This window comes from Nonomuraea sp. NPDC059023 (assembly GCF_042740095.1).
Lineage (GTDB): Bacteria > Actinomycetota > Actinomycetes > Streptosporangiales > Streptosporangiaceae > Nonomuraea.
Genome location: NZ_JBHYIO010000023.1, coordinates 1 through 55,120 on the forward strand (window position 1 = coordinate 1; position 55,120 = coordinate 55,120).

Annotated in this window: 57 protein-coding genes, 3 tRNA genes and 1 riboswitch (1 of these 61 cut by a window edge); of the genes, 35 read left to right on the forward strand and 25 right to left on the reverse strand. The window is 70.1% G+C overall.

Going from position 1 to position 55,120, the window contains the following annotated elements; genetic code table 11:
* Positions 1-519 precede the first annotated feature (519 nt).
* From ACFWYW_RS33595 to ACFWYW_RS33615, 5 genes are read right to left on the reverse strand one after another with little or no spacing between them, the layout of a single operon-like run.
* Entirely contained in the window at positions 520-1,332 is an 813-nt protein-coding gene (locus ACFWYW_RS33595; RefSeq protein ID WP_379612522.1) for a class I SAM-dependent methyltransferase, read from the reverse strand.
* Between the two features lie 10 nt (positions 1,333-1,342).
* The gene (locus ACFWYW_RS33600) at positions 1,343-2,212 is read right to left on the reverse strand and encodes an ROK family protein (protein ID WP_379612521.1); all 870 of its coding nucleotides are present in this window, start codon (positions 2,210-2,212) and stop codon (positions 1,343-1,345) included.
* A complete protein-coding gene (locus tag ACFWYW_RS33605) occupies positions 2,209-3,384 on the reverse strand; it encodes a sugar ABC transporter permease (RefSeq protein WP_379612520.1) in 1,176 nt (391 codons plus the stop codon). The genes ACFWYW_RS33600 and ACFWYW_RS33605 overlap by 4 nt, the downstream gene beginning before the upstream one ends.
* Positions 3,381-4,091, reverse strand: a complete 711-nt coding sequence (locus tag ACFWYW_RS33610; protein ID WP_379612519.1) for an ATP-binding cassette domain-containing protein — start codon at positions 4,089-4,091, stop codon at positions 3,381-3,383. Before ACFWYW_RS33610 ends, ACFWYW_RS33605 begins: the two co-directional genes overlap by 4 nt.
* Positions 4,092-5,186, reverse strand: a complete 1,095-nt coding sequence (locus tag ACFWYW_RS33615) for a sugar ABC transporter substrate-binding protein (RefSeq protein WP_379612518.1) — start codon at positions 5,184-5,186, stop codon at positions 4,092-4,094.
* 342 nt (positions 5,187-5,528) lie between these two features.
* Here ACFWYW_RS33615 and ACFWYW_RS33620 point away from each other — a divergent pair, with 342 nt between their 5' ends.
* Entirely contained in the window at positions 5,529-6,980 is a 1,452-nt protein-coding gene (locus ACFWYW_RS33620; RefSeq protein ID WP_379612517.1) for an ROK family protein, read from the forward strand.
* Between the two features lie 238 nt (positions 6,981-7,218).
* Here ACFWYW_RS33620 and ACFWYW_RS33625 read toward each other — a convergent pair whose 3' ends face one another.
* Positions 7,219-7,830 (reverse strand): C40 family peptidase, encoded by a 612-nt coding sequence (locus ACFWYW_RS33625; RefSeq protein WP_379612516.1) that lies wholly within the window; start codon positions 7,828-7,830, stop codon positions 7,219-7,221.
* Between the two features lie 27 nt (positions 7,831-7,857).
* Positions 7,858-8,003: riboswitch (cyclic di-AMP (ydaO/yuaA leader) on the reverse strand.
* 99 nt (positions 8,004-8,102) lie between these two features.
* Between ACFWYW_RS33625 and ACFWYW_RS33630 the strand changes: the two genes are divergently transcribed.
* Together ACFWYW_RS33630 and ACFWYW_RS33635 are read left to right on the forward strand one after the other, a co-directional pair.
* The gene (locus ACFWYW_RS33630) at positions 8,103-9,158 is read left to right on the forward strand and encodes a 3-isopropylmalate dehydrogenase (protein ID WP_379612515.1); all 1,056 of its coding nucleotides are present in this window, start codon (positions 8,103-8,105) and stop codon (positions 9,156-9,158) included.
* Between the two features lie 330 nt (positions 9,159-9,488).
* Positions 9,489-10,586, forward strand: coding sequence for a branched-chain amino acid aminotransferase (locus tag ACFWYW_RS33635; RefSeq protein WP_379612514.1), 1,098 nt, complete (start codon positions 9,489-9,491; stop codon positions 10,584-10,586).
* Between the two features lie 116 nt (positions 10,587-10,702).
* Here ACFWYW_RS33635 and ACFWYW_RS33640 read toward each other — a convergent pair whose 3' ends face one another.
* Together ACFWYW_RS33640 and ACFWYW_RS33645 are read right to left on the reverse strand one after the other, a co-directional pair.
* The gene (locus ACFWYW_RS33640; protein ID WP_379612513.1) at positions 10,703-11,347 is read right to left on the reverse strand and encodes an O-methyltransferase; all 645 of its coding nucleotides are present in this window, start codon (positions 11,345-11,347) and stop codon (positions 10,703-10,705) included.
* A gap of 14 nt (positions 11,348-11,361) precedes the next feature.
* Positions 11,362-11,949, reverse strand: a complete 588-nt coding sequence (locus tag ACFWYW_RS33645; protein WP_379612512.1) for a Uma2 family endonuclease — start codon at positions 11,947-11,949, stop codon at positions 11,362-11,364.
* 132 nt (positions 11,950-12,081) lie between these two features.
* Between ACFWYW_RS33645 and ACFWYW_RS33650 the strand changes: the two genes are divergently transcribed.
* Positions 12,082-12,729 carry a DsbA family protein gene (locus ACFWYW_RS33650; RefSeq protein ID WP_379612511.1) on the forward strand — a complete coding sequence of 216 codons (648 nt, stop codon included), beginning with the start codon at positions 12,082-12,084 and terminating at the stop codon, positions 12,727-12,729.
* Positions 12,730-12,922: 193 nt separating this feature from the next.
* Positions 12,923-14,497 carry a citramalate synthase gene (cimA, locus tag ACFWYW_RS33655; RefSeq protein WP_379612510.1) on the forward strand — a complete coding sequence of 525 codons (1,575 nt, stop codon included), beginning with the start codon at positions 12,923-12,925 and terminating at the stop codon, positions 14,495-14,497.
* Between the two features lie 65 nt (positions 14,498-14,562).
* Here the strand turns inward: cimA and ACFWYW_RS33660 are convergent, their stop codons facing one another.
* Positions 14,563-16,083 (reverse strand): N-acetylmuramoyl-L-alanine amidase, encoded by a 1,521-nt coding sequence (locus ACFWYW_RS33660; protein ID WP_379612509.1) that lies wholly within the window; start codon positions 16,081-16,083, stop codon positions 14,563-14,565.
* Between the two features lie 84 nt (positions 16,084-16,167).
* Positions 16,168-17,787, reverse strand: a complete 1,620-nt coding sequence (locus ACFWYW_RS33665; RefSeq protein ID WP_379612508.1) for a heparinase II/III family protein — start codon at positions 17,785-17,787, stop codon at positions 16,168-16,170.
* A 112-nt stretch (positions 17,788-17,899) separates the two neighbouring features.
* Between ACFWYW_RS33665 and ACFWYW_RS33670 the strand changes: the two genes are divergently transcribed.
* The 3 genes from ACFWYW_RS33670 to ACFWYW_RS33680 are packed head-to-tail and all read left to right on the forward strand — an operon-like array spanning position 17,900 to position 19,685.
* Positions 17,900-18,505: an HD domain-containing protein gene (locus tag ACFWYW_RS33670; protein WP_379612507.1), complete on the forward strand. Its 606-nt coding sequence runs from the start codon at positions 17,900-17,902 to the stop codon at positions 18,503-18,505.
* Positions 18,506-18,519: 14 nt separating this feature from the next.
* Positions 18,520-19,293, forward strand: a complete 774-nt coding sequence (locus tag ACFWYW_RS33675) for an SAM-dependent methyltransferase (protein ID WP_379612506.1) — start codon at positions 18,520-18,522, stop codon at positions 19,291-19,293.
* A 35-nt stretch (positions 19,294-19,328) separates the two neighbouring features.
* Entirely contained in the window at positions 19,329-19,685 is a 357-nt protein-coding gene (locus ACFWYW_RS33680) for an antibiotic biosynthesis monooxygenase family protein (RefSeq protein WP_379612505.1), read from the forward strand.
* Positions 19,686-20,159: 474 nt separating this feature from the next.
* Here ACFWYW_RS33680 and ACFWYW_RS33685 read toward each other — a convergent pair.
* The 4 genes from ACFWYW_RS33685 to ACFWYW_RS33700 form a co-directional block, all read right to left on the reverse strand.
* Positions 20,160-20,232 (reverse strand) — tRNA-Glu (locus ACFWYW_RS33685).
* A gap of 17 nt (positions 20,233-20,249) precedes the next feature.
* Positions 20,250-20,325: transfer RNA gene (locus ACFWYW_RS33690), tRNA-Glu, on the reverse strand.
* A gap of 78 nt (positions 20,326-20,403) precedes the next feature.
* Positions 20,404-20,985: a hypothetical protein gene (locus tag ACFWYW_RS33695; protein ID WP_379612504.1), complete on the reverse strand. Its 582-nt coding sequence runs from the start codon at positions 20,983-20,985 to the stop codon at positions 20,404-20,406.
* A 42-nt stretch (positions 20,986-21,027) separates the two neighbouring features.
* Positions 21,028-21,099: transfer RNA gene (locus tag ACFWYW_RS33700), tRNA-Gln, on the reverse strand.
* A 166-nt stretch (positions 21,100-21,265) separates the two neighbouring features.
* On the opposite strand from ACFWYW_RS33700, the gene ACFWYW_RS33705 reads away from it, so the two are divergent.
* Positions 21,266-23,233, forward strand: a complete 1,968-nt coding sequence (locus ACFWYW_RS33705) for a M3 family metallopeptidase (protein WP_379612503.1) — start codon at positions 21,266-21,268, stop codon at positions 23,231-23,233.
* Positions 23,234-23,276: 43 nt separating this feature from the next.
* Here the strand turns inward: ACFWYW_RS33705 and ACFWYW_RS33710 are convergent, their stop codons facing one another.
* On the reverse strand, positions 23,277-23,816 hold the full coding sequence (locus tag ACFWYW_RS33710; protein ID WP_379612502.1) for a PadR family transcriptional regulator: 540 nt from the start codon (positions 23,814-23,816) through the stop codon (positions 23,277-23,279).
* A gap of 53 nt (positions 23,817-23,869) precedes the next feature.
* Between ACFWYW_RS33710 and ACFWYW_RS33715 the strand changes: the two genes are divergently transcribed.
* Entirely contained in the window at positions 23,870-25,153 is a 1,284-nt protein-coding gene (locus ACFWYW_RS33715; RefSeq protein ID WP_379612501.1) for an MATE family efflux transporter, read from the forward strand.
* On the opposite strand, the gene gltX is transcribed toward ACFWYW_RS33715, so the two are convergent.
* Positions 25,047-26,420: a glutamate--tRNA ligase gene (gene gltX / locus ACFWYW_RS33720; protein ID WP_379612500.1), complete on the reverse strand. Its 1,374-nt coding sequence runs from the start codon at positions 26,418-26,420 to the stop codon at positions 25,047-25,049. The genes ACFWYW_RS33715 and gltX overlap by 107 nt on opposite strands.
* Entirely contained in the window at positions 26,413-27,189 is a 777-nt protein-coding gene (locus tag ACFWYW_RS33725) for a fumarylacetoacetate hydrolase family protein (RefSeq protein ID WP_379612499.1), read from the reverse strand. The genes gltX and ACFWYW_RS33725 overlap by 8 nt, the downstream gene beginning before the upstream one ends.
* A gap of 180 nt (positions 27,190-27,369) precedes the next feature.
* On the opposite strand from ACFWYW_RS33725, the gene ACFWYW_RS33730 reads away from it, so the two are divergent.
* Genes ACFWYW_RS33730 through ACFWYW_RS33755 form a run of 6 tightly spaced genes read left to right on the forward strand, consistent with a single transcriptional unit; the run spans position 27,370 to position 29,812 of the window.
* Positions 27,370-27,840 (forward strand): Asp23/Gls24 family envelope stress response protein, encoded by a 471-nt coding sequence (locus tag ACFWYW_RS33730; protein ID WP_379612498.1) that lies wholly within the window; start codon positions 27,370-27,372, stop codon positions 27,838-27,840.
* On the forward strand, positions 27,837-28,109 hold the full coding sequence (locus ACFWYW_RS33735; RefSeq protein WP_379612497.1) for a hypothetical protein: 273 nt from the start codon (positions 27,837-27,839) through the stop codon (positions 28,107-28,109). Before ACFWYW_RS33730 ends, ACFWYW_RS33735 begins: the two co-directional genes overlap by 4 nt.
* A complete protein-coding gene (locus ACFWYW_RS33740) occupies positions 28,106-28,291 on the forward strand; it encodes a DUF2273 domain-containing protein (RefSeq protein ID WP_379612496.1) in 186 nt (61 codons plus the stop codon). Before ACFWYW_RS33735 ends, ACFWYW_RS33740 begins: the two co-directional genes overlap by 4 nt.
* Positions 28,288-28,689, forward strand: coding sequence for an Asp23/Gls24 family envelope stress response protein (locus ACFWYW_RS33745; RefSeq protein WP_379612495.1), 402 nt, complete (start codon positions 28,288-28,290; stop codon positions 28,687-28,689). Before ACFWYW_RS33740 ends, ACFWYW_RS33745 begins: the two co-directional genes overlap by 4 nt.
* Positions 28,686-29,249: a DUF6286 domain-containing protein gene (locus ACFWYW_RS33750; RefSeq protein ID WP_379612494.1), complete on the forward strand. Its 564-nt coding sequence runs from the start codon at positions 28,686-28,688 to the stop codon at positions 29,247-29,249. The genes ACFWYW_RS33745 and ACFWYW_RS33750 overlap by 4 nt, the downstream gene beginning before the upstream one ends.
* Positions 29,246-29,812: a hypothetical protein gene (locus ACFWYW_RS33755; protein ID WP_379612493.1), complete on the forward strand. Its 567-nt coding sequence runs from the start codon at positions 29,246-29,248 to the stop codon at positions 29,810-29,812. Before ACFWYW_RS33750 ends, ACFWYW_RS33755 begins: the two co-directional genes overlap by 4 nt.
* 27 nt (positions 29,813-29,839) lie before the next feature.
* On the opposite strand, the gene ACFWYW_RS33760 is transcribed toward ACFWYW_RS33755, so the two are convergent.
* Both ACFWYW_RS33760 and ACFWYW_RS33765 read right to left on the reverse strand, forming a co-directional pair.
* Positions 29,840-31,567: a hypothetical protein gene (locus ACFWYW_RS33760; RefSeq protein WP_379612492.1), complete on the reverse strand. Its 1,728-nt coding sequence runs from the start codon at positions 31,565-31,567 to the stop codon at positions 29,840-29,842.
* A 68-nt stretch (positions 31,568-31,635) separates the two neighbouring features.
* Complete coding sequence (locus tag ACFWYW_RS33765; RefSeq protein ID WP_157250884.1) at positions 31,636-32,352, reverse strand: IclR family transcriptional regulator; 717 nt, start codon at positions 32,350-32,352, stop codon at positions 31,636-31,638.
* 65 nt (positions 32,353-32,417) lie between these two features.
* On the opposite strand from ACFWYW_RS33765, the gene leuC reads away from it, so the two are divergent.
* The 4 genes from leuC to ACFWYW_RS33785 all read left to right on the forward strand — a co-directional run bounded on the left by leuC (position 32,418) and on the right by ACFWYW_RS33785 (position 35,033).
* Positions 32,418-33,815 carry a 3-isopropylmalate dehydratase large subunit gene (gene leuC / locus ACFWYW_RS33770; protein WP_379612491.1) on the forward strand — a complete coding sequence of 466 codons (1,398 nt, stop codon included), beginning with the start codon at positions 32,418-32,420 and terminating at the stop codon, positions 33,813-33,815.
* Between the two features lie 18 nt (positions 33,816-33,833).
* A complete protein-coding gene (gene leuD, locus ACFWYW_RS33775; protein WP_379641157.1) occupies positions 33,834-34,421 on the forward strand; it encodes a 3-isopropylmalate dehydratase small subunit in 588 nt (195 codons plus the stop codon).
* Positions 34,400-34,642 carry a hypothetical protein gene (locus ACFWYW_RS33780; RefSeq protein ID WP_379630326.1) on the forward strand — a complete coding sequence of 81 codons (243 nt, stop codon included), beginning with the start codon at positions 34,400-34,402 and terminating at the stop codon, positions 34,640-34,642. The genes leuD and ACFWYW_RS33780 overlap by 22 nt, the downstream gene beginning before the upstream one ends.
* A 91-nt stretch (positions 34,643-34,733) precedes the next feature.
* Positions 34,734-35,033 (forward strand): HU family DNA-binding protein, encoded by a 300-nt coding sequence (locus tag ACFWYW_RS33785; RefSeq protein WP_157250888.1) that lies wholly within the window; start codon positions 34,734-34,736, stop codon positions 35,031-35,033.
* 57 nt (positions 35,034-35,090) lie between these two features.
* On the opposite strand, the gene ACFWYW_RS33790 is transcribed toward ACFWYW_RS33785, so the two are convergent.
* Entirely contained in the window at positions 35,091-35,291 is a 201-nt protein-coding gene (locus tag ACFWYW_RS33790) for a hypothetical protein (RefSeq protein ID WP_184960401.1), read from the reverse strand.
* Positions 35,292-35,346: 55 nt separating this feature from the next.
* Here ACFWYW_RS33790 and ACFWYW_RS33795 point away from each other — a divergent pair, with 55 nt between their 5' ends.
* Positions 35,347-36,570, forward strand: coding sequence for an MFS transporter (locus tag ACFWYW_RS33795; protein WP_379612489.1), 1,224 nt, complete (start codon positions 35,347-35,349; stop codon positions 36,568-36,570).
* Positions 36,571-37,004: 434 nt separating this feature from the next.
* Here the strand turns inward: ACFWYW_RS33795 and cofC are convergent, their stop codons facing one another.
* Complete coding sequence (gene cofC, locus ACFWYW_RS33800) at positions 37,005-37,646, reverse strand: 2-phospho-L-lactate guanylyltransferase (protein ID WP_379612488.1); 642 nt, start codon at positions 37,644-37,646, stop codon at positions 37,005-37,007.
* Between the two features lie 80 nt (positions 37,647-37,726).
* On the opposite strand from cofC, the gene ACFWYW_RS33805 reads away from it, so the two are divergent.
* Genes ACFWYW_RS33805 through ACFWYW_RS33815 form a run of 3 tightly spaced genes read left to right on the forward strand, consistent with a single transcriptional unit; the run spans position 37,727 to position 40,575 of the window.
* Entirely contained in the window at positions 37,727-38,437 is a 711-nt protein-coding gene (locus tag ACFWYW_RS33805) for a lysophospholipid acyltransferase family protein (RefSeq protein WP_379612487.1), read from the forward strand.
* Positions 38,438-38,441: 4 nt separating this feature from the next.
* Positions 38,442-39,452: an NAD(P)H-dependent glycerol-3-phosphate dehydrogenase gene (locus ACFWYW_RS33810; RefSeq protein WP_379612486.1), complete on the forward strand. Its 1,011-nt coding sequence runs from the start codon at positions 38,442-38,444 to the stop codon at positions 39,450-39,452.
* Between the two features lie 28 nt (positions 39,453-39,480).
* Positions 39,481-40,575 carry a D-alanine--D-alanine ligase family protein gene (locus ACFWYW_RS33815; RefSeq protein ID WP_379612485.1) on the forward strand — a complete coding sequence of 365 codons (1,095 nt, stop codon included), beginning with the start codon at positions 39,481-39,483 and terminating at the stop codon, positions 40,573-40,575.
* Here the strand turns inward: ACFWYW_RS33815 and ACFWYW_RS33820 are convergent.
* Entirely contained in the window at positions 40,558-40,992 is a 435-nt protein-coding gene (locus tag ACFWYW_RS33820; protein ID WP_379612484.1) for a DUF3515 domain-containing protein, read from the reverse strand. The two genes, ACFWYW_RS33815 and ACFWYW_RS33820, sit on opposite strands and share 18 nt — an antisense overlap.
* A gap of 20 nt (positions 40,993-41,012) precedes the next feature.
* Entirely contained in the window at positions 41,013-41,246 is a 234-nt protein-coding gene (locus ACFWYW_RS33825; RefSeq protein ID WP_379612527.1) for an Lrp/AsnC family transcriptional regulator, read from the reverse strand.
* 252 nt (positions 41,247-41,498) lie between these two features.
* Between ACFWYW_RS33825 and ACFWYW_RS33830 the strand changes: the two genes are divergently transcribed.
* From ACFWYW_RS33830 to thiD, 3 genes are all read left to right on the forward strand, one after another.
* Positions 41,499-42,779 carry an AIR synthase related protein gene (locus ACFWYW_RS33830; RefSeq protein WP_379612483.1) on the forward strand — a complete coding sequence of 427 codons (1,281 nt, stop codon included), beginning with the start codon at positions 41,499-41,501 and terminating at the stop codon, positions 42,777-42,779.
* A gap of 1,235 nt (positions 42,780-44,014) precedes the next feature.
* Entirely contained in the window at positions 44,015-45,028 is a 1,014-nt protein-coding gene (locus ACFWYW_RS33835) for a hypothetical protein (RefSeq protein WP_379612482.1), read from the forward strand.
* 8 nt (positions 45,029-45,036) lie between these two features.
* A complete protein-coding gene (gene thiD, locus ACFWYW_RS33840; RefSeq protein WP_379612481.1) occupies positions 45,037-45,861 on the forward strand; it encodes a bifunctional hydroxymethylpyrimidine kinase/phosphomethylpyrimidine kinase in 825 nt (274 codons plus the stop codon).
* 64 nt (positions 45,862-45,925) lie between these two features.
* Here thiD and rpmB read toward each other — a convergent pair whose 3' ends face one another.
* Positions 45,926-46,111: a 50S ribosomal protein L28 gene (gene rpmB / locus ACFWYW_RS33845; RefSeq protein WP_049556934.1), complete on the reverse strand. Its 186-nt coding sequence runs from the start codon at positions 46,109-46,111 to the stop codon at positions 45,926-45,928.
* A 198-nt stretch (positions 46,112-46,309) separates the two neighbouring features.
* Here rpmB and ACFWYW_RS33850 point away from each other — a divergent pair, with 198 nt between their 5' ends.
* The 8 genes from ACFWYW_RS33850 to mutM all read left to right on the forward strand — a co-directional run bounded on the left by ACFWYW_RS33850 (position 46,310) and on the right by mutM (position 54,338).
* The gene (locus ACFWYW_RS33850; RefSeq protein ID WP_379612480.1) at positions 46,310-47,854 is read left to right on the forward strand and encodes a DAK2 domain-containing protein; all 1,545 of its coding nucleotides are present in this window, start codon (positions 46,310-46,312) and stop codon (positions 47,852-47,854) included.
* A gap of 34 nt (positions 47,855-47,888) precedes the next feature.
* Positions 47,889-50,069 (forward strand): ATP-dependent DNA helicase RecG, encoded by a 2,181-nt coding sequence (gene recG / locus ACFWYW_RS33855; RefSeq protein ID WP_379612479.1) that lies wholly within the window; start codon positions 47,889-47,891, stop codon positions 50,067-50,069.
* Positions 50,070-50,700: 631 nt separating this feature from the next.
* The gene (gene rsmD, locus ACFWYW_RS33860) at positions 50,701-51,267 is read left to right on the forward strand and encodes a 16S rRNA (guanine(966)-N(2))-methyltransferase RsmD (protein WP_379612478.1); all 567 of its coding nucleotides are present in this window, start codon (positions 50,701-50,703) and stop codon (positions 51,265-51,267) included.
* Positions 51,268-51,282: 15 nt separating this feature from the next.
* A complete protein-coding gene (coaD, locus tag ACFWYW_RS33865; RefSeq protein ID WP_379612477.1) occupies positions 51,283-51,759 on the forward strand; it encodes a pantetheine-phosphate adenylyltransferase in 477 nt (158 codons plus the stop codon).
* A gap of 72 nt (positions 51,760-51,831) precedes the next feature.
* The gene (locus tag ACFWYW_RS33870; protein WP_379612476.1) at positions 51,832-52,383 is read left to right on the forward strand and encodes a YceD family protein; all 552 of its coding nucleotides are present in this window, start codon (positions 51,832-51,834) and stop codon (positions 52,381-52,383) included.
* A gap of 1 nt (position 52,384) precedes the next feature.
* The gene (gene rpmF, locus ACFWYW_RS33875; protein WP_184960388.1) at positions 52,385-52,564 is read left to right on the forward strand and encodes a 50S ribosomal protein L32; all 180 of its coding nucleotides are present in this window, start codon (positions 52,385-52,387) and stop codon (positions 52,562-52,564) included.
* 209 nt (positions 52,565-52,773) lie between these two features.
* Entirely contained in the window at positions 52,774-53,493 is a 720-nt protein-coding gene (gene rnc, locus ACFWYW_RS33880) for a ribonuclease III (RefSeq protein WP_379612526.1), read from the forward strand.
* A gap of 2 nt (positions 53,494-53,495) precedes the next feature.
* Entirely contained in the window at positions 53,496-54,338 is an 843-nt protein-coding gene (gene mutM / locus ACFWYW_RS33885) for a bifunctional DNA-formamidopyrimidine glycosylase/DNA-(apurinic or apyrimidinic site) lyase (protein ID WP_379612475.1), read from the forward strand.
* Here mutM and ACFWYW_RS33890 read toward each other — a convergent pair.
* Positions 54,286-55,120 carry the 3' portion of an MFS transporter gene (locus tag ACFWYW_RS33890; protein ID WP_379612474.1) on the reverse strand. The gene runs 299 nt beyond the window's last position, so 835 of the gene's 1,134 nt are visible here — the last part of the coding sequence; its start codon lies off the right edge, out of view; its stop codon occupies positions 54,286-54,288. The two genes, mutM and ACFWYW_RS33890, sit on opposite strands and share 53 nt — an antisense overlap.

A 55,120-nucleotide genomic window follows, 5' to 3' on the forward strand; every position in this document is an offset into this window, starting at 1 on the left:
GCCGCCATCTGGCACAACTGGAACACCGGCGCACCCGTAAAACGGTCCCTGACCGCCTACGACCACTAACCCGAATTTCACATCAACGATCTAGCCCGCAGCGAAAGGCGGCCGTCGTGAACACGACGGCCGCCTTTTCGTGTCTCAGTATGCGAGATGCTAGGACATCCAACGAGATACCGGGGTACGCTGGCGGCAATGCGCCAGGTTCTCGTACTTATTACCTGCCGCGGCGGGGCCTGTTAGGGCAGGCTGACCACTCGCCGCGGTGTGTGGCGTTGCGTCGGCCGTTAAGACCCTTATCTCCCACCGGATCCGTGACCCGGATCGGTTGGACCAGGCTCGGTCCGACCCGTGACCGGGGTCCGGCCTCCTTCTCGAAGTACGCCCGCGTTATGAGATGAGTCGCATCATGTACGAGATGTATCCCTGGAACCCCGCCGACGAGCACGAGGAAGAGGCGGCCGAAGCCGTCCAGTTCGCCCTGGACCGGCGCGACAACGGCGGCGCCCCCTCCCGCTAGAAGTTCAGGCGGTAGAACGTCGCCATTTTCCTGAGGGTGGGAATCAGCCGCCCCAGGCCCGCCAGCAGGCGGTACTTGAAGCCGAGCGCGGAGTATCCGTCGAGGTCGAGGGCGCTCATCGTGGTCACGCACCGCAGCCTGGGATGGATCGACTCCAGCTCGGCCACGGAGTCGATTCCCCAGTGGACCTTGGCGCCCGCGGTCTGCATGGCCTTGTTCAGCTTCTGCAGCTTCATGCCCCGGCGGCTGAGCGTCTCGAAGACGAACTGGCCGCGCGGGAAGCGTTCCACGATCGCGTGGAAGAGCGCGCGTCCCTCGTCCTCGCGCAGGTAGTAGACGAGGCCTTCGGCGACGACCAGCACCGGCCGGTCGGCGGGCACCTGCTCCAGCCAGGCCAGGTCGGTCACCGACGAGCCGATCGCCGCGTAGTTCTCGCGCCGCGGGTAGAGCTTCTCCCGCAGCTCGATCACGTCCGGATAGTCCACGTCGAACCACCGCACGCCCGGCAGCGGATCCAGCCGCCACGCGCGGCTGTCGAGGCCGCAGCCCAGGTGGAGAACGGTCGCCTCCGGATGCGTGGCCAGCCATTCCTTGGCCCACACGTCGATCTGCCGCGCCCGCAGCGCGACCGTGTACTCCTCGCCGGGCCGCAGCCCCGTCCGGCGGAAGTCGAAGTCGATCTGCCCCACGACCTGGAGGGCCATCGTGTCGTGCAGGATCGAGGCGGACGACCTGGCATCCAGGGCCCGCCCCCACAACGTCGCCAGCAGCGTGGCCCGCTCACCACTGAGCCGTACCTTCGTCGCCATGCCCGCCAGGCTAGATCGCGGCGTGGGCCAGTGCGAGGGCTCCCAGCAAGGGCGCGTCGTCGCTGAAGCGCGCCTGCCGTACCTCCGGCGCGAAGGGTACGGCCCGCCGCACCTCGGCCACCAGCCCCGGCATGATCACGTCAGCCGCCCCCATCATCCCGCCGCCCACCACGAGGCGCTCGGGATCGACCATCACGCACAGGTTGGCCACGCTGACCGCCAGCAGCCGCAACGCCTGCGTCACCAGATCCCCCACCACGTCGTCGGAACCGGCCTGGGAGTAGTGGGTGAGGAGGTGGGCGGTGGTGACCGGACGGCCCAGCAGGGCCGAGGCGCGCCTGGCCAGGCCGCTGCCCGACACCCGCTCCTCCAGCGGCACATGACCGTCGGCGAACGCCGGTTCACCCGGCTCCACCTGGAGGTAGCCGATCTCGCCCGCCGCGCCGTGCGCCCCCGGCACCACGGCGCCGCCGACGATCAGGGCCGCGGCCAGGCCGGTGCCGAGGTTCAGGTAGAGGCCGGTGGAGACGCCGCGCAGCGCGCCCCAGCGCAGTTCGGCGGCGGCCGCGGCGTTCACGTCGTTGTCGATGGCCACGGGGATGTCGCCGAACTCCTCGGCCAGCAGCCTGGGCAGTTCCAGGCCGTCCCAGCCGGGGACGTTCGGCGACAGCCGTACCACGCCGTCGCGGATCACCCCCGTGGTCGAGAAGCCGACCGCGGCCGGATGCCGGTCGAGGCGGCGGGCGGCGGCCAGCGCCCGCGCGAGCGCGTCGGGACCGGTGTCCAGGCGCTCGCGCGCGGTGACCTCGGGCCCGTCGGCGCCGGAGACCCCCACCGCGATCTTCGTACCGCCGACGTCGATGCCCAGCACCTGGCTCACCTGATAGGACCCTTTCTGGCGAGGGAGTCGATGGCGACCGCCAGTGCGAGCACCGCGGCCGTGACCATGAGGCGGACCGAGGAGTCCACACTGAGCAGGAACATACCGCTGGTGATCGACTGGATGACCAGCACCCCGAGCAGCGCGGCGTAGGCCCGGCCGCGCCCGCCGAACAGCGAGGTGCCGCCGATGACCGCCGCGGCGATCGCCATGAGCAGGACGTCGCTGCCGCCCGACTGCTGGTTGACCGCCGACAGACGGCTGGCCGCCAGGACCCCTCCGGCCGCGGCGAGCGTCGAGCCGAGCATGAACGCCAGGATCCGGATCCTGGTCACGTTGATGCCCGCGCGCCTGGCCGCCTCGGCGTTGCCGCCTACCGCGTAGACGTGCCGGCCGAAGGCGGTGTGCCGCAGCACGAGGTCGAAGCCCACCACCAGCGTGCCGAAGATGACCAGCAGCAACGGCACGCCGCGGTCGGCCGACATGATCAGCACGCCCGCGCCCAGCAGCACCGCCAGCCCCGCCGAACGTGCCCCCAGCCACCACACGGGCGTGACCGGCAGCCCGGCCCGCGACCGGTGGACCCGGTTCAGCAGGCTCACGCCGCCGGAGCCGAGCACCAGCCCCGCCACCACCAGCCACGACAGCCAGCCCGGCAGCCAGGTGTCGCTCAGCTTGGAGATGAAGCCGGTGAACGGCAGGTTGATCGTGCCGCCCTCCCGCAGCAGGTAGAGCAGCAACCCCTGCCAGCCCATCAGCCCGGCCAGCGTGACCACGAACGACGGCATCCGCAGCCGGGTCAGCATCAGCCCGTGCAGCAGCCCGATCGCCGCCCCCGCCACCAGCGCGAGCCCGATCGAGGCCAGCGGATGCCAGCCCTGCTTCACGTTGACGATCGTCATGACCGTCGCGCACAGCCCGCTGACCGATCCGGCCGACAGGTCGATCTCGCCCAGCAGCAGCACCATGATGATGCCGAGCGCGATCGTGCCGGTCGCGGCCATCTGCAGGGCCAGCGTGGTGAGGTTCTGCGCCGAGAGGAACCGGTCGTTGAGCGTGCTGAAGATGATCGCGATCGCGACGAGCGCGCCGACGACCGGCCACGCGCCGATGTCACCGCGCTTCAACACCTTCATGGGGTACGGCGTGCGCAGCGTCGTGTCCGGGTTCATGCTCCCGCTCCTGTGATGGCGGCGACGATCTCCTCCTGGGCGGCGGTAGCCGTACCGAAGACTCCCGCGTTGCGGCCCAGGCGCAGGACGGCCACCCGGTCGCTCACCGCGCGCACGTCGGCCAGGTTGTGCGAGACGACCAGCACCGCGAGCCCGCGCTCGCGCAGCCGACCGATGAGCGCGAGCACCTGCGCGGTCTGCTCCACGCCGAGCGCGGCGGTCGGCTCGTCCAGGATGACCAGGCGCGGCGAGCCGAGCAGGGCCCGCGCGATGGCCACCGACTGCCGCTGGCCGCCGGAGAGCATCGCGACCGGCACCCGGATGTCGCGGATGCGCACGTCGAGCTGGCCGAGCAGGTCGCGGGTGGCGCGCTCCATCCGGATGTGGCGCAGGAAGCGGTTCTCGGCGCCGAGGAAGAGGTTGCCGACGACGTCGAGGTTCTCGCACAGGGCGAGGTCCTGGTAGACGGTGGCGATGCCGAGGGCCTGGGCGTCGCGCGGGCCGCCGATCCTGACCGGCGCGCCGTCCACGGCGATCGTGCCCGCGTCCGGGATGACCACCCCCGAGATGGTCTTGACCAAGGTGGACTTGCCCGCGCCGTTGTCACCCATGAGCGCGACCACCTCGCCGGGACGCAGGTCCAGGCTCGCCCCGTCGAGGGCCTGGACCGCGCCGTACCGCTTGGTGATCCCCGATGCGGAGATCATCTACTGGATGCCGTTCTTCTCGCAGGCCGCCTTGATCTCGGCGGTGCAGATCTGCTCGACCGTGTAGAACTTGTCCTTCACGATCGTGTCCTTGACCTTGTCGGCGGTGACCGGGATGGGGTCGAGGAGGAAGGCAGGGATGTCGGCGGTGCCGTTGCTGACCTTGGCCGGGGCCTGCGGGGTCTCGCCGTTGGCCAGGGCGACGGCCAGCTCGGCGGACTTCTCCGCCTCGGCCCTGATGTTCAGATAAATGGTCATGTGCTGTTCGCCGGTGAGAATGCGCTGGATCGCGGCGAGCTCGGCGTCCTGGCCGGTGATCGGCGGCAGCGACGCGTACCCCGCGCGCTTCATCGCCGCGATCGCCCCGCCCGCCATGCCGTCGTTCGCGCTCAGCACACCCACGATCTTGTCCCGGCCCAGCGCCGTGATCGCCTGCTCCATCTGCTGCTGCGCCTTGTCCGGGCTCCAGTCCGGCGTGTCGAACTCCCTGCCCACCTTGACCTTGCCGTCCAGAACGCTCTTGGCGCCCTTCTTGTAGTCGGCCGAACTCGGGTCGGTGGGGGAGCCGTGGATCATCACGATCTCGCCCTTCGCCGTCGTGCCCTTGGCGTTGAGCGCGTCCAGCAGCGCCTGCCCCTGCATCTCGCCCACCCGCACGTTGTTGAACGACACGTAGTACGCGTAGTCGATCCCCGAGATCAGCCGGTCATAGGCGATGACCGGGATCTGCTTCTGCTTGGCCTGATTGACCAGCGGCGCCACGGCGGCGGCGTCCACGGCGTCCAGGACCAGCACGTTCGCGCCCTGGGTGATGGCCGCCTCGACCTGCTGTTGCTGCTTGGCGGCGTCCTGGTCGGCGTTGCTGTAGAGGATCTCGCAGGTCGCGCAGAGCGCCTTGACCTTGGCCTCGAACAGGGGCCGGTCGAAGGCCTCGTACCTGGTCGTCTTGGATTCGGGCAGGAAGAGGGCGATCTTCTTGGCCGCCTGTCCTGTCTGTTCTGTCTGTTCGGCTTGGGAGGGTTGGGCGCTCGCCGTCGTACCCGCGCCGCCGCCACACCCCGCCAGCAGCAGCATCGCCGCTGTGACGGGGACCATCACTCCTCGGTGCATCGCACATCGTTCCTCTCGAGTGCAGCCAGACCCCCGGGTCCACGTACCTTCCAACCAGCCCTTCTCCACCGGCCCACCTGTGCCGGACCTGCCGTCCTTTGGCGGCCGCGCTCGACCTTGCCCTCTTGCCCTGCGCTGTCCTTCCTTGCTTGGGCTCCTCCGTGCCTGGCCTTCTCGCGTCTCGCGGAGTTGTCCCTTGCCCGGCGCGTATCAGGCGGACGTTCCTTTCCGGGGAACGGTGGATCGGGATGGTGGAAGGTGGTTGGTAAGAAAGGTAATTTACTATCCCGCGCGTTGGCTAGAGTCTGCCGTGAAGGGGAGGTCGCGGTGCGAAGCGAGCTGGGAAACCCGCGGTTGCTGCGGGTCATGAACGAGCGGCGCCTACTGGACCAACTCCACCGGGAGGGCCCCGCGTCCAGAGCCGACCTCGCCAAGGTCACCGGCCTGTCCAAGCCCACCGTCTCCGCCGCCCTGGCAGGACTGGAAGAAGACGGGCTGGTCCACCTGGTAGGCGAGGTGTCCGGCCGCCCCGGCCCCGTAACCTCCCTCTACGACGTGAACGCCGCCTCGGCCCACGTCGCCGGCATCGACATCGGCCGCGACTGGATCCGGGTGGCGGTGGCCGATCTCCGGGGGACGTTCGCCGGCCGTACCGACGGACGGAACACCGCACGCACGTCGGCCGAACTGGCCGAACTCGTCGCCCGCCTGGCCCGCGCCGCCGCCCACGAGGCCGAACTCGACTGGTCCGCGATCGTCTGCGCCGTCGTAGGCTCCCCGGGCGTCTACGACCAGAACGCCGGCCGCCTGGACCTCGCCCCCAACCTCCCGGGCCCCGACCTGGCCGACCGCCTGCGCGCCGCGCTCAACGTCGACCTGGTCATCGAGAACGACATCAACCTCGCCGCCGTCGGCGAACACGCGTACGGCGAGGGCCGGGGCAAGTCCAACTTCGCCCTGGTCTCCATCGGCACGGGCGTGGGCATGGGCATAGTCGTCAACGGCGAACTGTACGTGGGCGCCAGGGGCGCCGCCGGCGAGGTCTCCTACCTCCCCGCCACCGACGACCTCCCTACCCCTGATGCCGCGCCTGGCCCCGACACCGCGCCTGGCCCCTACACCCGGTCCGCGCCCGCCGCGCGGTCTGCGCCGGATGTTCCGCTCGTTCCCGACGCGGGGTCCGCAGGTGAGATGCCGTCCGCACCCGACGTTCGGCGCGCCTCCGAAGCGGGGTTCCCCGACACCCAGCGCCCGCCCGGTACGCGGCCCGCTCCGGATCGGCCGTCCGAGGTTTCGAGTGCCGGATCTGTTACTGGGGCGTCGGCCCAGGCTGCGGGGGAGGTGTTCCCTGGCGTGGACCAGGGGGATGCGAGTGTGCGGGAGCACGGGGCAACCGAGACCGTTGCCGCGGCTCCGGGGGTGGTGCGGGCGGCGCGGGCCGCCGGACTGTCCCTGGGAACGGCCAAGGAGATCTTCGCCGCCGCGGAACGGGGTGATCAGGCAGCGCTGTCGGTCGTGGCGGCGGAGGGCCGGCGGATCGGCGGGTTGCTCGTGGCGGTGGCCGCCGTCCTGGACCCGGAGGTGATCGTGCTCTCCGGCGGCGTAGGACACAACCTCGAACTGCTGGGCGACGCCATCCAACGCCGAATCGGCGAACTGGGGCCGCTGCGGCCCACGATCGTGGCCAGCGCTCTGGGTGACAGCGGCGTGTTGCTGGGCGCTGTCGCCCATGCGAGGGGCCGCGCGTGGGACCTGATCTTCTCCACCCGTATGGGCTGAGATCAGCGGGGTACCGCCGGTAAGTGCGCTCGTTGCGGCGGCCGGCCATCCCCGCTGGACGACCGTGTCCGGGGGTGGGCCGCGACAGGGCCCGCGCGACAGAGACCGTGGTCTCTCCCGTGCGTGGATCCTCCCGTGCGTGAGAGAGAAGCCACGCACGGGAGGAACCACGACAGAGCCCGCCGCGACGGGCCGGTGGAATCGGCGTTGTCAGACGACGATCAGGAGACGACGCGCGTCACAGCGTCGCGGTGGGCATGACGGGTGCGGGCGCTTGGCGGAGTTTTTCGAGCCGGGTGGTGAGTTTGACGCCCGCCGGATCCGGACGCACGGCGCCCACGAAGGCGCGCCGGCGCCAGGCGCTCAGCTTTTCCTCCTTGACCACATCACCGGTACGCGGCGAATGCACCATGTGCCCAGGCCGGGAGATCATGCCCACATGCCCCAGCCCCGAGAAGAAGACCAGGTCACCGGGCTTCAGGTTCTTCCAGCTGATCTTTCTGGAGAACGCCGAGTACTGCTGGGCGGCGGTTCGGGGCAGTTCGATGCCCGCGCTTTCGTAGGCGCGGAGCATGAGGCCGGAGCAGTCGTAGCCGCGTTTGGTGGTGCCGCCCCAGACGTACGGGGTGCCGCGCTTGTCCATGGCGTAGGCCAGGGCCTTCTGCCAGCCGGGTTCGGGGGTCCGCTGCTCCTGGATCTCCTTGAGGCCCTGGCTGGTCAGCGTGACGTCATAGGGGTCGACGGTGTTGACGGGAGAAGCGGGGGATGCGGGGGATGCGGGGGATACGGGGGATGCGGTGGCGGGGGATGCGAGGGTGGCCGCGGTGACACCGGTGACGGTGAAGAGCACAGCGGTCGCGATGATGCGAGACAGGGGAATGTCCTTCCACACGGCCTACCGGGTTAGCTGTCGGGCTCGGGCCTGGAAGTCGCCCTACGACGTGGTAAACGCCGATTCGCCCCAATGGGGGAGGTGGGTCCCCGGCTCCGCACTACGGTGTGCGGATTAGGCTGGTGGGACTCTAACGAAACAGTCAAAAGCTTGCAAATCGGGCAAAATGCAGTGTCCGAGAAATGAGATGGGTTGCTCGGCAGGCGAGACGAACCGGTAAGGTACCGCCCATGGAGTCGCGTAGCATTCGCCTGGCCGTCATCCCCGGAGACGGCATCGGTACCGAGGTCGTGACCGAGGGCCTCAAGGTTCTCGGGGCGGTCGGTCCCAAGTTCGACATCACCGAGTACGACCTCGGCGCGGACCGCTACGCCAGGACCGGCGAGGTCCTGCCCGACTCCGTGCTGCAGGAGCTGCGCGGCTACGACGCGATCCTGCTCGGCGCCGTCGGCGATCCCCGCAAGGTGCCGCCCGGCCTGCTGGAGCGCGACCTGCTCCTGCGCATCCGCTTCGACTTCGACCACTACGTCAACCTGCGCCCGGTCAAGCTCCTGCCCGGCGTCGCGACGCCGCTGGCCGACACACCGGCCGAGAACATCGACATCGTCGTCGTCCGTGAGGGCACCGAGTCGCTCTACGCCGGCACCGGCGGGGCCATGCGCAAGGGCACGCCGTACGAGGTGGCCACGCAGGAGTCCATCAACACCGCCTACGGCGTCGAACGCGTCGTCCGCTACGCCTTCGCCAAGGCGCAGAGCCGCCCGCGCAGGAAGCTCACGCTGGTCCACAAGACCAACGTGCTCACCTTCGCCGGTGACCTGTGGCAGCGCACCTTCGACCGCGTGGCCGGGGAGTACCCCGAGGTCACCACCGACTACGTGCACATCGACGCGGCCACGATGTTCTTCGTCAACCAGCCCGAGCGCTTCGACGTGATCGTCACCGACAACCTGTTCGGCGACATCATCACCGACCTCGGCGCCGCGGTGGCCGGTGGCATCGGCCTCGCGGCCAGCGGCAACATCAACCCCGAAGGCGCCGCGCCGAGCATGTTCGAGCCGGTCCACGGCAGCGCGCCCGACATCGCCGGGCAGAGCAAGGCCGACCCGACCGCCACCATCCTCTCGGTCGCCATGCTCCTGGACCACCTCGGGCTGGCCGCCGAGGCCGCCCGCGTCGAGCGGGCCGTCGCCGACGACATCGTCGAGCGCCTCTCGCACACCGCCGCCCGCACCACCAGGGACATCGGCGACGACATCGCCGCCCGAGTATCCGGCGGCGCCTGACGCCGCAGGCCACCGGCCCACGAGCGGCCCGCCGTACCGCAGAACGTGAGATCCCCCACCATCGGGGCCTCACCACAAGTCTGCGGAGGTACGGCGGGCAGCGCGCGAACCCGCAGCTCGTGAACACCCGGTACCGACCTGACAAGCGGCCCAGGCGCCCCCAGCGCACTCGCGGCCGCCTGACCACCCACGCCCGGTGGCTCGCGAGAGCCTCCGGGCGTTTTCGTTGCGCCCTAACGGTCGTCCTTTTAGATGCAGTAAGTTCCCTCTACCCGATCCGGCGCAGAATGGATGCAGGGTAGTCCTCAGAGAAAGAGAAGGATCTCCGTCATGACCACCTCTCAGAAGCTCAGCTTCGACGTGCAGCTATCCGACCACGCTCGCACCGCGGCAGAGCGCGAGGCGGTACTGGCGAGCCCCGGGTTCGGGAAGGCCTTCACCGACCACATGGTCTCGATCGACTACACCGAGGGCACCGGCTGGCACGACGCCCGCCTCACGCCGTACGGACCGCTCACGCTCGACCCCGCGACCTCCGTCTTCCACTACGCGCAGGAACTCTTCGAGGGCCTCAAGGCCTACCGGCACGCGAACGGCTCCATCGTCACCTTCCGCCCCTACGCCAACGCCGCCCGCTTCAACCACTCCTGCGCGCGCATGGCCATGCCGGAACTGCCGGAAGACACCTTCGTGGAGGCGCTCGAACTCCTCGTCCAGGCCGACCGCGACTGGGTCCCCACGACCGACGGCCACAGCCTCTACCTGCGCCCGTTCATCATCGCCACCCAGGTCGGCCTCGGCGTCAACTACCCGTCAGAGAACTACCGTTTCATGGTCATCGCCTCACCCGCCGCCTCGTACTTCAGCGGCGGCGTCAAGCCCGTCTCCGTGTGGCTCTCGACCGAGTACACCCGCGCCGCCCCCGGCGGCACCGGCGCCGCCAAGTGCGGCGGCAACTACGCCGGAGCCTTCGTCGCCCAACGCGAGGCCGTCGCCCAGGGCTGCGACCAGGTCGTCTGGCTCGACTCCCACGAGCACCGGTACGTGGAGGAGATGGGCGGCATGAACCTCTTCTTCGTGTACGGCGACCGCCTCCTCACCCCCGCCCTCACCGGCACGCTCCTGCCCGGCATCACCCGCGAATCCATCCTGAGGCTCGCCGGCGACCTCGGCCTGAAGGCCGAAGAGGGCCGCCTGTCGATCGAGGAGTGGCAGTCCGGCTGCGAGTCGGGCGAACTGACCGAGGTCTTCGCCTGCGGCACCGCCGCCGTGGTGACGCCGGTCGGCTCGGTCAAGGGCGCCGACCGCGCCTGGACCGTGGGCGACGGCACCCCGGGCCCGGTCACGATGCGCATCCGCGACGAACTCGTCGGCATCCAGTACGGCACCCGCCCCGACCCCCACAGCTGGATCCACAAGATCAGCTAACGCCCATGCTGCCCCGCACCCGTGGGGCAGCACCCGTACGTCCAGCGCGGTCGGCTACGCCTGGTGGGCTGGCCGGAGGAACCCGGATGGACAGGCGTTGACAAGGCGGGAACCGATCAGTTCTTGCGGATCAGGGTGAGGCCGTCGGAGATCGGGAGGATGGTCGTGGTCACGCGGGGATCCTGCATCACCATGTCGTTGAACTCGCGGATCGCCACTGTGGTCTCGTCGTTTCTCGACGGGTCGGCCACGTAACCGGTCCACAGGGTGTTGTCCACCATGATCAGTCCGCCGGGCCGCAGGCGTTCCATGAGCAGTTCGTAGTAGGCGGGGTAGCCGGGCTTGTCGGCGTCGATGAAGGCCAGGTCAACGGAGCGCTGGAGGGTGGGCAGGGTTTCGGTGGCGGGGCCGAGGGTCAGGGTGATGCGGTCGGAGACGCCCGCGTCCTCCCAGTAGCGTTTGGCGATCGCGGTCCACTCCTCGCTCACGTCGTAGCAGTAGAGGTGCCCGCCGGACAGGCCACGGGCGAGGCAGAGCGAGGAGTAGCCGGTGAACGTACCCACCTCGACCGCCACCGATGGGTCGACGAGCTGGGCGAGCATGGTGAGCAGGCGGCCCTGGGAAGCGGAGATCTGCATGCTGGCCTGGTCGCCGGTGGCCGCGCGGGTCTCGATGGCGAGTTGCTCGAGGAGCGGATCGGGACGGGTGGTGTGTTCGTGGATGTATTGGGCGATCGGCTGGTCGAGCACGAAGTTCTTCATGGCGTCATTGTCGATCAGCCGGAAGTCTCGGCGTCGTTGAGTCTGGCCGTGTCGAGGATGAGGTTCCATGGGTCGGGCATGGCGAGTGGCGCGCCCATGGTGACTTCGACGAACACGGTGTAGCCGTCGGCGGATGGGCGGGTGAACAGGCTGGCCGTCGACTTGGCCGGGTCAATGCGGAGAAAGGCGGGAACCTTCGCGGCCGCGTAGGCCTTGGGCTTGATGACATAGTCGTCGTGGACGCTGCTGGGAGAGACGACCTCTACGACCAGTTTCGTGTCGTCGGCGTGCACCTCGTCCTCGCCCCACATGCGCGGGCGCTTGGAGACGATCACGAGGTCGGGGATGAACCTGTCGTTCTGGGTGCCGAGAAACAGCTTGATGTTGGTCCAGGGCCGCCAGTCCTTCTCCACCAGGAAGCCGGTGATCTGGAAGAGCAGCAGCGCGATGATGTTGTTGTGGAGTCCGGTGGGCACGGGGTTCACCACGATCCGGCCGTCGATGAGCTCGACACGATGCTCGGGGAACAGCCTGCATGCCGCCCGGTAGTGGTGGTCAGACGGATGCTCTTCGGCAGTGGGACGCGCGAGAAGCTTGGCCATGGTTCCATCATCCCCTCCTGAGAGATGAACGCAATGTGATTGCCGCGCGACCCAAGGTAATGCCCACGAAAAGAGCTCGCAAGTTTGTTCGAATAACTGGGCAATATGTCGCAAATGATAGGGTCGCCTGCGATGAACAAGAGGCTGGTGGCGGCATGTGTTGCCGCGTGTGTCGTGCTTGCCGTCGTCGCCGTCCTGGCCTTCGCGGAACCGGGTGGCAAACAGGGCGCCTACCAGCTCACCCGCCAGCCGGACGGCTCGATGGTCCTGGCCAGGCCGGGGGTGACCGCGCCCGTCCTCGATCTGTACGAGGACTTCGACTGCCCGGTCTGCAAGCAGCTCCACGCCGCCGTGGATCCCACGCTCCAGCGCCTGGCCAAGGCGGGCAGCGTGAAGGTGGTCTTCCACCCGGTGACGATCTTCCGGGACGAGCCGATGCGTTCCAACAGCGTCCGCGCGGCCGCCGCCGCCCGTTGCGTGCCCGCGGCCAACTGGCTGGCCTTCCGCGACCAGCTCTACGCCATCCAACCGGCCCCGCACGGCACCGCCAGCGGGTTCACGCCGGACGAGCTGGTGGGCGCCGCGCGTAAGGCGGGCGCCTCGGTGGACGAGTGCGTGGCCACGCAGGCCTTCGCCAAGCAGCACGTCAGCCAGAACGACGGCGTCCGCCTCGACGGGACTCCGACGGTGCTGTTCAACGGCCAGATGCTGGGTGACGTCGCCTTCGACCCGAAGGCTCTGGAGCAGCTCATCACCGGCGGCGACGGCGTCACCGTCTGAGCTCCGTACAAAGAATGTCCCAGAACGTGAGACCAGCGTGCCAGATGGTGAATCCATGTGGCACACTCGGCATCACCATGTTCTACGGTCTGCTCATTATCGGCAGGCGCGCTGGCTGACAAAGGACACCGCCAGCGCGCAGACCTCTCACGTCCGTGAGGGGTCTTTTTCATTTCCTCGGGAGACCAATCAGATGGCCGACGACCGCTTCCACGTGTACGACACCACGCTGCGCGACGGCGCACAGCAAGAAGGCCTCAACCTCACGGTGGCCGACAAGCTGTCGATCGCGCGCCACTTGGACAGCCTGGGCGTCGGTTTCATCGAGGGGGGCTGGCCTGGCGCCAACCCCAAGGACACAGAGTTCTTCAGGCGGGCTCAAACAGAGCTCGACCTGAAGCACGCGCAGCTTGCCGCGTTCGGCGCGACCCGCCGGGCAGGCATGAAGGCAGCCGATGACCCTTTGGTCGCCGCACTGCGCGAATCCGGCGCGCCGGTCGTGACTCTTGTCGCCAAGAGCCACGACCGGCACGTGGAGCTGGCCCTCCGCACCACCCTCAGTGAGAACCTCGCGATGATCCGCGACACCATCTCTCATCTGAAAGCGGAGGGCCAGCGGGTCTTCCTCGACGCCGAGCACTTCTTCGACGGGTACAAGTCGAATCCAGCCTACGCTCTCGAGGTCCTCAGGACCGCGGCCGAGGCCGGGGCCGACGTCGTGGCCCTGTGCGACACCAATGGCGGCATGCTCCCCGACGAGCTCGCCGAGGTGGTGAACGCGGCCGTCCAGACCAGCGCCCGCGTCGGCATCCACTGCCACGACGACACCGGCTGCGCGGTCGCGAACACGCTGGCCGCGGTGAAGGCGGGCGCGACCCACGTGCAGGGCTGCGCCAACGGTTACGGCGAGCGCTCCGGCAACGCGAACCTGTTCACGGTCGTGGCGAACCTCCAGCTCAAGCGCGGCTTCGACCTCGTGCCGCCGGCCGCGCTCCAGGACATGACCCGGATCGCCCACGCGATCACCGAGGTCACCAACGTCACCCCGAACTCGCACGCCCCCTACGTGGGCATGTCCGCCTTCGCGCACAAGGCCGGCCTGCACGCCAGCGCCATCAAGGTGGACCCGAACCTCTACCAGCACATCGACCCCGCCGCCGTCGGCAACGACATGCGCATGCTGGTCTCCGACATGGCCGGGCGGGCCAGCGTCGAGCTGAAGGGCCGCGAGCTGGGCTACCAGCTGTCCGCCGAGACCTCCAAGGAGCTGGTCGACCGGGTCAAGGAACTGGAGTCCCAGGGCTACACGTTCGAGGCCGCCGACGCCTCGTTCGAGCTGCTGCTGCGCGACACCCTGCACGGCGAGCGCAGGCGCCACTTCGAGGTCGAGTCCTGGCGCGTGATCGTCGAGCGCACCAAGGGCGGCGAACTGGTCAGTGAGGCCACCGTCAAACTGCACGCCAAGGGCGAGCGCATCGTGGCCACCGGCGAGGGCAACGGCCCCGTCAACGCCCTCGACAAGGCGGTCCGCCTGGGCCTGGAGAAGCTCTACCCCGAGCTGGCCGCGGTCGAGCTGATCGACTTCAAGGTCCGCATACTCGAGGGCACCCACGGCACCGACGCCATCACCCGCGTCCTCATCACCACCAGCGACGCGACGGGCGAGTGGGCCACGGTCGGCGTGGACGAGAACATCATCGACGCCTCCTGGCAGGCCCTTGAGCAGGCCGTCACCTATGGTCTGCTGCGCGCGGGCCGCGAGTTGTAGCAGGCCGTAAAGGGCCGCGTGTTAAGGACTTTTGGGGGTACGGCGCCGCCGTACCCCCAAAGCCGTTACTTGCTGATCCGGACCGCGTCGGCGATCACGAGGCCGACGCCGGACGTCCAGCGGCTCACCCCGACCACGTTGTAGTCACCGGCGTTGAGCGAGAACGTGCCGATGCTCCGCCACCCGCCCCCGCCGGAACGCTGGTCGACGTAGACCGTCTGGTTGCCGCCCGAGGCGGCCACGATGTACGGGGCCGAACTGTTGTAGCCGGGCAGTGCCGGGTACCAGACCTCGACCTTGTAGGTGCCCGAGGTGGGGATGTTGACCTTGTACCAGGCCGGGTCGCTGGCGGCGACGGGCTCGGCGTAGCGGTAGTCGGGCCCGTGGCGCTGGGTGGAGTACGTCGAGGTGCCCCAGTTGGCGCTGGAGCTGAACCGGTCGGCGGTCGTGTTGTCCACGATGGTGGACCAGGTGGTGCCACCGCCTCCGGTGACGTACTGCATGTACTTGTTCCAGTCCCAGTGCCGGCCGGGGTCGGTGTGGGTGGCGCCGGGGACCTCGTTGTGCCCGATGATGCCGGTGCGCGTCTTCGGGATGCCGTACTTGTTGCACAGGTAGGCGGTCAGCGCCGCGGAGCTGCGGTACATGGCGTCGGTGAACCACGAGGGGTTGTCGACGAAGCCCTCGTGCTCGATGCCGATGGAACGCGTGTTGTAGCTCCAGTTGCCGGCGTGCCAGGCGACGTCCTTGTCACGGACCATCTGGGTGACCGCGCCGTCGGAGGAGCGGATCACGTAGTGGGCGGAGACGTTGGCGCTCGGGTTCTGGAACCAGGAGATGGTGCCGGCGTACGAGCCCTGCGTGACGTGGATGATCACGCGGTCGATGTTGTAGCTGGACTCGCGGCTGGAGGCGGTGTAGTTGCCGGAGTTCGCGGCGACCCACGCGGCCGGCGGGTAGTCGGGGCTGAGGGCGGCCATCGCGGTGAGATCCTGTGCCTGTTCGTACGCGCCGCGCTCGGCGGTGACCATCTGGGCGGGAACGCTGATCTGCTCGGCGCCCGCGGTGCCGGTCAGGCCCTTGCCGAGGAAGTCGTAGACGGTGTCGGCGTACAGGCGGGCGGTGGCCGGGTCGGCGGCGTTGCTGTACTTGGCGACGACCGGGTACCAGGCGCCGAGCGCCGCGTCGGCGGCCAGCCCGAGCTCGTCGGCGTAGGCGCGCAGCACGGCCGCGCCGCCCTTGACGTTGGCCGCGGCGTCGCGCTTGAGCGCCCGCGTGGACAGGCCGGTGAGCTCGGCGGCCTTCTCCAGGACCTTGGCGGTGGGGTTGCTGACCAGGTGCATGACGCCGTAGCCGCCGCTGGCGCTCGGCGCGCCGGCGTGCCCGTCGAAGTGGGTCTCGGCGTAGGCGATGGTGGCCAGCAGGTCGCGGGGCACCTTGTAGGTCTGCGCGGCCTGGGCGAAGGCGTCGCCGAGCGGGGCGGCCTGCGCGCTCGCGCGGGCGGTCGTGGTGGGCAGGACGAGGGTGAGCATGGCGATCATGCTCGTCACGAGCAGCACTAATCGGGGGGTTCGAGTAGCCCTCATGGCCGCAAGATACGACTATCCCTGACAGATGTCGATAATTGACATCACTCCGGGTTTACTTGAAACTTTCCGTCGCCCTCGTGTTCAGAAGACCACGGACACGCCGTTCACCTTCACCTTGCCGCCCGAGCAGGACACCTTCGGCGCGTCGGTGCCCGGCACGACCACCGTCACCAGCTCCTTGGCCGCCGGCGAGACGACCACGCTGGCCGGCTTCTTCGACAGGTACGTCGGCGAGACCCAGCCCCGCTTGCCGCCCCGCTCCACCTTCTGCCCGCCGACCGGCTTGCACCCCGCCAGCTGCACCAGCGTGACCCGGTACTTCCCGTCACCCAGCACGACCTTGCCGCCCCCATTGGAGACAACCGTGAGCGAAGGGTCGAAGCGCCACAGGTTGCGCACCTTCTTCCCGCCGCCCGCACTGTCGCGCACCGCCATCACGTCCTCGCCGTGATTGACGAACACACTTCTGGTACGCCCGACGCCGTACGCCTTGTCGGCGACCCGGAAAGTCTGGCGGCCGGAGCCGTACGCCGCCTTGGTGAGCTTCGTGGCGGTACGCGGCCGGAACCGCGCGCCCTCGACCATGGGCACGTTGTGCGCCTCGGGGGAGAGCGTCCAGTAGCGGTAGGCGCTCTTCTCGTAGGAGTGGAACCCCGCGTCGACCAGGATGTCGCGCCCGTCGGCGTAGTAGGTGACGCCCATGTGGTCCTCGTGCCCGTGGAACTTCATCCCCGGCCCGAACCGCAGCGAGTAGTACGCCGCCTCCTTGGTCCAGTCGGTCCGCCCGAAGACGTAACCCGCCCGGTAGACCTTGACCTTCTCCTTGGGCGTGCCGGTCTCCATCTTCGGCTCGGTTTCGGCGCTGCCGTCGCCGATCGGCACCATGTAGCCGCTGGGCTCGGTGGAGTGGGCGACGAACGACTTCAGCGCCTCGGTCCGCTTGGCGATCTCGCCGGGCACCTTGCGGTCGCAGTCGCGCATGTTGGTCATGGCGACCTGGAGCCTGCCGTACACGTAGACGGCGTAGCGCGGCGCCTGCTCCATGAGCGCGCCCTGGGAGTCCACGTCGAGCTTGACCGTGCCGGTCAGCCGCTTGATCGCCAGCGACGCCCAGTCGCGCCGTTCCAGCCGGCAGCCGATCGCCATGAGCGCGATGTCCTGGTCGATGCCGTGGTTGTGCCCCTTCTTGTACAGCCGGGCGTCCGACAGCAGCTTCGCGTGCTCCTTCAGGCTGCCGGTGAGCCAGCCGTCCTTGACGTGCATGCTCAGGCAGACGAGCGCCTGCGTGCGCAGCGACGTGGGGTGGTCCTTCCAGACATACGGCTTGGTACGGCTCGCCCCGCGCTTGTTGCTCGCCACCCAGTCCTTGGTGATCTCCTTGGCGCGCTCCAGGTAACGTGCCTCACCGGTGTTCTCGTAACCGACCACGAGAGTGCCGACCCAGCGCAGCGAGTGGAAGACGAACTCCCACGACCTGTTCCGGTACGGGCTAGCGCCCCAGTTGATCTTCTTGCCGAGCTTGTACGCCGGCTGCCCGACCAGCGAGATCTCCCCGTTCATCACGTCTTCGGCGGTGGGCGTGCCCGGGATCCAGTCGCCCTGGCACTGAGCGGTGCGCTTCACCTTGTCGGCGGCCTGCGCGGGAGCCCCGAGCCCGGTGGTGGCGAGCATGAGGGCAAGAGGGATCGCGAGGCGGCGCACGCCGGTGTCCTTCCGAGGGTGTCTTCACGGGAGCGAGACATGCTCTCGGACCGGCGATCAAGAGGTCAAGCCGGGTGCGCGATCGTTAGCGGCTCGATGCCATGCTGTCTTCGTGAACTACGCAGACATCCTGATCCCGGACACCGCCGCCTGCCGTCTCGCGCTTGAGGTCGCGACCGAGTTTCACACGTCGTCGCTGCTCAACCACTCCGTCCGCGCCTATCTGTTCGCCGCGGCCTACGGCCAGGAGCACGCCATCCCCTTCGACGCCGAACTGCTCTACGTCTCGGCGATGCTGCACGATCTGGGGCTGACGAAGGAGTTCGACAGCCACACGGTGGCCTTCGAGGCGGCGGGCGGAAACGTGGCCTGGGTGTTCGGCGCCGGCGCGGGCTGGCCGGCCGAGCGCAGGAAGCGGGCGGCCGAGGTGATCGTGCGCCACATGTGGGCCGAGGTGGACGTGAACGACGACCCGGAGGGCCACCTTCTGGAGCTCTCCACCGCCATGGACATCTCCGGCCGCCAGACCGACGAGATTCCCGAGCCGGTCAAGCACGAGGTCCTGCGGCTCTACCCGCGCCTGAACCTCGTCGAGGAGTTCACCGCGAGCATGACCGAGCAGGGGACCCGCAAGCCGGACAGCGTGGCCGGGGGCTTCGTCCGCGCCGGGTTCGGTGGCAAACTCGCCGCCAACCCCCTGAATTTCCTGTCCGCGTGATTTAGGTTTGTCCCGTGATCGATAAAACTGTGTCCCATTCGCCGAGAATCTGGAACTACTGGCTCGGGGGCAAGGACAACTACGAGATCGATCGTGAGATCGGCGACCAGTTCGCGCGTGTGTTCCCGGAGATCGTGCCGATCGCCCAGGAGTCGCGGGGCTTCCTGACCCGTGCCGTGACGTTCCTGGCGGGCGAGGCCGGGATCCGGCAGTTCCTGGACATCGGCACCGGCCTGCCCACGGTCAACAACACGCACGAGGTCGCCCAGCGCGTGGCCCCGGAGGCCCGCGTCGTCTACGTGGACAACGACCCGATCGTCCTGGCCCATGCCCGCGCGCTGCTCGTCGGCAGCGAGGAAGGGCTCACCCAGTACATCGAGGCCGACCTGCGCGAGCCCGCGGCGATCCTGGCCGGGGCCAGCGAGACCACGCTCGACCTGTCGCGCCCGGTGGCGCTGATGCTCCTCAACATCCTCGGACACCTGCCCGACTACGACCAGGCCAAGGCCATCGTGGGCACGCTGGTCGACGCGCTGCCCTCGGGCAGTTACGTGGCGATCGCCGACGGCACCAACGTCATCAAGGGCCCCGAGTTCGAGGCGGCCATCGCCATCTGGAACCAGAGCGGCTCCGTCCCGTACCACCTGCGCCATCCGGACCAGATCGCCGGCTTCTTCGAGGGCCTGGAACTGCTGGAGCCCGGCGTCGTCTCCTGCCCCGGCTGGCGTCCCACCGGCACGCCGGGTCCGGTCGTGGACGAGTTCTGCGGATTGGCCCGCAAGCCGTAGAAGGGGGCGAAGCCCCGCGCGCATAGGGTTGGCACATGGCTGTCGTGAAGATCAACGCTCTGACCGTTCCCGCCGAGATGCGCGAGGACCTGGAGAAGAGGTTCGCCAACCGCGCCGGGATGGTCGACTCGGCCGACGGGTTCGAATGGTTCGAGCTGCTACGGCCGCTCGAAGGGACCGACCAGTACCTCGTGTACACGCGCTGGCGCAGCGAGGAGGACTTCGTGGCCTGGCAGCAGGGCCCCGCCTTCCAGCGCGGCCACGCCCAGGCAGCGGAAGCCGCCAAGTCCCAGGGCGCCCAGGGCCACGGCCACGGCCAGGGCGGCCCCGCGGCGACAGGCTCACAGGTCTGGTCATTCGAGGTAATCCAGAGCGCCGGCCCCAAGAGCTAGCCACACACCACCGCCCCACCGCCCACCCGACCGCCGCGATGGCGCAGCGCTCGGGTGGCCGGCCAGGGGCCCGGCTGGCGAGACAGCGGGCTCCGGCGCGATGACAGAACCACCGGCACAGCGGCCAAGGGCGGGTGGCTGCGGGATTTCACGAGGCCCGCAGCGACGTCAGGAGACGGCGGCAGGCGGCGGGGGTTGTGGGGGTTTCGCGGCGCGCGGAGGCGTTGTCAGGCGGCGGGGGGTTCTGCGGGTTTTCCCAGGGCGCCGAGACGGCGGGGTGTGTCGCGGTGGTGGGCGGCGCCGGGGGACGGCGGCCGGGGTGGGGCGTGGGAACCGGTTCACGTGGGCCGTTGCGGCGGGGACCACGTCCGACGTGAGAAGCGACCCCCACGATCGGCCTGAGCCCGCGACGGCGGGTGGCGGTAGGGAGGCTTGCCGTAACAGAAAAAGAGACAGAAGAATTTAATGAGAGAGTAGTCCCGACCGGATTCGAACCGGCGCTACCGCCTTGAGAGGGCGGCGTCCTGGGCCACTAGACGACGGGACCTTCATGACTTGTGGCAGTGGTAGTCCCGACCGGATTCGAACCGGCGCTACCGCCTTGAGAGGGCGGCGTCCTGGGCCACTAGACGACGGGACCCTGACCACAAGTGATTTCGCCGGGTCTCCCCGGCGACGCAGGTAACTCTACCGCACCCCGAGGAGCACTCCAAACCGCTTAAGAGCCCATGAGATCGGGCCGGTACCGCCGGATCCAGGCCCCCATCGGCCCCCGCTCCCACAACGGATCAAGCTCTCCCAGCGGGATGGCGACCTCGGGCCGCCCGGTCGCCGGATCGACGGGAACGGCGGCCAGTCGCGCGCGCATCCACCCCGGCAGCCGCTCAGGTGTACGGCGGGTGCCCCAGCCGATGAGACCGGTCGCCCGCAACGGCTGCGCGCGCACCCGCAGTCCCCCCACCCGCCCGATCCGGCGCGGATCGGCACTCTGTGTCTCCACCACGCCCACCCGGGTGATGTCGGCCCACAGCAGGCGTACGAAGAAGCCACGCGCGTCGGTCAGCTCCACGCCCGCGTCGGAGAACCGCACGACGGTCCCCGAGACCAGCCTGCGGTGCTTCACCACGAGGACCCCCACCAGCGCCCCCGCGGCGAGCAGCCCCAGCAGCACGCCGCCGACGGTGGACCCGGTGAGGATGGCGCCCAGCAGCAGGCAGACGAGGAAGAAGAGCAGCAGCGGTCCGGCGAAGGCCAGCGCGAGGCGGGGGAAGGAACCCGGGCGAATACGAAACTCTTCCATAAGCAGAAAACGGATGCCCCGGTGAGAGGACATCCGTCAAAGCTGGGGTACCAGGACTCGAACCTAGACTAACTGAACCAGAATCAGTCGTGCTGCCAATTACACCATACCCCACCGAAACGAACCCCTTCGGAGCTCGCCTTGGCGACGTCCGAAAGAATAGCCCAGCTTGGCGGTCACCACCAAAACGATTGCCGAACCGGGCGTCGGCGGCACCCGGCAGCCCCCGTGACATGCCAAGCTGAAGGAGGACAAAACCACCGCACGAGGAGCTCGAACGTTGGCAGAGAACCCGTTCTTTTCACCCAGCAGCCTGCCCTATCAGCTGCCTGACTTCGGGGCTATCCGGGAGGAGCACTACCTCCCCGCGTTCGAGCGCGGCATGAGCGAGCACCTGGCCGAGGTCGCGGCGATCGCGAACAGCGAACAGGCGCCCACGTTCGACAACACGATCGCGGCGCTGGAGCGCTCTGGCCGTGTGCTCGGCCGCACGGGCATGGTCTTCTTCAGCATCGTCTCCTCCGACTCCACCGACGGCATCATGGCCATCGAGAAGGAGATCTCGCCGAAGCTGACCAAGCACAGCGACGAGATCCGGCTCGACCGCGCGCTGTGGGCGCGCATCAAGCAGGTCAACACCTCCGACCCGGAGGAGTCGTGGCTGCTGGAGAAGTACCGCGAGGACTTCATCAGGGCCGGCGCCGACCTGTCAGAGGGCGACCAGGAGCGGCTCAAGCGGCTCAACGAGGAGCTCTCCACCCTGTCCACCGACTTCTCGCAGAACCTGCTCAAGGCGGCCAAGGAGTCCGCGCTGGTCGTCGAGGACGCCGCCGAGCTCGACGGCTTCGACGAGGTGCGGCTGAAGGCGCTGGAGAAGGACGGCAAGTACGTCCTGCCGCTGCTCAACTTCACCAACCAGCCCGGCCTGGCGCAGCTGACGAACCGGGAGACCCGCCGCAAGCTGTACACGCTGTCGGTGGAGCGGGCGCCGGCGAACCTGGAGCTGGCCGTCCGGATGGCCACCCTGCGCGCCGAGCGCGCGAAGCTGCTCGGCTTCCCGAGCCACGCCTCCTACAGCGTCGCCGACCAGACGGCCAAGACGGCCGAGGCGGTCGAGGAGATGCTCGGCCAGCTCGTCGGCCCCGCCGTACGCAACGCGAAGAAGGAAGCGGAGGCGCTGGCCGAGCAGGCCGGGTTCGCGATCGAGCCGTGGGACTGGTCGTTCTACACCGAGAAGGTGCGCGAGGCGAGGTACGACTTCGACGCCGACGCGATGCGCCCCTACTTCGAGCTCGACCGGGTCTTCCGCGACGGCATCTTCCACGCGGCCGGCCGCCTGTACGGGCTGCGCTTCACCGAGCGGACCGACCTGAAGGGCTACCACGAGGACGTCTCGGTCTGGGAGGTCGCCAACGAGGACGGCTCGCAGCTCGGCCTGTTCCTGCTCGACCCGTACGCCCGCCCGACCAAGCGCGGCGGCGCGTGGATGAACAACCTGGTCGACCAGTCCTACTTGTTCGGCGAGTTGCCCGTCGTCATGAACAACCTGAACGTCACCAAGCCGGCCGACGGGCCGACGCTGCTGACGTTCGACGAGGTCAACACGGCCTTCCACGAGTTCGGGCACGCGCTGCACGGCCTGTTCTCCGCGGTGCGCTACCCGAGGGTGTCGGGCACCAATGTGCCGCGCGACTTCGTGGAGTACCCGTCGCAGGTCAACGAGATGTGGGCGACCTGGCCGGAGATCCTCGCCAACTACGCCAAGCACCACGAGACGGGCGAGCCGATGCCCGCCGAGCTCGTGGAGAAGATGCAGGCGACGGAGAAGTTCAACCAGGGCTTCCAGACCGTGGAGTACCTGGCCGCGACGCTGCTCGACTGGGCCTGGCACAAGCTGGCCGCGGGCGAGACGGTCGAGGACGCGCGGGCGTTCGAGGCCGCGGCCCTGGAGTCGGCCGGGATCGCCTTCCCGCTGGTGCTCCCGCGCTACCGCACCAACTACTTCGCGCACATCTTCTCCGGCGGCTACAGCGCCGGCTACTACTCCTACATCTGGAGCGAGGTGCTCGACGCCGAGAGCGTGGAGTGGTTCAAGGAGAACGGCGGCCTGAAGCGCGAGAACGGCGACCACTTCCGCCGTGAGCTGCTGTCGAAGGGCGGCAGCCTCGACGCGCTGACCGCCTTCCGCAACTTCCGCGGCCGCGAGCCCAGCATCCGCCCGCTGCTTGAACGTCGCGGATTGGTGTAGAAAGTCCCTTCTGAGGGGGTACGGCGGGGCCTGCCGTACCTCCTCACCTCTTTTCCGCCCCCAGTTCGTTCCTGAGCCACTCCCGCTCGGCGGCGCCGGTGGCCCGCGCGACCAGCAGCATCCCCCGCCGGTAGGGGTCGGTTTCGTCCTCGGCGCGCACCGGCCGCTCGCCGTCGTAGAAGAAGCTGGCCGGGGTCTCCAGGAAGTCGAGCCTGCGCCGTAGCACCCGCGCCCGTTCGGCCGCGTCCGGCAGCGCCGACAGGAACGTCAGCAGCGCGAAGAACCGCGTCTGGTCGCTGATCTCGATGTCGGTGGGCTCGCGCAGGCGGCGCAGCAGTTCCTGCCTGCCCTTGTCCGTCAGCGTCAGCACGAGCCGCCGCGCCGCCGCCGTGCCCTGTTCCTCGTGCCGCTCGACCAGGCCCTTGGCCTCCAGCCGGGCGATGGCCGGGTAGAGCGCACCGTCGCTGACCGGGCGCAGGTGGCCGCTGAGCGCGTTGAGCCTGGCCCTGAGCTCGTAGCCGTGCATCGGCCGCTCGTCGAGGAACCCCAGGATCGTCAGGGTCAGGTCACCGCCACTTGCCATGGGCGCATCGTATCGCTATACCTCTAAGCGAGATATAGCGAATCGAGGTACGCATGATCCGGCTGGCGTTCCCCATCTACGTGGAGTTGCTCACCGCGGTCGTCGCGGTCAGCGTGATCGACCTGCTCTGGGTCTCCGGCCTGGGAGAGGGCGCGGTAGCGGCGGTCACCGTGGCCACGACCACCGAGTACCTGGCGCTCGGGCTGTTCCTGGCCGTCCAGACCGGCCTCACCGTGCTCGTCGGCCGCCGCGACGGCCGCGCGCCGCTCGCGCCCCTGGTCAGGACCGGCTGGCTGCTCTGGGCCGCGGTCAGCCTGGTCGTGGCCGTCCCCGGCGTCCTGCTGCGCGAACCCCTGGCCGCCCTCCTCGCCGCCGACGCCCCCACCGCCGCGCTGACCGCCGGCTACTACCTGATCTCCCTGGCCGGCCTGCCCGTCTTCTTCGCCCAATGCCTGGTGGACGGCGTGCTCAAGGGCAAGGGCAACACGCGGACCCCGATGCGCAACGCGCTGATCTGCAACGCCCTGGTCATCGTCCTCGACCCGCTGTTCATCTACGGACTCGGCATGGGCGTCCAGGGCGCCGCACTGGCCACCGTCCTGGCCCGCCTGGCCACCCTCGGCCTCGCCCTGATCTCCCTGGTACGGCAGGCTCCGGCCGACGCCCCGGGCCGCGCTCCCGCGTGGGAGATCGTGCGCACCGGGCTGCCCATGTCGGGCGACTTCCTGGCCCGCGCCCTGGTCGGCATGGTCCTGGTGGACGTGGTCGCCGGGTTCGGAGTGGCCGCGCAGGCCGGTTACGGCATCGGCTCGAAGATCATGCTGGCCGGCGTCATGGTCTTCTACGCGCTGCGCCAGGCCACGATGATCAGGACGGCCCGCTCCGAGCCGGCCGGACGGCCGCTGCTGCTCGGCCTGGGTGCCGGTGTGGCCGTGGCGGCGGTGCTCAATCTGGTGGCCGCGCCGGTCGCCGGATGGTTCACCGCCGATCCCGGCCCGGCGGTGGAGTTTCTACGTTGGATGACGCTCTACCTGGTGCCGTTCGGCGGGCTGATCGCCGCCGGCGGGGTTCTGCAGGCGAGCGGGAGGGGCGGCCGCCTGCTGGCCGCCACGCTGGCGGGCTTCGCGGTGCAGCTGCCCCTCGCCTACACGCTGAGCTCGTTGCTCGGCGTCACGGGGGTGTGGGTGTCGATGGCCGCCGGGGCTCTGGTGAGCCTCGGCGGCGCCGTACTCACGCCTGGAGCTTGGCCAGGGCGGCGCGCAGGCGGTCCTGGGAGCGCTCGCGGCCGAGAACCTCGATCGACTCGAACAGCGGCAGGCCCACGGTCCGGCCCGTGACGGCCACGCGGACCGGCGCCTGCGCCTTGCCGAGCTTCAGCCCGTGCAGCGCGCCGACCTCCTCCAGCGCGACCTTGAGCGACTCGGGGTCCCAGCTGACGTCCGCCAGGCGCTCCAGGTAGCCGGTGAGGATCTCCACGGGGGAGTTCTTCATCGCCTTGTCCCAGGAGGCCTCGTCGAAGGCGGGCTCGGGCAGGAAGAGGAAGTCGACGTTCTGCCGGATCTCCGACAGCACGGCGATGCGCGTCTGGGCCAGCGGGGCGACCTTGCTGAACGTCTCGCGGTCCCAGCTCGGGTCGAGGTAGGCGGCGCAGCGCTCCTCGAAGGTCTCCAGCGGCAGCGCGCGGATGTACTCGCCGTTGAAGGCCCGCAGCTTCTTCTCGTCGAAGAAGGCGCTGGCGGAGTTGACGTTGTCCAGCTTGAACAGCGGCATCATCTCCGACCACGGCATGATCTCGCGGTCGTCGCCCGGACCCCAGCCCAGCAGCATGAGGTAGTTGACCATCGCCTCGGCCAGGTAGCCCTCGTCGCGGTAGGACTCCAGGGCCACCTTGTCGCGGCGCTTGGACAGCTTCTTGCGCTGCTCGTTGACGATCACCGGCAGGTGCGCCCAGACCGGCGGCCGCTTGCCCAGCGCGGGCCAGAGCATGACCTGCTTGGCCGCGTTGCCCAGGTGCTCCTCGCCGCGGATGACGTGGGAGATGTCCTGGGTGATGTCGTCGACCGCGTTGGCCAGCACGTAGAGCGGCGAGCCGTCGGTGCGGGCGATGACGAAGTCCTCCTGCGCGTCGTTGGGGAACTCCACGCGCCCGCGGATGACGTCGTCCACCACCGTGACGCCCTCGTCGGGGGTGCGAAAGCGCGTCGCGCCCGCGGTCAGGCCGCGCTCGCGGCAGTGCCCGTCGTAGCCCTTGTGCTCGGAGCCGGTGCGGGCCACCAGGTCCTCGCGGGTGCAGTCGCAGTGGTACGCGCGGCCGTCGGCGAGCAGCTTGGCCACGGCCTCGCGGTGCTGCGGCTCGAAGGCCGACTGGAAGTAGGGGCCCTCGAAGGCCGGGTTGGTGCCGTTGACGCCGATCCAGTCGAGCGCGGAGATGATGCCCTCGGTCCACTCCGGCCTGTTGCGCGAGGCGTCGGTGTCCTCGATGCGCAGCACGAACTGGCCGCCCGACTGCTCGGCCAGCGCCCAGTTGAACAGCGCGGTGCGGGCGCCGCCCACGTGGAACATGCCGGTCGGTGAGGGCGCGAAGCGCACCCGCAGGTCAGTCACGGGAAACCACCTTGTTCGTGAGTGTGCCGATGCCCTCGATGCCGACGCTGACCTCGTCGCCGACCTCCAGCGGGCCCACGCCCGCGGGGGTGCCGGTCAGGATCACGTCGCCGGGGATCAGCGTCATGACGGCGCTGACGTAGGCCACCAGCGCGGGGATGTCGTTGATGAGCTGGTTCGTGCGGCCGCTCTGGCGCACCTCGCCGTTGACCGTCGTGGTCAGCGCGAGGTCGCTCGGGTCGAGGTCGGTCTGGATCCACGGCCCCAGCGGGCAGAAGGTGTCGAAGCCCTTGGCCCGGGTGAACTGCACGTCCTTCTTCTGCAGGTCGCGGGCGGTGACGTCGTTGGCGCAGGTGTAGCCGAAGATGACGTCCTTGACCCGCTCGACCGGGACCTCGCGGCACAGGCGGCCGATGACCACGGCCAGCTCACCCTCGTAGTCGACACGGTCGGACAGCGACGTCGGGTAGGCGATGGGCTCGCCGTGGCCGATGACCGAGGTCGACGGCTTGAGGAAGATGAGCGGTTCTTCCGGGACCTCGTTGCCCAGCTCGGCGGCGTGTTCGGCGTAGTTGCGGCCGATGGCGATCACCTTGCTCGGCAGCATCGGGGACAGCAGCTTCACCTGGGCCAGCGGGAAACGCTCGCCGGTGAACTGCACCTGGTTGAAGGGGTGCCCGGCGACCGCGGAGACGACCTCCTCGCCAGGGCCGCCCTCGACCACGCCGAACGAGACGCCTTCGCCTGTGGAGAACCTCGCTATACGCACCAGACAAGGCTATCGCCGACGTGCCGGGGCTCGGCCCACGTTGGTCCGTGGCTCATCCAGTGCAAGTCAGGACTTGTCAATAAATCCAGCTCATGACGCATTTTTCCCGGTATGTCGGAAATTTAGGCTGCATAGCAGTCACTACATGCTGTGATACTTCAATTCTCGGGGGTGACGATCGTGTCGGAAGCCACGGTCAAGGAGACGCCGGCCGTACCGCGGGCACGGACCCAGAACGGCTCCGCCAGCGGCGCGCTCGACAGTGACAATGGCACCACGACCATCGACGACGCGGTCGTGGCCAAGATAGCCGGGCTCGCCGCCCGCGAGGTCAACGGCGTGTTCGACATGGGCGCGGGCGCCGCGCGCGCCATGGGGACGGTGCGGGGCATCGTCGGCGCGGACAAGAGCGTCACACAGGGGGTCTCCGTCGAGGTCGGCGAACGCCAGGCCGCCGTCGACCTGGACCTCGTCGTCGAGTACGGCACCGCCATCCCCGACCTGGCCGGGGCGGTGCGCAAGAACGTCGTCTCGGCGGTCGAGCGCATGTGCGGCCTGGAGGTCACCGAGGTCAACATCAAGGTCGACGACGTGCACGTGCCGGGCCAGAGGTCCGAGGAGACGCCCAAGAAGGAGCCCCGGGTCCAATGACCGACGCGCGGGCGATCGCCGAGAAGGCGCGCGGCGTCCCGGGGGTGGCCGGCCTGTCCGGCGGCCCGTTCGGGACCGTGTCCACCTATCTGCCGGGTGAACGCCTGGTCGGGGTGGCCGTGCGTGACAGCGGCGTCGAGATCTCGATCGTCGCCCGCAACGGGCATCCGCTGCCCCAGCTCGCCGCGAAGGTCCGCCGCGAGGTGGCGGGCCTGGCAGGCGGGCGCCCGGTCAACATCCGCATCGACGACCTGGAGGAGACCTCATGACGAACCACCCGCTGTCCATCATCGGCATGGCCGTGGGCATGGTGCTCGGCCTCGCCGGGGCCTTCGGCGGCATCGGCGCGTTCCTGCTGGTGCTGCTGCTCGGCGCGCTCGGCTTTCTCATCGGCCGCCTCGCCGAGGGCGGCGAGGTGAACGTCGCCCATCTCACCGTGAGACGCAAATGACCGCCACCGAGGCCACCGCGGTCGAGGCGGAGACGCCGGCCGACGTGCTGCTGCCGGCCCAGCGGGTGCCGGCGGAGTCGCGCGGGCGCACCACGATCACCGACCGGGCGGCCACCCGCATCACCTGCGAGCTGGCCGGGACGCTGCCCGGGATACGCGCGGTCGCCGAGCACGACGGGCTGCCGTGGACGCGCACCACGGCCGCCCGGGTGGACGGCGACCAGGTCAGGGTCAGGCTTTTCGTCACCGTCGGCTACCCGGCGCCGCTGCGCTCGACCGCCCGCCGCGTGCGCGAGGAACTGACCGGCGAGCTGGCCCAGATGACCGGGCTGCGCGCGAGCGAGATCGACGTCATCGTCACGCACCTGACGACGGAGGACGAGGGGGCGGCCCCGTGAGCGCCGCGCCGGGGGACCGGGAGGCGCTCAAGGAGTTCCGGCCCCAGCGCACGGTTCCGGCGGTGATCGTGGCGGCGCTGCTGGTCGCGCTGGGCGCGGTCGTGGCCGCCGAGGTGATCTCCTGGCTCTTCGGGCGCCCGCTCGGCTGGCTGCCGGCCCGGAACCTGCTGGAGTGGGGCTCCGCCACGCTCTGGCAGAGCCCGGCCGTGCTGATCGGCGGCATCGTGGTGACGCTGATCGGGCTGGCGCTGCTGGTGCTGGCGTTCGTGCCCGGCCGGCCGAGGATGGTCCCGCTGCACACCAGCGACCCGCAGCTCGTCATCGGGGTCCGGCGGCAGAGCTTCTCCGACACGCTGGCCCACGCCGCGGGGGAGGTGCCCGGTGTGCGCTCGGCCGTCGCGGCGCTGCGCGGGCGTACCGTCGCGGTCACGGCGACCACCAGCGGCTGGAACGACGCCGCCACCGGCGAGCAGGTCCGCGAGGCCGTGCTGGCGAGGATCGAGGGGCTCGCGCCGGTCCAGCGCTACAAGGTGTCCGTCCGGCTCAAGGAGCGATCGTGAACCGCACCACCCGCCGCGGCAACCGTCTCGGCCTGGCCCTGGTCGGGCTGCTGCTGGCCGTACTCGGGGGCGCGGCGGTGGCCAGGAGTCTCGCGCTGATGCCGCAGAACTGGGCGCCGGCCGCGGAGCCGCTGGTGAACGGGCCGGTCAGGGAGTTCTTCGCCTTCTCCTGGGCCTGGTGGCTGCTGGCGCTCGGCGGGATCGTGCTGGTCGTGCTGGGGTTGCGGTGGCTGGCCGTACAGGCGAGGCGGTCGAGGTTGTCGTCGCTGCGCCTCGACAGCGGACCCGACGGCGTCACGGAGATCTCCGCGAGCGGCGTGACCGAGGCCGTCGCGGCAGAGGCCGCGGAGAGCCCCGCCGTGCTCAGCGCCAGCGCCGACCTGGCGGGCTCACCCCGCCGTCCAGAGGTACGGCTGCGCCTGGTCGCCGACGAGCGCGCCCCGATCGACGAGATCAAGGAGCACCTGGCCGGCGTGGCGATCCCGCACATGCGCCAGGCCCTGGAGACGGACCAACTGCCCGCGGTCGCCCGCGTGAGCCTGAAACCGCCCTCCGCCCGCTGAGTCTTCGGGGGCGGAGGGCGGCCGGGGTCAGGCGGTGGAGCGGGCCTTGAACAGGGCGCGCTTGGCCGCCTTGGCGACCTGCTTGTCCGGGTGGACCTGGGAGATCAGGTCGAGAAGCTCCTCCACGTGCGCGTGGGGGATCTTCCAGATGACCTCCAGGAGGTTGTTCAGGAGCTCGGGCCCGATGTCACGCAGGCTGCTCACGAACTCGGCGCGGCCCAGACCCGCGGAGATGGTCCACATGTCCAGGATGAGCCAGTGGGTGTCGTCCTGGGTGGGCTCGGGGGCGTCCGGGACCTCCATCTGGCTGAGATGGGTGGCGGCGTAGGGGCGCAGCGCCGGGTGGTTCAGCGCCTCCTGCCAGGCGGGGACGGCGGCCTCGCCCAGCGTGCCGACCACGCTGGCGGCCTGTACGCGGACCAGGGCGTCGTTGTCGTCCTGCGCCGCGGCCTCCAGGAGTTCCTCGGCGGCCCGGCCCGGCTCGCGCAGCTCCATCCACGCGGCGAACTCGGCGTCGGCCTCCTCCTCCGGCAGCTCGGCGCTCAGCGTGAGCAGGTCGAGGGCGCTCATGGACTCGATGGCGGGCCGTGCGTCCACCTCGATGTCGGCGTCGTCGGCCAGGTGCACGACGCCTTCCACGCCGAGCGGGGTCAGCGTGACCTCGGCGGAGACGGTCACCATGCCGTAGCCGACCAGCCAGTCGAGCACGGGGGCGAGCGGGTCGCCGCCGTAGTGGCCGGCGGCCGCCGCCCAGGCCTCGGAGCCGAGCTCGTCGATCTCGGCGGCGGCCTCCTGCAGCTCGCGCCTGAGGCCGTCGAGCTCGCGGGCGCCGCCGGCCAGCAGCAGCCGGATCAGCAGCCCGCGGGTGAGGCCGGCCAGGGCCATGGTGAGATCGTCGTCGTCGAGCTCGGGGTCGCCGTAGTCGACCGAGTGCAGGCCCAGCATCCACGCGTCGAGTACGTCCTCGTCGTCGTCGAAGGGCCAGCTGGCGGTGTCGTCGTCGACGCTGACGGTGTCGTCGCCGGCGGGCTCGATGAACTCCAGGTCGACCGCGAGGTTCCAGATGTTCCACAGCTGCGGGACGTCCTCGCCGGCCTGCGGCTTCGGCAGCCCGACCACGTCGAGTGCCTCGATCACCTCGTCGTCGGACAGCAGCGCCTCGTCGCCGACCCGGCGCCCGGTGCCGACCCAGACCGACAGGTCACGGGCCTTGGCGATCAGCGGTACGGCCCGCACCGCCCCGGCCAGCTCGGAGTCGGGGCTGAGCCGGATCGTGTCGAGCTCGGCGAGGCGGTCGGCGAACGGCTCGAAGTCCCCGAGATCGCCGCCTTCCTCCTCGTCGTCCTCGTCAGCGTCGTCGTCGCCCTCTTCGTCGCCGATGAGGTCCTCCATCAGATCGATGAAATCCTCCTCGACGTCGGCAAGCTCGCCGAGGAGGTCGGCCAGCGCGTCCGAGCGCTCGCTCAGGCGGCCGGACTTCGACAGGAACGTGAGGTAGGCGTCGAGCGCCGGGACCATGCCGTCGGCGGCGGCATCGGGGTCGTCCACCACCTTGGGCATCTGTTCGAGCATGACCCCCCGCACGTTGGCACGCGTCCAGGTGCCGACGTTGGAGGAGAAGGTGATGCGGTGCCAAAGAGCGGCGGGTCCCACCAGTTCGGGGGAGCTGTCGGGGGCGTTGGTGCGCGCCCAGACGATGAACTCTTCGAGCAGGGGTCGCAGCTCAGTGGCGGCTACCTCGATGCGATCTGTCACCCACTCAGGCTAGTGCGCCCGGGACGCGCTCGGCTCCCCAAATAGACGGTTTAGCTGATCATGGCACCTCAGGAGGAACGGCGCATCGACTCGGTGATCCGCTCGGCCGCCGCCATCACCGGCACGGCGTGCAGCCGGCCGGGCGCGCGGGTGAGGCGTTCGATGGGTCCGGAGACGGAGACGGCGGCGATCACCTTGCCGCCGCTGCCCCTGATGGGGGCCGAGACGCTGGCCACGCCCTGCTCGCGTTCGCCCACGCTGTGGGCCCATCCGCGCCGGCGCACGCTGGCCAGGGTGGCGGCGGTGAACTTGGCCCCACGCAGCCCCCGGTGCAGCCGGTCGGGCTCCTCCCAGGCAAGCAAAATCTGCGCGGCGGACCCGGCGGTCATCGGCAGCGCCGACCCGACGGGCACGGTGTCGCGCAGCCCGCTGGCGCGCTCGGCGGCGGCCACGCACACGCGCTCGTCACCCTGGCGCCGGTAAAGCTGGGCGCTCTCGCCGGTCAAATCACGCAACTGGGTCAGCACCGGCGCCGCGACGGCCAGCAGCCGGTCCTCGCCCGCCGCGGTGGACAACTCCGACAACCGCGGTCCGAGGACGAATCTGCCCTGCGTGTCGCGCGTCACGATGCGGTGGTGCTCCAGCGCCACGGCCAGGCGGTGCGCCGTCGGCCTGGCCAGACCGGTGGCCTGAACCAGCTGCGCGAGCGAGGCCGGTCCGGCCTCCAGGGCATTGAGCACGAGAACGGCCTTGTCCAGTACGCCGACTCCGCTAGAGTTGTCCATACACCGATACTGCCGTCTCGATATATGAGAAAGCAAGTCGGCGCGGAGTCTCAAGGAGGAGATCAATGGGCCGCACACTGGCGGAGAAGGTCTGGGAGCAACACGTCGTACGGCGCGCGGAAGGCGAACCCGACCTGCTCTTCATCGACCTTCACCTCATCCACGAGGTGACCAGCCCGCAGGCGTTCGACGGCCTCCGCATGGCCGGACGCGAGGTGCGCCGGCCCGATCTCACCATCGCCACCGAAGACCACAACGTGCCGACCGTGCTGGGCCCCATCAGCGACCCGGTCTCCAAGACGCAGGTCGAGACCCTGCGCAAGAACGCCGCCGAGTTCGGCGTCCGGCTGCACCCGATGGGCGACGCCGGGCAGGGCGTCGTGCACATCATCGGCCCCCAGTTCGGCCTGACCCAGCCGGGCATGACGATCGTGTGTGGCGATTCTCACACCTCCACCCACGGCGCGTTCGGCGGCATCGCCTTCGGCATCGGCACCTCCGAGGTCGAGCACGTGCTGGCCACCCAGACGCTGCCCGCCTACCGGCCCAAGACGATGGCGATCGAGGTCTCCGGCGAGCTGCCCGTGGGCGTCACGGCCAAGGACCTGATCCTGGCCATCATCGCCAAGATCGGCACCGGCGGCGGCCAGGGCTACATCGTGGAGTACCGGGGCGAGGCCGTCCGCAAGCTCTCGATGGAGGGCCGGATGACCGTCTGCAACATGTCGATCGAGGCCGGCGCCCGCGCGGGCATGATCGCTCCGGACGAGACCACGTTCGCCTACCTCAAGGGCCGTAAACACGCGCCCACCGGTGCCGGCTGGGACACCGCGGTCGAGTACTGGAAGACGCTGAGGACCGACGACGACGCCGAGTTCGACAAGGTCGTGGAGATCGACGCCTCGGCGCTCACACCGTTCGTCACCTGGGGCACCAATCCCGGGCAGGGGCTGCCGCTGGGCGCGGCCGTACCGGATCCGGCGGAGATGGCGGACGCGACCGAGCGGGCGGCGGCCGAGCGGGCGCTGGAGTACATGGGCCTGACCGCGGGCACGCCGCTGAGCGAGATCGAGGTCGACACCGTCTTCGTCGGCTCGTGCACCAATGGCCGCATCGAGGACCTGCGCGCCGCCGCCGAGATCCTGCGCGGACGGCAGGTGAAGACGCGCACGCTGATCGTGCCCGGTTCGATGCTGGTCAAGCTGGAGGCGGAGAAGGAGGGCCTGGACAAGGTCTTCGAGGCCGCCGGGGCCGAGTGGCGGCAGGCCGGCTGCTCGATGTGCCTGGGCATGAACCCCGACACACTCCAGCCGGGCGAGCGCAGCGCCTCGACCTCCAACCGCAACTTCGAGGGCCGTCAGGGCAAGGGCGGTCGCACCCATCTGGTGTCACCGCAGGTCGCCGCCGCCACCGCCGTAACCGGCCGCCTGACCGCGCCCGCCGACCTGGCCGTCACGGCCTGACCGCAGAGGACCACGCACATGGACGCCTTCACCACCCACACCGGTACGGCGGTGCCGCTGCGCCGCAGCAACGTCGACACCGACCAGATCATCCCGGCCGTCTGGCTCAAGCAGGTCAGCCGCACCGGCTTCGAGAAGGGCCTGTTCTCCGCCTGGCGCGAGGACCCCTCCTTCGTCCTGAACAACCCCGTCTACGACGGCGCCTCCATCCTGCTCGCCGGTCCCGACTTCGGCACGGGCTCCTCGCGCGAGCACGCCGTCTGGGCCATCCAGCAGTACGGCTTCCGCGTGGTGATCGCCGCCCGCTTCGGCGACATCTTCCGCAACAACTCCACCAAGATGGGCCTGCTCCCCGTCATCCTGGACGCCAAGGTCGTCGAGGAACTGCAGGCGGCCGTCGAGGCGGACCCGGCCACCCAGATCACCGTCGACCTGGTGGAACGCGAGGTGCGCCTCGGCCAGGACGCGTGGAGTTTCGAGATCGACGACTACACGCGCTGGCGGCTGCTGGAGGGCCTCGACGACATCGGGCTGACCCTGCGTCACGCCGATGACATCGCCACGTACGAGAATGGTCGGCAGCCATGGCTGCCGACGACCGTCTAGACGACGACCTGGAAGACGACGAACTGGCGCGGCGGTTGCGCGAGGCGCACCGCCGCGTCCGCATGCTCCCCGCCGACGAGAAAGAGCGTGTCGCCCGCAGATACCTGGCGATCTGCGACCTGGCCAAGCGCGATCCGGAGCGCGCCGCCAGCCGTCTGGAGGCCTTCATCGAAGGGCTCGACGACACGCCACGCGGTCAAGAAAACACGGCCGGTGATTGAGTTCCCCCGGAAAGCCCCTTAATTTCGAGCGCGTAAGGGGTTTCTACGTGAGGCGAGTGTGCTGGAACCCCGAGCCGTAACAGGGGGATAGATGAACAAGCGGGAACTCGTCGACGCCATCGCTGACCGGGTGGGCGACAAGAAGACGGCCACCGAGGCCGTGAACGCGATTATCGACGCCGTCCAGAAGGCTGTGGCGAGCGGAGACAAGGTCTCGATCACGGGCTTCGGCGCGTTCGAGATGGTTCACAAGCCTGCGCGCACGGCCAGGAACCCGTCGACCGGTGCGGAGATCAAGGTGGCCGAGAGCTGGGCGCCTAAGTTCCGTCCCGGCTCCGACTTCAAGGAGCTGGTGAACGCCGGCGGCAAGAAGGCGTCGAAGAAGAAGTAGTCACTTCTGCGTGATGGCCCGGATCCCGCTTCTGAGCGGGGTCCGGGCCCTCGCGTTTCAGGGCATCGGGAAGGTCGAGAGCGTGATGAACGTGACCTCGCCGTCGGCCACGGCCAGGTTCACGCGCTGGCCGGAGCGCAGCAGCAGGAGCGGTCCCGCGTCGAAGGCACGGGTCGGGAAGTCGAGGACCGTGCCGTCGTCGAGAAAGACCGTTCCCGAACGGGTGGCCGGGTCGTAGGTACGCACTGTCGCCTGCACGCGACCAGCGTAAATCGTTTGACCCGGGCGGGCGAGCCCCGGAGGATCGAGACCCATGCGCCTTCGGGGGAATGCCGACTTTTCGCGATTCGCGGTGGCGAACGCCGTGACCCAGGCCGGCACGCAGGTCACGTTCGTCGCCCTCCCGCTGGCCGCGGTGCTCACCCTGGACGCCGGGCCGTTCCAGCTCGGGCTGCTCACCGCCGCCGAGATGATCGCCTTCCTGCTGGTCGGGCTGCCCGCCGGGGTCTGGGTGGACCGGCTGCGCCGCCGTCCCATCCTGGTGTGGACCGACCTGATCCGCGGCTTCGCGCTGCTGAGCATCCCGGTCGCCGCGTGGCTCGGGGTGTTCTCGCTGGTCCAGCTCTACCTGGTCGCGCTGGTCATCGGCTTCTGCACGGTCTTCTTCGACGTCGCGCACATGAGCTTCCTGCCCGCCGTCGTCGGCAAGGACGGGCTCGAACGCGGCAACAGCGTCCTGGAGGCCACCAGCAGGATCTCCATGCTGGCGGGACCCGGCCTCGGCGGCCTGCTCGTGCAGTGGCTCACCGCGCCGTTCGCCCTGCTGGCCGACGCCGTCAGCTATCTCGCCTCAGGGGTACTGCTGTCGCGCGTACGCGTCCGGGAGACACCAGCGCCCAAGCAGGCGGGACGGCGGCTGCGTCGGGAGGTCGCCGAAGGCGTCAGGTACGTCGTCGCCGAGCCCGTCCTCCGTGTCATCGCCCTGCTCGGCGCGCTGGTACAGCTCGGCAACGGCATCTGGTTCGTCGGCCAGCCGCTCTACCTGATCAAGGAACTGGGCGTCGGCGCCGGGCTCTACGGCCTGATGCTGTCCGTCGGCGCCGTCGGCGGGCTGGCCGGAGCGGCCTTCTCCACCCGGATCATCGCGCGCTTCGGCGTCGGACGCACCATCACCGGGACGGCGGCCGTGGTCATGGTGCTCAACCTGCCCCTGACGCTGGTCGCCGACGGGTGGCGGCTGGCGTTGTTCCCGGCGTTCACCCTGCTGGCCGGGGCGATCGGCGTGGTCTTCAACATCACCCAGGTCAGCTACCGCCAGCGCACCACACCCGAGCACCTGCTCGGCCGGGTCAACGCCAGCATGCGCTTCCTCATGTGGAGCGCGGTGCCGATCGGCGGACTGCTCGGCGGGGCGCTGGGGGAGTGGGCCGGCGGGCGCGCGGTGTTCGTAACCGGCGTGCTGCTGGTCGCCGCCGCACACCTGCCCGTGGTCCTGTCCCGCCCGATCCGCCACCTCAACCTGACCCCAACCCCCTAACCTTCACCCCCCGCCTCGCGCCTCGCGCCCGCGCCTCGCGCCCCGCGCTTCTCACCCCGCGCTTCTCACCCCGCGCTTCGCGCCCCGCGCGTCTCGCCCCGCGCGTCTCGCGTCGCCCCGCGCGTCTCGCGTCGCGTCTCGCGTCTCGCGTCGCGTCTCGCGTCTCGCCTTGCGCGTTCCCCCTCGCGCCCCGCTTCGCGTCTCGCGTCTCGCGTTTCGGCCCCCTGACCCCTCACCTCTCGCCGGGGCTAGGCGCCCAAGGCTGGTCTGCTGTCTTGGCTGGTTTCGGGGGTTTGGACCACTTGGCCGGTCATGGTGGGCCGTTGCGGTGGGGACCACGTCCGACGTGAGAAGCGACCCCCACGATCGGCGCCGGCGCACGACGGCGGGTGGGGGTGGGGCGGCTCGCCGTAACCTCAAAAAAGGCCGTAACCTCAAAAAGCGGGTGGCAGTTTCATCAAACGCACCACAGCGGCGGTGTGGCGGCCCAGGCCGAGCAGGATGGCCGCGCGCAGGTCGTCGGGGGTGTCGACGTCGCGGCGGACCGAGTCGATGCCCGTGAGCTCCAGCTCCTTGGCGCCACCGGCCAGATGCTTGGCCCGCGACTCGCCGCCGAAGCGGGGGGTGAACGGGACGCCGGGCCGTACGCCGTAGAAGGTGGTGCCGACGTCGAGGGCGTCGGGCACGAACGCCTGGTCGTGGTCGGCCGCCGCCGTCAGCACCGCGGCCAGCTCCGTCGGCCGCAGCGTGGGCAGATCGGCCTGAAGGGCGCCGACGGGCTCGTGCGGCGCCAGCCGTACGGCATGGGCGGCGCCCGTGCGCAGTGCGGTGTTGAGGCCGCGGTCGGGATCGTGCACCACCTCGGCGCCGAGGGCGCCGAGCGGACCGGCGGCGGCGGGATCGGCCGTCACCACGACTACCCGCGCCACGAGCGGGCAGGAGAGCGCCGCCGAGACGGTGTCGCAGGCGACCGCGACGGCGAGCCGGGTGCGGTGGGGACCCGTGGCGGCGGCCAGCCGGGTCTTCGCCGCGACCAGCGTCTTCACCGGGATGACCAGTGACCAGCGGATGCTCATAGGCTTAAGTCTCGTGCCTCGACATCCCGTGCGGCCAACCGGGAGACTTGAGACGCATTCCGTACCTGTTGGAGGAGACCATGAGCCGCCCCGTGCGACCATCGCGCTTCTGGGAAACCCTCGCGGTGGTGATCGTGAAGCCGCTGTCGTGGCTCCTGGTCAAGAAGGACTGGCGGCACGGCGAGCGCATCCCGCGCACCGGCGGCATGATCATCGCCACCAACCACCTGTCGTGGGCCGACCCGGTGCTCCTGGCCCACTTCCTCTACAACAACGGCCGCTGGCCGGTCATCCTGGCCAAGGCCGGGCTGTTCAAGGTGCCGGGGCTCGGGGCGGCGGTGCGCGGGCTCCTGGCCATCCCGGTCCAGCGAGGCAGCAGCGACGCGGCCAAGTCGCTCAGCTACTCGGCTGAGCGGCTGCGGGACGGCGCGGTCGTGCTCTTCTACCCGGAGGGCACCGTCACGCGCGATCCCGGCCTGTGGCCGATGGCGGGCAAGACCGGCGCCGCGCGCCTGGCCCTGGAGAGCGGCGCCACGGTCGTCCCGGTGGCGCACTGGGGGGCCCAGGAACTGCTGCCCTATGGGGAGAAGCGGCCCCGGCTGTTCCCGCGCAAGACCTTCCGGGTCTCGGTGGGGCCGCCGGTCGACCTGTCCAAGTACGCGGGCCGGCCGGCACACGCCGACGTGCTGCGCGAGGCCACCGCCGACATCATGGCGGCGATCACCGTTCAGCTCGCCGAGCTGCGCGGCGAGAAGGCTCCGGAAACTCCCTTCGACCCCGCCGGGCGGTGAACGCATGACCAAGACCGCTGTGTTCGGCACCGGATCGTGGGGGACCACGTTCGCCATGATCCTGGCCGAGGCGGGCAACGAGACGGTGCTCTGGGGGCGCAGGCCCGAGCTCGTCTGGGCGATCAACTCGACGGGGGAGAACCCCGACTACCTGCCCGGAATCACCCTGCCCGCCTCGCTGCGTGCCACGGACTCGGCGGCCGAGGCGCTGGACGGGGCCGACTTCGTGGTGCTGGCCGTACCGTCGCAGACTCTGCGCGGGAACCTGGCCACCTGGCGCGAGCACATCCCGGACGGCGCGGTGCTGGTCAGCCTGATGAAGGGCATCGAACTCGGCACCACCAAGCGGATGAGCGAGGTGATCCGCGAGGTCGCCGGCGTGCCGGAGGAGCGTGTGGCGGTCGTCTCAGGGCCCAACCTGGCCAAGGAGATCGCCCAGCGCCAGCCCGCCGCGACCGTCGTGGCCTGCACCGACGAGGCCGTGGCCAAGCGGCTGCAGGACGCCTGCCACCTGCCGCCGTGGTTTCGCCCATACACCAATCTCGACGTCGTGGGCGTGGAGCTGGGCGGCGCGGTCAAGAACGTGATCGCGCTGGCCGTCGGCGTCGCCGTGGGCATGGGCATGGGCGACAACGTGGCCGCCATGATGATCACCCGTGGGCTGGCCGAGATCTCCCGGCTCGGCGCGGCGCTCGGCGCCGACCCCCACACCTTCTCCGGCCTGGCCGGCATGGGCGACCTGGTGGCCACCTGCACCTCACCGCTGTCGCGCAACCGCACGTTCGGCGAGAACCTGGGCCGCGGCATGACCCTGGAAGAGGTGATCGCCGCGACGCGCCAGACGGCAGAAGGCGTCAAGTCCTGCGAGTCGGTACTGGAGCTGGCGCGCAAGCACGACGTCGAAATGCCGATCACCGAGGTCGTCGTGGGTGTCGTGCACGACGGCATGTCGCCCAGGGAAGCGGGGATGTTGCTGATGTCGCGCTCGCCCAAACCCGAGCGTTACGGCGTCTGAGCGGCTGTCTCCGGTAGATTCGGACACCATGAGCAAGCCACGCGTCGCCGTCGTATTCGGAGGTCGCAATTCCGAGCACGCCGTCTCCCTCATGGGGGCGGGCAGTGTTCTGGACGCGATCGACAGGACCAAGTACGAGGTGATCCCGATCGGGATCGCCCAGGACGGCAGGTGGGTGCTCGCCACAGGCAGCCAGCGCTTCGCCATCGAGGCGGGCGAGCTCCCCGTGGTCGACACCTCGGGGGCCGCGCTCGCCCTGCCCGCCGACGGCGGTTCGCTGGTGGCCTACGACCCCGGCAGCATCCCGGTGGAACTGGGCTCCGTCGACGTGGTCTTCCCGGTGATGCACGGCCCGTTCGCCGAGGACGGCACCATCCAGGGACTGCTGGAGATGGCCGGGGTCCGCTATGTCGGCTCCGGTGTGCTGGCCAGCGCGGTCGGCATGGACAAGGCGTACATGAAGACGGTCATGGCCGCCGCCGGGCTGCCCGTCGGCCGCTACGTCGTCGTACGCGACCGCGACTGGCGGCTCGACCGCGACCGGGTGCTCAAGGAGGCCGAGGAGCTCGGCTGGCCGGTGTTCGTCAAGCCGGCCCGCGCCGGCTCCTCCCAGGGCATCTCCAAGGCGCACGACCGCGCCTCGCTGGAGGCGGCCGTCGAGGCCGCCCGCGCGCACGACCCCAAGGTGCTCATCGAGGCCGCGATCGTCGGCCGCGAGATCGAGTGCGCGGTGCTGGAGTCGCTGGACGACGATCCCCCCGCCGCCTCGCGGCCCGGCGAGGTACAGATCGAGGGCGGGCAGGCGTTCTTCGACTTCGAGGCCAAGTACTACCCCGACCAGATGTCGCTGACCGTGCCCGCCGACATCCCGGCCGAGGTGGCAGAGGAACTGCGCGCCATGGCGGTGCGCGCGTTCGAGACGCTGGAGTGCGAGGGCCTGGCGCGGGTCGACTTCTTCTACACGGCCGAGGGCAAGCTGATCTTCAACGAGATCAACACGATGCCCGGCTTCACCTCGCTGTCGGTGGCGCCGCAGCTCTGGGCCGCCTCCGGGCTCGACTACCCGGCGCTGGTGGACCGGCTGGTGCGGCTGGCGCTGCGCCGTTCACCCGGTCTTCGCTGAGGTGACCCGGCCGATCGCCCCGGACAGCCGCGCGAGGATCTCCGGGGCGACGTGCCCGGCCGCGATCGTGGTCTCGACATAGGCCACGTCGGTGATCGCGGTGAACAACGTGCTCCGGTCCGGGTCGGCGAACCAGCCGACCCCGTCGATCTCCTGCAACTGGTCGGTCGGCGCCATCCTGGCCGGCCGTCCGACGCCGCAGCGCACCGCGATCTCGCCCTCGCCCCAGACGGCGACGTAGGGCGACTCTGGGCTGGAGGTGGTGCGCTCCTTGCCGCCCAGCGTCTGGGGCAGGAGCGGGCCGAGCTTGGCGCACGCCGTGGCCGCCGCACCCTGCGGCGCGGGCGGTTCCATCTGTACGGCGCCGCCGCATCCGGAGACAACCAGCAGGACGAGGAGGACGGCGGCGGCGCGCATGAGGGAAAGGCTCTCTGGCTCTAGATGTGGACGATCGGGCACGTAAGAGTACGTGTGATTCCCTCCACCGCCTGAATCTGCGCCACGACCAGTTTGCCGAGCTCATCGACGTTGCGGGCCTCCGCGCGCACGATCACGTCGTAGGGGCCGGTCACGTCCTCGGCCTGCGTGACCCCGGCGATGCCGGCGATCTCGCGGGCCACGGTCGCGGCCTTGCCCACTTCGGTCTGAATAAGGATGTAGGCCTGCACCATGACGTCCTCCAGGGCGAATTGGATCAGCGCCGAAGGGCCACCGTACCCTTTCCCGGCCGGTGTGCGGGAGTGTGGCCGGTCGCCCGGGTTCGCACCTGCGTGACCCGGCGTGTCCTGCGTGTGATTCAGCATACGTAGGCACCCTGGCGGGCAGGTGAAGCAGGCCTCCACATACCGTGTTTGCACAGGAGGTGCACCATTAGAGTCGGAAATTTCGGTGAGTTTAGGGTTATATCCCGAATCTCCGGACAGTTGCCCCAGGGGCCCGGCGTACTGCTCGGCCCCGGAGACGACGCGGCCGTCGTCACCGCGCCCGACGGCCGGGTCGTCGTCTCCACGGACCTCCTCGTGGAGGGCCGCCACTTCCGCCGCGACTGGTCCTCCGGCTACGACGTCGGCCGCAAGGCCGCCGCCCAGAACCTCGCCGACATAGCCGCCATGGGCGCCACCCCCACCTCCATGGTCGTCGCCCTGGGCATGCCCGCCGACCTCCCCCTGTCCTGGGTGGACGAACTGACGCTGGGCTTCCGGGACGAGTGCGCCCTGGTCGGCGCGTCGGTAGTCGGCGGCGACCTGGCCCGCTCCGACACAGTGGTCATAGGCGTAACCGCCCTGGGCACCTTGTCCGGCCAGGCCCCGGTAACCCGCTCCGGCGCGAAGCCCGGCCACCTGGTCGCCATATCCGGCCGCCTGGGCCACGCCGCCGCCGGCCTGGCCCTCCTGGAATCCGGCCACCTCCCCACCCCCGAGCCCACGACCCCACCTGCTGCCACCCCCGCTCCCACGAGCCCACCCACTCCCGGGTCCACGACCCCACCCCTCGCCACTCCCGCCCCCACTCCGTGGGCCGCCAACACATCACCCTCCGCCCCGGACCCCACCGAACCCGCTTCCGAGCTAGCGGATCCGGCCTCCACCCCCAAGGGCGACGCCTCCGCCGCCGCGGCCTCCGCGCCCGCCACCCCCGGCTCCACGTCCACCGGCTCCGCGTCCACGGGCACCGGCTCCTCTGTTCCCGGTGTTGCGGGGTCGGGGCGTGCCGGCGCTTGGTCGGCCGGCTCGGGCTCGCGTGGCGCCGCTTCCCATGCGGTTGTGTCCGGGGAGGCGGGGGCTGGAGCGGTGGGGGTGGAAGGGCTGTTGCTGGAGGCTGTGGAGGGGCATCGGCGGCCTCGCCCGCCGTACCGGAGCGGGCCTGAGGCGGCGCGGCTCGGGGCGAGCGCGATGATGGACGTCAGCGACGGCCTCCTCCAGGACCTGGGGCACATCGCGAAGGCGAGCGGCGTGCGGATCGTGCTGGATCCGGCCGCGTTCGCGGTGGACGAGCCGGTGCTGGCCGCCGCCAAGGAACTCGGGGCCGACCCGCTCGACTGGGTACTGGCCGGGGGTGAGGATCACGCGCTGGTGGCGGTGTTCCCTCCGGAGGTACGGCTGCCGCCCGAGTGGCGAATCGTGGGCCGGATCGAGGCGGGCGAGGGCGTCACGGTTACGGGGCGTGACGATGGACCACGGGGTTGGGACCACTTCCAGGGATGACTTGTCCCGTTTTACGTAAAATTTTCAGGGAATGAGTAGTGACTCCCGTGAAAGCTGTGACAAAGGCGTAGTAAAGGTGTTATGAAGATTGGCGGCCACTGTAACCGGCAGAAAGGGCAGCCATGGGCCGCCACGGCACAGGTGGATCCGATGACGGCAGTGATTGGGGGATGAGCAGGCCGGACGACTCACAGGAGGAGGACCTCAGGTCCACCACCGATCCAGCCGCCGCCTGGTCAGCAGCCCCGGATCCTTCGGCCACCAGCTCCTTCTTCGCCATCAACGACCAGGAACCGGGCTGGCCGGCACCCCCGGACCAACTAGAGGTCACGGGCCAATGGTCCCCACAACCGGGCACCCGCCCCGGCCACCCCACGGGCGACCCCACGATGGGCCGCCCCGGCGCGGACCCGATGGCGGGCCACCCTGGCATGGACCCGATGGCAGGCCGCCCCGGCATGGACCCGATGGCAGGCCGACCCGGCCCCGGCCCGATGGACGGACCCGCTCACACGGGCCCGATCCCCGGAGGCGCGGGCATGGGCGCCGCATCAGGTCATCCCGGCACAGGCTCGACACCCGGCTATCCCGCCGGTGACCCCACGATGGGCCACCCTGGCGCGGACCCGATGGCGGGCCGCCCGGGCATGGACCCGATGGCGGGTCGCTCTGGCGTGGACCCGATGGCGGGGCGGTCCGGGGGTGGTTCGGTGATCGGGGCCTCTGGGACGGATCCGTTCGAGACCACCGGGGCCTTTACCCGTCCCGACGCCTTCGACGGCTTTCAGGGGGCGGCTCCCGGGCAAGGGCCCGCCGGGCGTACCCCTGAGCCGTTTGAGACCACGGGGGCCTTCGCTCCGCCGCCTCAGTCCTCCGCCCCTGGACCTTTCGATCGGTCGGTAGGTGGCGGGGTCTTTGAGCGGCCGCACGACGAGACCCAGCGCTTCGGCGAGCGGCCCGGGAGCGACGGGAACACGGCGGCCTTCCCGTCGGACCCCTTCGCGGGGCAACCCCCAGCAGCGGGCCAACCGCCTCTCGCGGGCCAACCCCCGGCCGCTGGCCAACCGCCGATCGCGGGGCAGCCGCCCTTTGCGGGGCAGGACGGCTCCGGTCCCTTCCCGGGCCAAGGGCGTCCCGCCTCGGACCCGTTCGCGGCGCAACCGCCGGATCCGTTCGCGGCCCAGGACGACGCCACGGCGCAGCACACCGGCCCCCAGCCCTGGGACACCGGCGGCATGCCGCCCGAACCCGGCGACATCAAGGTGGCCGGGTCCCCGACCGTCGTCTCGCCGATGCCCGCCTGGGCCGAGAGCAATGACGGCTTCCTGGGTTCTGGCTGGTCGTCCGAGGGTGACCTGCCCCAGGAACCCCAGGGCAAGAGCAAGCGCGGCCGCCGCAAGCCGCCGCCCCGTGGTGACGACCTGCCCGGCGGGCCGCCGTCCGGTGGCAGGGCGCGGGTGGCGCTGTTGTCGGTCGCGGCCGTGGCCGTGGTGCTCGGCGGTACGGTGGCCGGCGTCAAGATGATGGGCGCCTCCGGCGAATGCAAGCAGGGGAGTTGCGCGGCCGTCCAGCAGTCGGGGAACAACGGCCAGCCCGTTCCGTCGGTCAGCGATCCGGGTCCCGGCGAGGGGGAACCGGATGAGGAGCAGGTGACGGAAGAGCCCGAGGAGGCGACGCCTTCGGAGTCGAAGCGGCCGACGCCGACGTTCAGCGCGCGTGCGCCCCGCCGTACCCCGACTCCCAAGCCCACCCCGACCAAGACGAAGCAGAAGAAGACCACGCAGCCCACCGAGGACGCCGAGCCCACGCCGCAGTCCACGGTGACCGAGGAGCCGACCTCGGAGCCGACCAGTACGGCGGAGCCGAGCTCGGGCACCTTCCCGACCGACGCCGGGGTGCCGAACCCGCAGAACACGCAGTCCTCGGGCCTCAGGCAGGCACCGGGCGGCAGCGCGGTGAACATGCGGTTCGACGTCACGAAGCAGGGCCTCACCAGCTACCGGGCGAGTGTCGACGTGGTCAACGCCTCCACCGAGACGATGGGCGGCCTCACCGTGTCGCTGCCGGTCTCCGGCCGGGTCACGGACGTGGACGGCGCCGGCTGGACCCAGGACGGCCAGCTGCTGATCATCGACGTCTCCCAGTCGCTGGCGACCGGCGCGACGGCGAGCGTGACGTTCACCGCGATCGGCAAGGGCAAGGCGCCGGAGAGCTGCGGGCTGGTCGGCGGGGAGTGCTCACTCAGCTGAATGATTGGATGGGGGACATGACGGTTGTGACCCCTCCACGCGTCCTGACCGTCGCCGGATCCGACTCCGGCGGCGGTGCGGGCATCCAGGCCGATCTGAAGACCATGCTCGCCCACGGCGTGCACGGCATGAGCGTCATCGCCGCGGTCACCGCGCAGAACTCCATGGGCGTCCAGGGCTACTGGGAGCTGCCGCCGGAGGCCGTACGCGCGCAGCTCGACTCCGTGCTGGGTGACATCGGCGCGCAGGCCGTCAAGACCGGCATGCTGGCCTCGCCCGCGCTGGTCGAGCTGGTCGCCGAGGTGCTCGGCGAATACGACGCGCCCACGGTGGTGGACCCGGTCGGCGTCTCCAAGCACGGCGACACGCTGCTCGTGCCCGAGGCCGTGGAGTCGCTCAAGACGCGGCTGCTGCCGGTGGCCACCGTGGTCACGCCCAACCTCTGGGAGGTCGAGCAGCTCACGTCGGTGAAGGTCGAGGACGAGGACGGCCTGCGCCGCGCCGCCGACGCGATCCTGGAGCTGGGGCCCACCTGGGCGCTCATCAAGGGCGGCCACCTGCCGGGCGAACCCGTCGACCTGCTGACCGACGGCACCGCCGAATACCGGTTCCGCGCCGAACGCCACGACAACCGCCACACCCACGGCACCGGCTGCACGCTGGCCTCCGCCATCGCCTCCCACCTGGCCCAGGGCGAGGAGATGCCGGTCGCGGTGGCCAAGGCGAAGGAGTACGTGACCGGCGCCATCGCACGCGGCTTCCCGCTGGGCGACGGCATCGGCCCGGTCGACCACGCATGGGAATGGCGCGCACGGTCCGCTCCAACGCGCTGACGGCCGGACATCACGAAAGCCCGGCGCTCTAGGGGTGCGCCGGGCTTCTGCGAGAAAAGTTGGGTTAGCGGGTGACCTTGCCCGCCTTGATGCACGAGGTGCACACGTTCAGCTTCTTCGGCGTGCCGCCGATGACCGCGCGAACCGTCTGGATGTTGGGGTTCCAACGACGACGGGTGCGGCGGTGCGAGTGGGACACGTTGTTGCCGAAGGTCGGCCCCTTGCGGCAGACATCGCAGACGGAAGCCACGGTATCGCTCCTTAAAACAGTCGATGTAGCCCTGTCCGCTGATGCATTCCGGGCGGAGGGCATGCCGGGACAACCGGCTAGCCAGACGAGAATATCTGATCCGCACCAGTGGGCGCGAACTCAGCACTGGACGCCCCGGCGAACGGGGATATTCTCCTCCATTAACGGTAGCGCATTCACGGAGGTCGGATCGCCCACATGCAGGTCTTGGAGCCGCCCGCGGTGCGGCGTTGGTCACGGCTGGCGGCGGACTCGCTGGGCCGGGCCAGGGCGGAGATCGACGCGCTCAACGTCTTCCCCGTCGCGGACGGTGACACGGGCACCAACCTGTACCTGACCATGCTGTCGGCCGCCGAGGCGGTCGAGTCGCTGCCCGACGACGTGGACGGGGCCGTGGTCTGGCAGACCCTCTCCTACGGCGCGATGGTCGGCGCCCGCGGCAACTCCGGCGTCATCGTCAGCCAGGCGCTGCGCGGGCTGGCCGAGGTGCTGAAGGGCGGCTCCGACCTGCGGACGGCGCTGGTCAGGGCGGCCGAGCTGGCCAGGCAGGCGGTGGCCAGGCCCGTCGAGGGGACCGTGCTCAGCGTGCTGTCGGCCGTGGCGGTAGCCGTACACGATCTGGACGGTGACCTCGAAGAGGTCGCCAGGCGGGCGGCGGGGCAGGCGCGGGCGGCGCTCAGGCGCACCCCCGAGCAGCTCGACGTGCTGGCGCGCAGCGGCGTGGTGGACGCGGGCGGGGCCGGGCTGGCGATCATCCTGGAGTCGCTGGAGGCGGTGATCACCGGCACCCACACGCGGCGCTTCGAGGTGCCCGCCCCGACCGGGCGCGTGACGCCGATGGCCGAGGTGGGCGCGGGCTACGAGGTGATGTACCTGCTCGACGCCGAGGACGAGGCGGTGGCCGGGCTGCGCGCCGAGCTCGACGCCATGGGCGACTCGCTGGTCGTGGTCGGCGGCGACGGGCTGTGGAACGTCCACGTGCATGTCGAGGAGGCCGGTCCGGCGATCGAGGCGGCGCTGAAGGCGGGACGCCCGCACCGGATCAGGGTGACCTACCTCGCCGAGCGTACGCACAGAGGCGGCGCCGGCAGGGGCGTGGTGGCGGTCGCGGCGGGCGACGGGATCGCGGCGCTGTTCGAGGAGTGCGGGGCCGTCGTGGTACGCCGCGAGCCCGGCACCAGCCCCTCCCTGCCCGAGATGCTGGCCGCGATCCGTGAGGCGGGCGGCGAGGTCACGGTGCTGCCGAACGACGAGAGCGTGGGCGACGTGGCCGCCGCCGCGGCGGAGATCGCCCGCGAGGACGGCGTCACGGTCAGCGTGCTGCCCACCAAGGCCACCGTGCAGGGGCTGGCGGCGCTGGCCGTCCACGACCCGCTGCGCCGCTTCGACGACGACGTGGTCGCGATGACCGACGCCGCGGGACACACCCGCCACGGCCACATCACCGTCGCCGACCGCGAGGCCGTCACCAGCGCGGGCCTGTGCCGTCCCGGCGACGTGCTCGGCCTGATCGACGGCGACGTCGTGCACATCGGCGCCGCGCTCGACGAGGTCGCCACGCTCGTCGTGGACCGGATGCTGGCGGGCGGCGGCGAGCTCGTGACCCTCGTCACGGGCAAGGATGCTCCGGTACGGCTCGCGCCGCACGTGGAGCGGCACCTGTCCACGTCCCGCCCCGACGCCGACCTGGTCGTTTACCCCGGCGGCCAGGGCGGCTACCCACTGCTCATCGGCGTGGAATGATTCCTGTCGGTCACACGCGGTAGAACATATGACCGTGAGCCGATTCGACGAGCCGTTGACCAAGGCGCTCGACCCGAAGACAGCCAAGCTCCTGCACAGCGTGCTCGGCCTGGAGACGGTGGGCGACCTGCTGCGCCACTATCCGCGCCGCTACGCCGAGCGCGGCGAACTGACCTCGCTCGACATGCTGGAGGTCGACGAGCACGTCACCGTGGTCGGCGAGGTCACCCGCGCCATGCGCAAGCCCATGCGCAACCGCGGCGGCACCTGGCTGGAGGTCGAGGTCGTCGACGGCACCGGCAAAAAGATCTACCTGTCGTTCTTCGGCAAGGGCTCCCACGTGGCCGAGTCCCGCCTGAAGCCGGGCAGACGCGGCATGTTCGCCGGAAAGGTCGGCGCGTTCGGCTCCCGCGCCACCCCGCGCTGGCAGCTGACGCACCCCGAGTTCGAGCTGTTCGACGAGAGCGAGACCAGCGCGGAGGAGTTCTCCACCGCGCCGGTGCCGATCTACCCGGCGGGCAAGGACCTCACCCCCTGGGCGATCAGGCGCGCGATCGGCATCGTGCTCGACACGCTCGGCCCGCTCGACGACCCGCTGCCCGCCGGCCTGCGCGCCCGCCACGGCCTGGCCGACCTCGGCGACGCGCTGGTGGCCATCCACCGGCCGAAGGACTTCGGCGAGGTGCACCGGGCGCGCGACCGGCTGAAGTTCGACGAGGCGTTCGTGCTCCAGGCCGTATTGCTGCAGCGCAGGCAGGCCGCGACCGCGTGGCCGGCCAAGCCGCGTCCGCGCAGCTCCGGGGGCATGCTCGACGACTTCGACGCCCGCCTGCCGTTCTCCCTGACCGAGGGCCAGGCCGCGGTGGGCGAGGAGATCGCCGCCGACCTCGCCCTGCCCCACCCGATGCACCGCCTGCTCCAGGGCGAGGTCGGCGCGGGCAAGACGGTGGTGGCGCTGCGCGCGATGCTCCAGGTCGTCGACGCGGGCGGCCAGGCCGTCCTGCTCGCCCCCACCGAAGTACTGGCCCAGCAACACCACCGCTCCATCACCGCGATGCTCGGCGACCTCGCCACCGGCGGCATGTTCGGCGGCACCGCGGTCACCCTGCTCACCGGCTCCATGGGCGCGGCGGCCCGCCGCGCGGCCCTCCTCGACGCGGCCTCCGGTACGGCCGGCATCGTCGTCGGCACGCACGCCCTGCTCCAGGAGCACGTGCAGTTCGCCGACCTGGGCCTGGTCGTCGTCGACGAGCAGCACCGCTTCGGCGTCGAGCAGCGCGACGCCCTGCGCGAGAAGGCCGGCGGCGGCAGGCCCCACGTCCTGGTGATGACCGCCACCCCGATCCCGCGCACGGTCGCCATGACCGTCTTCGGCGACCTGGAGGTCTCCACGCTGTCGCAGCTCCCCTCGGGCCGCGCCCCGATCACCACCCACGTGGTTCCGGCGGCCGAGAAGCCCCACTTCCTGGAACGCACGTGGCAGCGCGTGCGGGAGGAGGTCGGCCTGGGCCGCCAGGCATACATCGTCTGCCCGCGCATCGGTGACCTGGAGGGCGACGAGGGCGACCTGGAGTCGGTGCCGCCGTCCGACGAGGAACGCCGGCCCCCGCTGGCGGTCCTGGAGGTGGCCGAGATGCTGGCCGAGGGCCCGCTGCACGGCCTGCGCCTGGAGGTGCTCCACGGCAAACTGCCGCCGGAGGAGAAGGACGCGGTCATGCGCGCCTTCACCCGAGGCGAGGTCGACGTGCTGGTGGCCACGACGGTCATCGAAGTGGGCGTGGACGTGCCCAACTCCTCCGTCATGATCATCATGGACGCCGACCGGTTCGGCGTCTCCCAGCTCCACCAGCTCCGCGGCCGGGTCGGCAGAGGCGGCCTGCCGGGTTTGTGCCTCCTGATCTCGGAGTTCCCCGAGGGCACCCCGGCCAGGGCCCGCCTGGACGCGGTCGCCTCAACCCTGGACGGCTTCGAACTGTCCCGCGTCGACCTGGAACAACGCCGCGAGGGCGACGTCCTGGGCGCGGCCCAGTCCGGCAAGCGCTCATCGCTGAAGATGCTCCAGTTGCTACGCGACGAGGACGTCATCGAAACCGCCCGAGCCGAGGCGGCCGCCTTCCTGGAAAAGGACCCCGCCCTGACGTCCCACGAGGGCCTACGAGCCGAAATAGCCCGCCTCCTGGCCGACGAAAAAGCCACCTACCTAGAAAAGACCTAACCCCCCAACCCCGGCCACCGGGCGCCGTGGGGCGGATCGGGACGGCATGCACGTAGCGCCAGGAAGCCCTGACAGGCGACACCACGCCCAGAGAGCAGCCAAGCCGCCGGCACGGCCAGAGGAGGCCGTGTGGGCGCTTGGGTCGTGTGCGGTGGTGGAAAGGGGCCTTGAGGGCCGGACGGCGGCCCCGGGGCGTTGAGCGGGCGGTGGGGCACGGTGGGTGGTGCACGTATGGCCGTTGCGGCGGGGACCACGTGCGACGTGAGAAGCGACCCCCACGATCGGCGGAAACCCACGATGGCGGGTGGTGGTCACCCGGCTTGCCGTAACGGCGAAAGGGCGTGAAGAAACGACGAGCACGCCGAAAGCCTGAGAAAGCGAAAAGGCCCAGCGGCGGGGACGGCCTCCCCCCGAATGCCGTCCCCGGCTGGGCCCACCCTCGGGTCAGGTGCCGAGGGATCCGGCGTGCGGAAGGGCTCACGATCACGCCGGTCGGCCTCCATTTGGGTCACCTCGAAGGCCGCAGTCATCATCATGCGGGCCCGCCCGCCCCAAGGGAACGACCCTTGCGCAGTCGAGGCCGACACTTGTCCACTCTTGACCTGCGGTGACATGGGGAACAATGGCCCTCATGACTCGGATCATCGCGGGGAGCGCGGGTGGGCGTCGGCTGGCGGTTCCGCCGGGGCGCGGGACGCGACCTACCAGCGACAGGGCAAGGGAAGGGATCTTCTCTACCCTCGGTTCACTTCACTGGCTGGACGGGGCGCGGGTGATGGATCTGTTCGCGGGTTCCGGGGCGGTCGGGCTGGAGGCTCTGTCGCGCGGGGCCGTCCACGCGCTGCTGGTGGAGTCGGACGCGAAGGCGGCCCGGACGATCAGGGCGAACGTCGCGGCGCTCGGGCTGGACGGCGCTCAGGTGGTGCACGACCGGGTGGAGCGGGTGCTGGCCAAGCCGGGGGAGGAGCCTTATGACGTGGTGTTCGCGGATCCGCCCTATGCGGTGGCGGATGACGAGGTTCTGGAGGTTCTGGCCCGGCTCAGGGACAACGGCTGGCTGGCGGAGGACGCCCTGATCGCGGTTGAACGCGAGAGCAGGGGAAATGCCCTGGTATGGCCGGAAGGCTACGTTGAGGAGAGGGTCCGTCGATATGGTGAAGCGTCCGTTTGGTACGGTCGCGCCGCCAGGGACCCGTAAGCCTGGGAGGGCATCTTGCGGCGCGTTGTCTGCCCGGGGTCGTTCGACCCCATCACCAACGGTCATCTCGACATCATCGGCCGGTCCGCCCGGCTCTACGACGAGGTGACCGTCGCGGTGCTCATCAACATCGAGAAGAGCAGCCTGTTCACGGTCGACGAGCGGATCGACGTCCTGCAGACCGTGACCAAGGAGTATCCGAACGTCAAGGTGCGGAAGTTCCACGGCCTGCTGGTCGACTTCTGCAAGGAGAACGACATCCCCGCGATCGTCAAGGGCATCCGGGTGGTCAGCGACTTCGACTACGAGCTGCAGATGGCGCAGCTCAACTATCGCCTGTCCGGGGTCGAGACGCTGTTCATGCCGACCAACCCCGAGTACTCTTTCCTCTCGTCCAGCAGGGTCAAGGAGATCGCCCGCTACGGCGGGGACGTATCCGGCCTGGTCCCGGATCTGGTGCACAAGCTGCTCATCGAGCGGCTCAGGGGCTGACCAGGGCCTGGTATTCTTTCTATTCGGCCTTGTACGACGGCGATCGTTTCGCCATGCCTAGCGAGAGCAAGGATGACTCAGCACCTCGACCCCCGCTCCCCATGGGTGATCTCTACCCACGACCTGGGCAAGCGACCGGGCACGATGCTGGAGCGCCGGCTCTCGCTCCCGGCACCGGCGGATCTCGGCGTCGACATGATCGGTGTCCCCAAGGACGCCGAAGTCGAGCTGGATCTCCGGTTCGAAGCAGTGATGGAAGGCGTGCTCGTCAGTGGCACGGCGCGGGCCCCGCTGGCCGGGGAGTGCGCCCGCTGTCTCGACCCGATCTCCTCGGGCATCGAGGTGGCGCTGCAGGAGCTGTTCTTCTACTCCGACGAGGACGCCTCGGAGGAGGATTCGCTGCTCGACGGGGAACTGCTCGACCTCGAGCCGACGTTCCGCGACGCGGCGGTGCTCGCACTGCCGTTGAGCCCCATGTGCGGTGACGACTGCCAGGGGCTCTGCGTGGAGTGCGGGGCCAGGCTGGCTGACGCCGGCCCGGACCACCGGCACGAGAAGATCGACGTCCGCTGGGCGTCGTTGCAAGGTCTGGTTACCGAGAACGATAACGATCAGGAGAAGTGACGTGGCCGTCCCGAAGCGAAAGATGTCGCGGAGCAACACCCGCGCCCGTCGCTCCCAGTGGAAGACGACTGCTGTCGCGCTGGTGAGCTGCCCGCAGTGCCGTTCGCCGAAGCAGCCGCACATCGCCTGCCCGAGCTGCGGTACGTACAACCGCCGTCAGGTCGTCGAGCCGTCTGCCTGATTCGCAGAGTTGACGTGATGCCGACCGGGTGCAATTGTGCCCCGGTCGGCGTTAACGTCTGAGATGCGTGCGGTGGCGGTTCGCCCGCGGCCGTGGTGGACGCCGGGACACCATCCCCGACGCCCACCACGTTTTCGGGCATCTTCCACAGCCATCGCGCCATGTGAAGGTGTCCGAGGAGGAAACACGTGGGCGCAGGTCCCAAGCCGGTGGCCGTGGAGGTCGCCAGAGACGAACTGGAACGAGTCCTTTCCGCACGACTCGCTTCCGACATCCTTGAGCGGGCGCTGACGCACCGCTCCTACGCGTACGAGAACGGCGGCCTGCCCACCAACGAGCGCCTGGAGTTCCTGGGCGACTCGGTGCTGGGCCTGGTCGTCACCGATACGCTCTACCGCAACCACCCCGATCTGCCCGAGGGCCAGCTGGCCAAGCTGCGGGCCGCGGTGGTCAACATGCGCGCGCTGGCCGACGTGGCCAGGTCCCTGGGCCTGGGCCGCTTCCTTCGCCTCGGCAGGGGCGAGGAGGGCACCGGCGGGCGCGACAAGTCGTCCATCCTGGCCGACACGCTGGAGGCGCTGATCGGCGCGATCTACGTGGACAAGGGCCTGGAAGAGGCCTTCCGCGTCGTGCACGTGCTGTTCGATCCGCTGATCGTGCGCTCGGCCTCGCTGGGCGCCGGCCTCGACTGGAAGACCTCGCTGCAGGAGCTGACCGCCTCGGAGGCACTCGGCGTGCCCGAGTACCACGTCGAGGAGAGCGGCCCCGACCACGCCAAGTCGTTCACCGCTGTGGTGCGCGTGGGCGGCGAGTCCTACGGCTCGGGCACCGGTCGCAGCAAGAAGGAGGCCGAGCAGCAGGCGGCCGAGGCGGCCTGGACCCGCATCAGGGCGCGTCGCGAGCAGCGCGAGAGCCAGCCGGCCGGTTAGGGATGCCCGAACTGCCCGAGGTCGAGGTCGTCCGCCGCGGCCTCGCGGAATGGGTCACCGGGCGGGAGATCGCCGACGCCGAGGTGCTGCATCCTCGCGCCGTCCGGCGGCACCTGCCCGGGGCCGACGAGTTCGCCTCGCGGCTGAAGGGCCGCACGATCGTCTCGGCCGAGCGCCGCGGCAAGTACCTGTGGCTGCCGCTCGGCCCCGACGACGCGCTCATGGCCCACCTGGGGATGAGCGGCCAGCTGCTCGTGGTGCGCCCGGACTCGCCGCTGGAGAAGCATCTGCGCGTACGGCTGCGCTTCGCCGACGGCGGCCCCGACCTGCGCTTCGTCGACCAGCGCACGTTCGGCCACGTCATGGTCACGCCGATGTCCGGCGGAGTCCCCGAGCCGATCGCGCACATCGCGCCCGACCCGTTCGAGGACTCCTTCGCCGACGCGGTCTTCGCCCGCAAGCTGAAGGCGAAGAACACCGAGGTCAAGCGGGCGCTGCTCGACCAGTCGCTGATCAGCGGCGTCGGCAACATCTACGCCGACGAGGCGCTGTGGCTGGCCAAGCTCCACTGGGCCCGCTCGACCAGGACCCTCACCCAGCCCAAGATCACCGAGCTGCTCGCCGGGGTGCGCGCGGTCATGAGCTCCGCCCTGGCGCAGGGCGGCACGTCCTTCGACAGCCTCTACGTCAACGTCAACGGCGAGAGCGGCTACTTCGAGCGCTCCCTGGAGGCCTACGGCAGGCGCGACCTGCCCTGCTCGCGGTGCGGCACCCCGATCAGGCGTGACCCGTTCATGAACCGCTCGTCCTACTCCTGCCCGACGTGCCAGCGTAAGCCGCGCTGAGCACGGCCATCACCGTCGCGAACCACAGCACGGCCGGCAGCGAAACGCCGTCCACGATGCGCCCGCCGACCAGCGCGCCGGCGGCGATGGTGGCGTTGAACACCGACGACACCCAGGCCATGCCGGACTCGCCGCCGCCCGCCTTGATCATCCAGAGCTGGCTGGTGACGGAGACGCCGCCGTAGGCCATGCCCCACAGCACGACCAGGAGAAGCGGGTCGCTCGTCAGGGGCAGTGCCGCGGTGGCCACGGCGATGAGCAGGGTCAGCGTGATGATCACCTGCTTGGGCCGCGTGGCGGCGAGCGCGCCCGCGGCGAAGTTGCCCGCCACGCCGGCCACGCCGTAGGCGAGAAGGGTGAGGCTGATGTTGGCGCCGCTCTGCTCCAGGAACGGCCGGACATAGGTGTACGCGCCGAAGTGGCCGATCACGACCACGCCGATGACGATCAGCACGGCCCGCATGCCGGGGTCGCGCCAGACGCCGCCCAGGCTCACCGTGCTCTCGGCGGGCAGCGGTGGCAGCAGGACCAGGAGCGCCGCGGTGACGACCAGGGCGAGCAGCGCCATCACCCCGAACGCCCAGCGCCAGTCGGCCATGGAGGCGATCAGGGTGCCCGTGGGGACGCCGAGCACGGAGGCCACGGAGACGCCACCCGCGATCATGGCGGTGGCCCGGCCCACGGAGCCCGGCGGCACCAGCCGTACGGCCAGGCTCGCGGCGAAGGCCCAGTAGCCGCCGATGCTCACGCCGGTCACCACCCGGGCCGCCATCATCACCGTG

Bases quoted from the DNA above. Each gene is read 5' to 3' on its own strand.
- ACFWYW_RS33595 (WP_379612522.1), bottom strand. From the start codon at position 1,332: ATGGCGACGAAGGTACGGCTCAGTGGTGAGCGGGCCACGCTGCTGGCG.
- ACFWYW_RS33605 (WP_379612520.1), bottom strand. From the start codon at position 3,384: ATGAACCCGGACACGACGCTGCGCACGCCGTACCCCATGAAGGTGTTG.
- ACFWYW_RS33610 (WP_379612519.1), bottom strand. From the start codon at position 4,091: ATGATCTCCGCATCGGGGATCACCAAGCGGTACGGCGCGGTCCAGGCC.
- ACFWYW_RS33615 (WP_379612518.1), bottom strand. From the start codon at position 5,186: ATGGTCCCCGTCACAGCGGCGATGCTGCTGCTGGCGGGGTGTGGCGGC.
- ACFWYW_RS33630 (WP_379612515.1), top strand. From the start codon at position 8,103: ATGGAGTCGCGTAGCATTCGCCTGGCCGTCATCCCCGGAGACGGCATC.
- ACFWYW_RS33635 (WP_379612514.1), top strand. From the start codon at position 9,489: ATGACCACCTCTCAGAAGCTCAGCTTCGACGTGCAGCTATCCGACCAC.
- ACFWYW_RS33640 (WP_379612513.1), bottom strand. From the start codon at position 11,347: ATGAAGAACTTCGTGCTCGACCAGCCGATCGCCCAATACATCCACGAA.
- ACFWYW_RS33645 (WP_379612512.1), bottom strand. From the start codon at position 11,949: ATGGCCAAGCTTCTCGCGCGTCCCACTGCCGAAGAGCATCCGTCTGAC.
- ACFWYW_RS33650 (WP_379612511.1), top strand. From the start codon at position 12,082: ATGAACAAGAGGCTGGTGGCGGCATGTGTTGCCGCGTGTGTCGTGCTT.
- cimA (WP_379612510.1), top strand. From the start codon at position 12,923: ATGGCCGACGACCGCTTCCACGTGTACGACACCACGCTGCGCGACGGC.
- ACFWYW_RS33660 (WP_379612509.1), bottom strand. From the start codon at position 16,083: ATGAGGGCTACTCGAACCCCCCGATTAGTGCTGCTCGTGACGAGCATG.
- ACFWYW_RS33680 (WP_379612505.1), top strand. From the start codon at position 19,329: ATGGCTGTCGTGAAGATCAACGCTCTGACCGTTCCCGCCGAGATGCGC.
- ACFWYW_RS33695 (WP_379612504.1), bottom strand. From the start codon at position 20,985: ATGGAAGAGTTTCGTATTCGCCCGGGTTCCTTCCCCCGCCTCGCGCTG.
- ACFWYW_RS33710 (WP_379612502.1), bottom strand. From the start codon at position 23,816: ATGGCAAGTGGCGGTGACCTGACCCTGACGATCCTGGGGTTCCTCGAC.
- ACFWYW_RS33715 (WP_379612501.1), top strand. From the start codon at position 23,870: ATGATCCGGCTGGCGTTCCCCATCTACGTGGAGTTGCTCACCGCGGTC.
- ACFWYW_RS33735 (WP_379612497.1), top strand. From the start codon at position 27,837: ATGACCGACGCGCGGGCGATCGCCGAGAAGGCGCGCGGCGTCCCGGGG.
- ACFWYW_RS33740 (WP_379612496.1), top strand. From the start codon at position 28,106: ATGACGAACCACCCGCTGTCCATCATCGGCATGGCCGTGGGCATGGTG.
- ACFWYW_RS33745 (WP_379612495.1), top strand. From the start codon at position 28,288: ATGACCGCCACCGAGGCCACCGCGGTCGAGGCGGAGACGCCGGCCGAC.
- ACFWYW_RS33765 (WP_157250884.1), bottom strand. From the start codon at position 32,352: ATGGACAACTCTAGCGGAGTCGGCGTACTGGACAAGGCCGTTCTCGTG.
- leuC (WP_379612491.1), top strand. From the start codon at position 32,418: ATGGGCCGCACACTGGCGGAGAAGGTCTGGGAGCAACACGTCGTACGG.
- leuD (WP_379641157.1), top strand. From the start codon at position 33,834: ATGGACGCCTTCACCACCCACACCGGTACGGCGGTGCCGCTGCGCCGC.
- ACFWYW_RS33780 (WP_379630326.1), top strand. From the start codon at position 34,400: ATGGCTGCCGACGACCGTCTAGACGACGACCTGGAAGACGACGAACTG.
- ACFWYW_RS33785 (WP_157250888.1), top strand. From the start codon at position 34,734: ATGAACAAGCGGGAACTCGTCGACGCCATCGCTGACCGGGTGGGCGAC.
- ACFWYW_RS33795 (WP_379612489.1), top strand. From the start codon at position 35,347: ATGCGCCTTCGGGGGAATGCCGACTTTTCGCGATTCGCGGTGGCGAAC.
- cofC (WP_379612488.1), bottom strand. From the start codon at position 37,646: ATGAGCATCCGCTGGTCACTGGTCATCCCGGTGAAGACGCTGGTCGCG.
- ACFWYW_RS33805 (WP_379612487.1), top strand. From the start codon at position 37,727: ATGAGCCGCCCCGTGCGACCATCGCGCTTCTGGGAAACCCTCGCGGTG.
- ACFWYW_RS33810 (WP_379612486.1), top strand. From the start codon at position 38,442: ATGACCAAGACCGCTGTGTTCGGCACCGGATCGTGGGGGACCACGTTC.
- ACFWYW_RS33815 (WP_379612485.1), top strand. From the start codon at position 39,481: ATGAGCAAGCCACGCGTCGCCGTCGTATTCGGAGGTCGCAATTCCGAG.
- ACFWYW_RS33820 (WP_379612484.1), bottom strand. From the start codon at position 40,992: ATGCGCGCCGCCGCCGTCCTCCTCGTCCTGCTGGTTGTCTCCGGATGC.
- ACFWYW_RS33825 (WP_379612527.1), bottom strand. From the start codon at position 41,246: ATGGTGCAGGCCTACATCCTTATTCAGACCGAAGTGGGCAAGGCCGCG.
- ACFWYW_RS33835 (WP_379612482.1), top strand. From the start codon at position 44,015: ATGCCGCCCGAACCCGGCGACATCAAGGTGGCCGGGTCCCCGACCGTC.
- thiD (WP_379612481.1), top strand. From the start codon at position 45,037: ATGGGGGACATGACGGTTGTGACCCCTCCACGCGTCCTGACCGTCGCC.
- ACFWYW_RS33850 (WP_379612480.1), top strand. From the start codon at position 46,310: ATGCAGGTCTTGGAGCCGCCCGCGGTGCGGCGTTGGTCACGGCTGGCG.
- rsmD (WP_379612478.1), top strand. From the start codon at position 50,701: ATGACTCGGATCATCGCGGGGAGCGCGGGTGGGCGTCGGCTGGCGGTT.
- ACFWYW_RS33870 (WP_379612476.1), top strand. From the start codon at position 51,832: ATGACTCAGCACCTCGACCCCCGCTCCCCATGGGTGATCTCTACCCAC.
- mutM (WP_379612475.1), top strand. From the start codon at position 53,496: ATGCCCGAACTGCCCGAGGTCGAGGTCGTCCGCCGCGGCCTCGCGGAA.